The organism is gamma proteobacterium symbiont of Lampromicra miyakona (genome assembly GCF_059730895.1).
The window spans coordinates 1-57,671 of sequence record NZ_AP035934.1 but is presented as its reverse complement, the minus strand read 5'-3'; the positions used below and the strand labels follow the sequence as shown (position 1 = coordinate 57,671).

Below are 57,671 nucleotides of genomic sequence, written 5' to 3'. Positions count from 1 at the left end.
GCTGACCTGAGAAATACCCTGCATCTGTTCGGATGACGCCAGTGAGATGTTATCCATGGCCTCGGCCAGCTCGCCCACCATGCCCACGATTTTCAGAATACTGTGGCCGGTACCTGCCGCCACCTCTACGCCGCTTTCAACCTGCTCCACGGCCTGTTCAATCAGCTGCTTGATATCGCGGGCGGCCGTCGCGCTGCGCTGCGCGAGCGTCCTGACCTCGCCGGCCACCACGGCAAAACCGCGCCCCTCTTCGCCGGCCCGCGCGGCTTCCACCGCCGCGTTAAGGGCCAGAATGTTGGTCTGGAAGGCGATGCTCTCAATCACGCCGGTGATATCCCGCACCTTCGTTGCGCTCAGCGAGATGGCATTCATGGTTTCCGACATGCGCTGCACGTCCGCTTCCCCCGTACGGGCAAGTAACGCCGTTTCGCGGGCTGAATCGGCGGTCTGCCGAGCACCAGACGTGTTGCTTTTCACCGTGGCGGTCAGCTGCTCCATGCTGGCGGCCGTTTCCTGCAGTGCCGCAGCCTGCTGTTCAGTACGCGAAGAGAGCTCAGTATTACCCTGAGAAATTTCATCGGCAGCCAGCGCCACTGAGGCGGAAGAGTCTTTTATTTGCGAAACCAGTCCGCGCAGGTTTGCCTGCATGCCATCGAGTGACGCCAGCAGGCTGCTCGTGTCATTACGGCGCAGTGTCACCGGACTGGTAAGATCGCCCGCCGCAATTGCAGCCGCAAGCACCTGCGCCTGCGCTGGCTCCCCACCCAGCTGTCGCATCAGGGCGCGGATGGTAAACACACAGGTTACCACTGCCACCAGAATGGATGCGGCGGCCAGCAGTACCAGCGTCAGGGAAGCCCGGTCGGTTGCATTACTGTTCTGTTCAACGGCGGACTGCGTATTTTTCATCTGCACCTGCGCCATCTCGTTCAGCGCACTCTGCAGGGTTCTTTGCGCAGGACGCGTGACGCTCATCAGGTAAGCGGTGGCCTCCTGCTGCTGGTTGGCCAGCCCGAGCCGGCCGGCCCGCTCAAGTGCAGCAAGTGCAGTCCCCTCTGCCTGAACAATGTGGCTTAATATTTCGCGTCCCTGCGGAGATGAGTCTGCTTTCATCATCACCTCCAGCGCTTCCCGGTTTTCAACATAAAGGGCCTTCTGTTTCTGCAGACGATCCCATTCGGGTTTGATGGCCTGAGGGTCAGTCAGCAGCGCCATGTTACGAACGGCAATTGCCATATCCCGCAGCCCGCCACGCATATCCAGTGCAATCTGATACTTCTTCATTTTCACGTTGACGGCATCATCCATCCCATCGCTGGCCCTGCTGAGTGCGATAAGTGCAATGCCGGTGCAGATGACAAAAAGCAGGATAAGCAGGCCGAAGCCGGTAAAAAGTCGGGTGGAAATTTTCATCAGAGATATCTTCCGTATAGTTGGTTATCAGTGATGAATATCGACAGAATAAAATTCAACATGAGCCTGTTTACATAAAATTTATGACTGGGATTATTACAGCAATCACCCCAACAGAGTTATTTCTGTTTTTTTTCCGAGCCAGCACTAACACAGTTGCTTGCAGGCGAAGCGGCCCGGCTACCGTGAGGGCACGGCACTTTGCATCTGCCGGTTTCCGGCCAGAGGACGGGAAGCGGCAAAAGAGGCGGAGCGAAGCGACATCCTTATCGACAACTTAAGGAATGCCGCCGGTCGGGGCGGCATCAGGTGAAAATATCAGGGCCGGTGATCTTCCCACCGGCAGTCGCTGCGGTCACAGATGACGGGTGCATCCGGCGAACCGCTCATTCTCCACTCATCGAGGAACCGCAGCCCAGCCAGCGTCTCTGCCTCACGATTATCGAGCAGAACGATGCTTTTGAGCCAGATGCTGACCCGGTCAAACTGCCAGTAGCAGCCCTGCGAGCAAACGGGACGTTCCGGTGGCCACCAGTTTTCGCCCATCCGTTCGCACGCGGCTTCGGCCAGCGTAAAGTCCTGCCCGCTTAGCAGCATGTGGTATTCGTGTGAGGTGCTGCCCACCTCCTCCTGATAACTGACCAGCCAGACATTCATTCTGCCTCCCTCCGGGCCTTCACGGTTTCTGCGCAATCGCGCATAAATTCCCAGCTGAGGCTGATGTCAGCATCCAGCGTCCTGTCCGCCAGTTCGATCGCTGCCGTCACTTCATGTGGTGAGAGTTCTGAGTCAATGTCCTTAAAGTCGTCCGCCATCCAGATGTGGGCCACGCATGGCGTGTCCGGGGCAAATCCCGACAGGCTGGCCATCAGGCCCGCAAGGGTAAGTTCTCTTTTCATGGTGCTCACGGCGGGTTTCCCCGCCGCCTCCTGTCATCCGCCGTAATGCCCGACGTTGTTCACAATCCAGTCCGGCCCGGTCACGCAGGCGTAGCCGTCCTCATCCTCTTCACCCCACTCCAGCGAGCTGCTCATGCTGTCCGTCAGCAGGCCGTCGGCATACGCGTCGTAGCCGCAGAAGTCACAGCCGCTTTCGGCGTACCAGTGCCCGATGGTCACACCGAACAGCCCACTGAGGGCCGCAAATACGCGGCCATCCGGGGGTGACCAGGGTGTGTCAAAGTCCACCTCCAGAAAATCCGGCCCGCCGTCAGTCACTTCAAGCGCGTAACCGCAGGGCCACTTCACGCCGTACCGGGCGAGGTAGAACCCGTAACCTTCCGGCACATCAGCCAGCAGCCCGCCGATGAAGCCGTTGATTTCCACGTCGAGGCGCGTCGGCAGCAGCAGGCGCATGTCAAACTGCGCTGCGCCTTCACCGTTACCATCATTTTTCCCATATCATCGTCGGTACTGCTCCCATCTGGCCCCGCCCCGAAATCCTGATCCATTCAGAAACATAATTCCGGCAAGATATTCACTCACCTGAGCGGAGGTGGTGACGAAGAAAAAACACGATTTACCGAAGAGCAGATTGTCATTGCCCTTACCCGGAATTAACGCGATAACCGCGAAAGAAGAATCAGTAAAGAGGACTGACTGCTGGTGCTTGTTTTATGTAGTATCACCTTCAGCCTCTGACGAGAATGTTCATAGGAAATACCTACCATATCGGCGGCATTACGAAGTGTATTCCCAGCAAATAAGGCTTGGCAAAGTTTAATTTCTGTTTTAGTCATTGAATAAAGGGAGATGAGTATTCCTTCATTCAGAATACTTTCATGATCAAGCAGTGACTTTCCTCTGACCATGACGAGCGCCGGGGTGCCAAGGAGTGGCCTCCCAAAATCCGGATTAATCCGGCAAACTGTAAAGATGTAAGGTTTTCCATTTAAAGTTATTTGCTGATAAGACTCCGGAGGTGATCCGCTCATGAATGCATGTTTGATGGTTAAGAACAAAGAATTTTCAGCATTTTTTCCAGAGATAGTACGCCCCCATCCCTTTATCAGATGAGTTGAGAGGCCAAGAAGGTTCTTCATCTCACTGTTAATTTCAACGATATCCAGATTTTCTTTCAGAATCATGCAGGGTTCATTCAGGAATTCTCTCATCAGAAACTGAGAGGATAAGTGACAGGCGGTTTCAACCACGCTCGACGTGGTTTTTATAGCATGATAAAACGGCTTCCTGAGTTCATTGAGGAGTAATGTGATATCTATATTATTAGGAGAAAGTTTCCTTGCTTCATAGTGTATGCCAAGAAATATATTCTCCTGCTCATTAAGCCTGAACTTAATCCCTGCACAGGAGCGATTAACATCAATTTTCCTGAAGTGATCATGGTAGTATTCTGTGTCAGAGAAAAGTGTGTAAGGCATTTCCAGTTCTGAATTGAATACAGAACCATCCGGTTTTTCAGCAATGTAGTGAGCCCATGGATCAATAGAGATATAATAATTTTCGTAGTTTTTACCTATAGTGTCATCGATTCCCTGCCAGCTCATGCACAACGACTTTTTCCTTCCAGGTGAGTGATGAACGATATGCACACCACTCTCAGAGAGAATAGCAGACATACTTTTCATTACGGATTCCCACGACATCTCACCCCATGATGCCAGCTCAAGTAAATGCCCTATTTCTTTTGAGGGTTTATCCATACGTACTATCCGCACGGTCGTGTTCAGTGTACTGGCGATTATAAATCATCGAGTGGGATTGTGTGAAAGATAATTCTGAAATCAGGGGAAATAGTATTCAGTCACTCGCCCAGGAGAATTAGGGCCCGGTTCAGAAATGCCACCAGTTGCGACTGGTTCGATGTCGATGTTTTTTCAAATATGACTTTCAGGCGCTGCCTGGCGTGCTCGTAAGATATGAATGCATCTTCAGCAGCCTGGCGGAGATTCTTGCCAGTAATTAACGCCTCACATAGCCTCATTTCTGTTGAAGTGACTTTAAGAATGTCTTTCAAAAGATGCAGTTTTATTGTAGAAGGCGGCTTTGTTAAATTTTCAATTGAAAATATGAAGTATCTCTCCACAGGATGGGTGGACTCCGATGTGTTATTCTGAACCTGGCTGGCCTTGATAAGCCATATTTCGTTTTGTTCACGCAGATAAAATCGCTCGGTACCGATTATATCGAGATCAGGATTTTTTATATACGAGATAACTTTGTTAAGAACATCCTGGTTTCTGAATATCAGCTTCCCTCTTTTTATCTCTATTATTCCATGTTTAAGGCTATTTTCTGATTTTAGATCTTTGGCGTGAAGAATCATCAGGTTTTCATCTACCAGATAAAAGTCGCGAAAAAAATAAGAACTGCTGACTGCATTAAAAGAAAAGGTGAAAGTGTTTGATTTAAACATTTTTCATTTGTTTATACCTGAGGTATTGGTTTTCAAGATGATGTTTTGGCTTTTATCAGGATTCTTTATGTTAACAAATAAAAATAATCACCAGCACTCCCAATTGGGAGTGTCGCTCCCGTTTTTTATTAGTTACATTATGCTCAGACTAAAGCCAATCTGATTGGCGCTTGTTATTTTTTATAGCGAATTATCAATATGCGATTTACTTATAAATTCCGTTACGAGCCGGTAGTGAGCCTGCCTGGTCATATAATGGCATTAGAGATGCTCACCACTCTTTCAGACAGAGTTTCTGGAATTGTTTTTCCTTACTCAAAACTTCGCATAGATGAAAAAATTTTCATCTTCGACAACCAGCTTTCTGTTGCTGAGAAAATGGGGCCTTTTCTGGGTGAGGGAGTCAAACTGACACTTAATGTTGATGTCGAATGTGGCAAGTTTATCAGTTCCAATTACTCCGTCAGGCAGAGAATAAGTCTGATGAAGAAATATCTCCGCCTTGAGATAAGCGAAAACTTCAATTTTTCAGCTGGTTCGCCTGATAAAGGTGTTCTTCAAGAACTGTCTGAAACTTGTCAATTATGGCTGGATGATTTCGGCAGTGGAAATACTACTGTTTCTTCATTGTCCGAGTATAAATTTGAGATGGTCAAGCTTGATAAGTTATTTTTCTGGGAACATGAGTCAAAAGCGCACGCCATATCATATCTGATAGATACAATTAATGAATTTTGCAATGGCGTCATCATTGAAGGTGTTGATTCTGTTGCCCGCGACCAGACCGCCAACAGAATGAATATCTGCGGTAAGCAGGGATACCTCTGGAGGGCAAGGAATACCGGCCAATTTTATAAAAATTAAAAAACACTAATCAGCCGGACACATTCATCATGTTTCATGCTGGTGCTGCGCTCAATGCCAACAGGAATTGTTGGCTCTTTTCACTCTGTTTAAAGGTATAAATAATGAAGAAAATAGCTCTCATATCGTTAATCTCATCGTTGTTTCTCAGCACCTCTTCTTTTGCTGATGTGACCGCATCGGCTACCGCTAGCTGGGATGCCAGTGCCACAAAAGACACAACAAGCGCACTTGTTGTGACTCCACTTAAATCACTGACTTTTGATTATGCAGAAGGCATTGAAGGGTTTAATACCCAGGATGGTGCATTTGACATTACTGTCCAGGGGCAGTCTGGTGCGACAGATTTCACGCTCACCTCACAAATCGTATCTAACACCCTTACACGAACAGCGGATGCATCCACTCTCAGTGTCGGGGTTGCATGGAACGGTACTGCGCTTTCAAGCTCCAGCGCGACAACCATGATCAACACGGCAAGCAGTATCAGTTCCGGGCTTGAGCCACTGGCTGTCAGCACAGCCTACGCAGGCACTGACCGCACCAGTACGCAGGGCAACTTCACCTTTTCAATCGATTCAGCAACTTCTGACGGCAGTACTTCAGCGGCCTTTGCTGACCTGGCCGATGGCTACTGGAGTGGTGATGTCAAGGTTCAGTTCACCGCCACCTGGACAGTGTGATCCAATCCTGCTCTGAAGTTAAATAGATATGTAAACCAAGTCAGGAGAGCGATCTCCTGACTCAGAAAAATCATTATGAAGAAACTAATTTACCGTTCAGCTTTGCTGCTGATCTTCACACCTTTTGTAGCGTTCGCAATTAATGTGGGTGAGATAACTTCGATGATGCCACCGGAGGAATCAATCCTTTCTAAAGAGGTTACCAACACTACTGATGCTGCAAGATATGTCAGCATTAAAGTATCAAGGCTGTCGTCACCAATGGCCGACGGCATCGTGATTCCGATGGAAAGTGGCGGAGAATTACTTTCCACCCCTGCCAGCGTCATCCTGCCGGGTGAGGCAAAAGACATTTTCAGATTTATTTACAATGGGCCGGAAGACGCAAAAGAAAGATATTACCGTTTAACCTGGTCGGATGAACCACTTTCTGATACGGAAAATGCAGTGCACCGTAAGGCAGGAGAGGCAACAACGTCTGCATTAATTAATACGATTCTGGTTGTCGGACCCAGAAAGGAAAATTTCGATTTTAAAGTCAGCGGCGATAACGTCATGAATACCGGCAATGCTGCATTTCGCGTTATTTCCTTTGGTCCCTGCAGGTCAGAATCTGCTGAGGCGGGGAAAACATGCCGGGAACGTTATTACGTCATGCCAGGTAGTAGCATTAAAATTAAGTATACCAATCTTGCTGATGCCAAAACGCGTATAGGTATCTGGCATGGGAAAAATTACATTAATGTCAGGTAGTAAATTACCTCATGAGCAGACCAGTTATAGCTAGTCGTTTTTTTATTTTTTCTCTCGTTGCAATCCCGCCTCATTTAAATGCTGCGGATATCTACCTCAATCGAAAAGAATATATCATTCCCAGGGCGTTTTCAGATGCCCTGTGTCAGGGGATGTCTGTTCCTGTTTTTATAAAATACAAAGGTGATGTCACTGATGAAAAAAGCAGGCAGAAAATTGCAGATGCGATACTATCGCTGGATAAAAAAGGCTTCCTGCTCAGAAGTATATCATTATCAGACATTCCTGAGAATGCTGTGCTCAGCGCTGAAACAAAAAACAAGCTTTCTCAGCTCACTAACAGCTATTTTTCAGCCAGTAACTCTGTTGCTGTCGATAATAACAGTGACATTAAACTTGATATCAAATCTTTCTATCTTGAATTTAACGTCGCTCGGGAATCACTGGCTCCAGTGATTATGCCACGCAGTCATATACTGGGTGAATCGTCATCTGAAAGTTTCTCTTCAGTCCTGAACTATACCTTAGGAAGTTACTATAACACGTATTCGGATAACCAGACGGGCAGCAGTTTCATCTCGCTGGATAACACATCCTCATTACGTGAACACCATTTCAATCTTAATGGCTCTTTCTATGGTGTAGGTACCGGCTATGCCAGCAGCAACCTCTACCGTGCTATGTACGAAAGAGACTTCTCCGGGCATCGTCTGGCAGCAGGTATGGTGGACACCTGGAATCTTCAGTCGATCGCCAGCATGACCACGCTTAATTCCAGTAAAATTTATGGCGTCAGCTACGGCAACAAAAGCAGCACACAGATTGAAGATAATGCTCTGTCCCTGACGCCCGTTACGGTCTTCCTGCCAGCTCCGGGAGAGGTACACGTATACCGTGAAAACAGATTGCTGAGTATACAGAGCTTCGCAATGGGCAGTTATGAGCTGGATACTTCAAAGCTTCCATATGGAGTATATAATGTTGAGCTCAGGACCGTGATTAACGGAAAGGTCGTCGCCCAGCGCACGGCGCAAATAAATAAAACGTTTTCACGTAAAAGCAGCCTGACAGGCGAAGTCTCATGGCAGTTGTTTGGCGGAATGCTGGAATATAATAAAATCGACTACCGCCGGGCTTCTCACAAGAATCTCGGAAAAGTCTCGACATCACTGGCAGGCGGAGCTGCTGAAGTCACGCTGCCTTACTTGTCCGGCGTCACCTTAAAGGCCACTGGTTACACATTTGACGGAGTGGCCGTAAGTGAGACAGAAAGCAGCTTTTCCTTAAGCGATATGCTGAACTTTAATCAGCAGTTTATGTTTGCCTCAGATGCATCCCGCAGGACAATCAGCACGCTCAACCTCAGCGTGCCCGGCAGTTTTGCTTCCGTCTGGGGATCACGAGAACTCGGAACTGTCGGAGGAAAGCTCTCTCTTGAAGCCACCGACCTCTACACCTATGGCGGCACAGTCAATTTCAGGTCTCTGACCCCATATCTTGGCAGTCTGTCCGTCAGCAGAACAACTAATCGCCATTCCGGAAATCATTATACGAATGTGGACTACAGCCAGACGTTGTTCAATTCCCGGTATGCCACACTCAGTGTACATACCGGGATTCAGCGATATTATTACAGCAGGTCTGACAACTCGGGAACGCAGGATAAATACGTCAATATAGAGTTATCGATGCCGCTGAATACCTGGCTGAGTGCTGGCATTTCAAGTGAAAATGGGAATACACTGGTCAATACCGCAATCCGAAAAAGATTTGACGGAGAAGGAATTTCCAGCGCAGGGCTTTCACTGTCGCGTCGTATCAATGAAACCAGTAATACTACAGACTATACGTCCGGTAAATATGCGGCGAGCGGTTACGCATCATATAATACGCCGTACAATGATGGCACAATCTCTGTCTCCCATAACGCTGCCAGTAATACATATTTAACCCTCAACTCGCAGGGCTCTGTGGCGCTGGCGGGAAAAAAAATTGCATTCAGCAAGGAGAGCCAGCGGGCGGGCGTGATCATTGATACCGACTTTACCGGCGAGGGTGCGGTAGCCGCCCAGATTAACGGCCGGAGTTACTCCCTGACTAAAAAGAATAACTTTATTGCGTTGCCTCCCTATGCCCGTTACAACGTTGAGCTTATGAACGATCGCCGCTCAGAGGACAGCGTGGATATTGTCAGCGGAAGAAGGAGTACCGTCATACTCTATCCCGGTAATGTCCGTCTGCTCAGACCCGAAATTAAACAGCTGGTGACCGTTTTTGGCCGGATAGTTGACAGCGCAGGCTCTCCTGCGCCACATGCACACATTAATAATCACATAGGCAGGGCCGTGACGGACAAAAAAGGGGAATTCGCTATGGATATCGACCTCAAATTTCCATATATCAGCATTACCGACAATGAGGGTTCGGTTTGCGAGGCTGAACTTGATCTGACTGGTGCCAGAGGAGCGAAGTGGGTAGGTGATGTTACCTGTTCAGAGCAACAGTTAACCGCTAAGTCGGGAGAGAACAATGAAAATATCGCTAATTAAAATTCTGAAACTGACTGTTTTTTTCACCATTTTAGCTTCGGTCCCATGTGTCAGAGCTGCTACAGCCGTTAACAGCGGCTCAGGCAGTACGAGCTACATGTTTATAGAAAATAACATTGATGATGAATATTTTGTTACGCCGTCAGCCCTTGATCCACGATTCAGTGGTGCTAACACGTGGACAAAGTACTCCACAAATCAGACCAGCCTCGGATATATGGGGTTTGTAGGCTGGGCCAGTGCAAACAGTTATTTCGATATGTGGATAGACAGCTCCCCTATCGCTGTACCTTTTCAGGGTATACGCTGTATGTCATCTGGCAGTACCTGCCCGTCAGCAGGTTATATTTCACCGTCCGTTACGGACGACAACGGGTTTTATCATGCGTTATCCGGCAGCAGCGTGTACAACGGCAGCTATGGGTTTGCCTCTTTTACGGAAGCGGCATATCAATATTTCAAAGACAAGTCTGTTGGCAGCAGTAACGCCTTCACGCTAAATTTGTGTAATACCACTACGAACTATGATTATGCCAGTGGCATCCGCTGCAAAGACCTTACCAGCAACGCAACGTGGCGCTACTATACGCTGACCGCCACCAAGGCCGGGCACCTGACGCTCAACAGCACCGGAGCGCTGTCGGATATCTGGGTTGCAAGCGATGGTACGCCGAGCGTCAACAGCGGCACTGATATGTGCAGCGTGGGGGTCGTATTGGGAACGACCGGTATTATCTGCAAAATGGTTTCTTATACTCTGGAACAAAGTGCAGTGCTCAGTACTGCTCTCAGATTCAGGATGGTACTCGATACGACAACGCTCGGTTTTACGCCCGCAGCCGCCACGGTAAAATTCAGCGGGAACGGCTCAACATGGTACAATTATTCTACACTCACGCCCTACAGCAACGTTTTTACCACGTCCGGGCAGTACGTATACGTTTTTCTCTCGAATACATTTTTCAGTAACGTGCTGAGCAACGGAGCCTCTGTAACTAATAATAACTCCCTGTTTACGTTTTACTTTTATAACTCGATTACCCCAGAATCAGGGTATTACCAGTTTACTGCATCTAATGCTGTAAACATAACTCCCAAAGAATATGGTATCAGTATCGTCGCCACAGATGGCTCACTGAGTCCGAGTGGAACCGGAACGGTAGGAAGTACGTCACCAATAGAAATTGATTATAAGGTGACAACTTCTGCAACCCGCCAGGCCGATGAAATAACTGCGCAGGTAACCGGCGACAGCACCACCATCAGCGGGGTACCTTATTGTCTGTTTTCATCCTCTGACGCATCCCTGACGGTTCCGTTTCCGGCCTATCTCTCGTATACATCCTCCTCCGGCGGCACAGTTCAGCAACGCAACAGCTGCAGTGAATCGGCAATAGACATTACAGGGGCTAACTGGACGCAGACAGCCTGGGACTCCTCCACCGACGCAGGATATTATTTCACCACCACGCTCAAACTTCTGTTCCCGATGGACGATTCCCGTTCACAGTTTACTACTGATGGAGATGACTGGAACGGTACGGTAAGCGCCAGTGGTGAGATCAATGTGACGGCCACCTGGACGGGCGTGGATGAATAATTCTCATGGCTGACGCTCAAGCCTGACTAAGGATAAGCCATATGAAAAGATTAATAGTGTGCTTGATCTTCACCTTTTTTGGAATCACGAACGCCGTTCACGCGGCGTATCTTGACTCTATTATTTATGAGATGCCGGCCGATAAGGATTTTATTTCCCGGCGAATATTTAATGATTCCAGTAGTAATAAGATATATAAAATTTCCGCTTATGAGATAAGTTCTCCTGTAAAAAAAGAAGAGCTAAATGCATCCGGTAGTGAGAAATATATTTTATACTCGCCATTGAGTATTGCGATAAATGAGAACGAATCAGAGTTCTTTAAGATATTCTATCGCGGGCCTTCTGACGATAAAGAGAGATATTTTCGGGTGATATATACAGAGAGTCCGGTTGCGCTACTTCCATCAGGGGGTAATAAAAAACCGAAAGTCATACCGATGATTTCAATAAGCACGATTCTGGTTGTACGCCCAAGAAAAGCGAGGCTTTCTTATCTATTGAGCGAAAGTAAGGGAACGATAACCAATAACGGAAACACCTTTTTCCGTGTGATAATTCAAAAAGGGTGTCATGGGAGTGATGACAGTTCCAGGCAGTTTTATATGTTGCCGGGTGAGTCTTACTCAGGTCGGGATGTGAATAAAGAAAACAAAAAATTTATCGTTACCTCAGCTGGTTATATCCGAATTGGTTCGGGATGCAGCGACGTCATTCATTAATTAACGGGCCCTTCTTTTGTTACAGGATTTCCTGCAGCGAAGACGATGAATGTCACTCGTTTAATAATAAGCGGTACAGTTACGGTCATAAAATATGGCCGTAAAGGGGAGAAATAACTACGCCAGGTATGATGCTGAAGATGCTCAGGAGTATCATTGCAGATGCCACCCTGAAAAAATCCGCAAAGCTTTCCGTGATTTTTTCAGGGTTGACCGGGTCAATCAGCAGGGCCACCAAGTAGCAGGTGAGCAGGGTAAGGAACCTGCTGCCTGCTGAATACACACAGATGACAGAGGTTTCCTTCTGAATTTATCTGTGTCTTCGGTAACCTGGTCGCGCAGAATGATAAAATTAATCAGCGTGACACCGACAGTGTTATATTCATTCCACATATTGCTTCTTTTTTTGTAACTTTAAATTCGTGGGTAATGGAGGGCAGAATAATGGCCACAATATTCCTTCAGCGTAGAGAGCGGGATGATCAGGGAGGCAACACTGCCTGCGCCGGATAATCGTTTCAGATTTAAATGTTTCCCGGCGGATTTAAGTCCGCGCTGAGGGTGACCTATTCAGGTAAATAAGCATCGTCCGGGACGCGGTTCATGTTTATCTTGGCGTTTATCAGTCTTGTCGGGCAGTCAGGCCGTCAGACTGACTACCCGACACTGAATGGTTTATTCATCATGCTGTCGCTCCGGACGCCGCCCATACTTTCAGACCCGCGAACGGTTATTCTTTTTATCATTATCAGATCAACTTACCCCGTGCGCCCGGTCTGGTTTTTTATCTGAAGCGTACCAGGCATGCAGCCCAGAGTGCCTGGTACGAGCGTGACGGGCCTCTCTGGCTTAACTTCGCTTTATCGTCAGTAATTTACGGTACATTTTCCGCCGGAAACGCAACCGATCGCCCCGCTTTTTATTCCGGGCCGTCCAGGTATCCGGACTGTACGCGAAAAACACGCCTGTACTCAGTGCGATGCCATCGTGCAGGCCCCCGCGCCTTCGCGGCCCATCGAGCGGGGTATAGCAGGACCAGGGTTGCTGGCCCGCGTACTGACCTCTAAGTATGCAGAGCACACTCCGCTGTATCGCCAGTCTGAAATATACGGCCGCCAGGGTTTGGAGCTGAGTCGCTCACTGCTGTCGGGCTGGGTGGATGCATGTTACCGACTACTGTAACCGCAGGAAGAAGCACTTAGGAACTATGTGCTGACTGACGGCAAGCTCCACGCCGATGACACGCCCGTCCCGGTGCTGTTGCCTGGTAATAAGAGGACGAAGACCGGGCGGTTGTGGACGTATGTCCGTGATGACCGCAATGCCGGGTCAGAGCTGGCACCGGCCGTGTGGTTCGCTTACAGCGCGGACAGAAAAGGTATTCACCCTCAGACCCATCTTGCCGGCTTCAGCGGTGTACTGCAGGCGGATGCGTACGCCGGGTTCAACGAACTGTACCGCAATGGCCGGATAACGGAAGCAGCCTGCTTGGCTCATGCCCGCCGAAAGATCCACGATGTGCATGTCCGCACCCCGTCAGCCCCGAAGGAAGAAGCACTGAGGCTAATTGGTCAGTTGTACACCATAGAGGCGGATATAAGGGGAATGCCGGCGGAGCAGCGGCTTGCTGAACGTCAGCGAAAAAAGAAACCGCTGTTGGACCCCCTGGAAAGCTGGATGCGTGAAAAGATGAAAACCCTGTCGCGACACTCGGAGCTGACAAAAGCGTTCGCGTACGCACTTAACCAGTGGCCGGCACTGACGTACTATGCGGGCGATGGCTGGGCCAAAGCAGACAATAACATCGCTGAAAATGCCCTGCGGACGGTCAGTCTGGGTCGTAAAAACTTCCTGTTCTTCGGTTCTGACCATGGCGGTGATCGGGGATCACTGCTGTACAGTCTGATCGGGACGTTCAAACTAAACAGCGTGGATCCAGAAGGCTACCTCCGCTATTTGCTTGGCGTCATCGCCGACTGGCCGGTCAACCGGGTCAGCGAACTGCTACCCTGGCGCATCACACTGCCAGCTGAATAACACATCCCCGTCAATACGGCCCTCGGTGTACGCTTACCTTAAATCCTCAAATTAATAACGCACAACTATTTCATCCGTATTAATAATCATGTAAAAGTCACACCAGCTGAGATATCAGAGGTATTTTAAAGGCTGACTACCATTATTAATCACACATAAATATGTTTCGCTCTATTCGGCACTAATCCCAGGCCAGTAATTAGCTTTAAGGAGGATAAGAAAGGATGCTGTATCCAGCATTGCCAAAAGCTAACATTTCGCATTAATATCTGTTTTCGGTTTCATTGAGACAGATAACGTGACGCTAACACAGTTGAGCTATTTTCTTGCCGCGGCTGATTTGGGGACGATGTCACGCGCCGCTGATGCTATGGGTATATCACAGCCATCACTTTCTGACCAGATACTGAAACTTGAAAATGAAATGGGTACGCACTTATTTATTCGTACTCACCGTCGCCTGATTCTGACAGATGCCGGGCTGCGTCTTGAGCCACACGCGCGCGCTGTCATGAAGGCAGCCCAACGCGGTTACGAAGCGGTGCAGTCAGTACGCGAGTTGAAAGGCGGTCTAGCCTCCTTCGGCACTTTCAGCTCTGCCTACCAATATTTTCTCGCCGACCTGATTTGCGAATTCCGCGCCCGCTATCCCGAAGTGCGCCTGCGTTTAACCGGCACCAACTCTTCGGATGTGGCGCGTGCGGTGATTGATGGCGAGATTGAAGCCGGGCTGGTGATGCTGCCGGTGAATAACAAAAATCTGGTGGTCAGTGAACCGGTCTGGTCGACGCAGATAGGCTATATCTCGGCCAGCGATGCGCGCTTATACGGCTCGAAAGACATTCATGCCTTATTACAGGCACCGCTGATTTTCAGTGAGGCCACGTGGCACACCAGCGACCCCATCCGCCGCCTGCTGAATCAGCGCGCTCAGGAGATCGGTGCACGTCTGGAACCGATTATTGAAGTGGAACATCAGGCAACCGCACTGGAGTTAGCCGCGAGGAGATTAGGAGATCTTATCGCTACGCGTCCAATCCTGCACCACCTCGGATACGGCGACAGGCTGAAATGGGTGCCCATTGAACCGCCCGCGTTTGAGGTTTTTGCCTTTATTCACCGCGCCGACACGGCCATTTCTGCGGCCACCCGAGAAATGATGCAACTGATGCGCCGTTATCTTCAGGACGTGCAGTCCACTTACAGCCATATCGAATGCTGATAGATGGGGGCTCATATAGGGCAAACCTATATTAACCAAAATCAATACCCTATTTATTCTGCGCTGATAGCCGCTTAAAACTATGTCATTCACGTTACCCCAATGTTGCAATAACTTTGCAGGAGAGACGTATGACATCCCAGGCTCGCTATTGTGTGATTGGTGCGGGTGCCGCCGGACTGGCAGCGCTGCGCACTTTGCAGGAAGAGGGTATCGCGGCTGATTGCTTCGAAAAAAGCGACCGGGTGGGCGGTCACTGGCATCATGATTACGATGCGCTTCACCTCATCACCCCGAAGAAATCATCAGGCTTCGATGGCTTCCCGATGCCAGAAGCGTGGCCGGTTTATCCCAGCCGCGATCAGGTGCGTGGATACATTGATAGCTATGCCGATCACTTCCATCTGCGCCAACAGATCCGCTTCAACAGCAACGTAGACCGCATTGAGCCGCTGGGTCGCGCGGGCAGTGAAGGCTGGCGCGTCACCGTCAATGGCAAACCCCATATTTATGCTGGCGTGCTGGTTGCTAACGGCCATTTATGGGATTGCGCTTTCCCACCGCAGGCACAGAATTTTAGCGGGATTTCGCTGCACTCGGGCCAGTATCGCAATACCGAACAACTGCAAGGCAAAGTCCTGGTCGTCGGCTGCGGCAACTCCGGCTGCGATCTGGCGGTCGATGCGGCACAGCACCGCTTTGCGACTGATATCGTGATTCGTCGTGGCCAGGTATTCCAGCCAAAAGCCTTGTTGGGTGTCCCCCGTGCCGAAATTCCCTTCCTCAGCGACCTGCCTCCTGAATTGCAAAATGCCGTCACTCAGGTACTGACGCTGATCTCATTGGGGCGCTGGGAGAATTACCCCGGCATGCCCGAGCCGGAAAGCTGGGATTTGGAAAAACAGCCACCGGTAGTGAACACCCTGCTGATGTACTGGATCCAGCATGGCCGCATTAGCGTGCGTCCCGGCATCGACAGCATCAGCGGCAAAACCGTCACGTTCAGCGATGGCAGCCAGGCGGATTACGACAGCATCTTGTGGGCGACGGGCTTCAACACGCGCTTACCGTTCCTTGATGACAGTTTACTGGAGTGGCAGGACGGCGTGCCTTTACGCACCGCCGCCATGACGCTGCCCACCACAATGGAAAACCTCTACTTTGTCGGTCTCGCCGCTCCCCGGGGCCCGCAGTGGCCGACCTATTGTCAGCAAACCCGGCTGATCGCCCGCATGCTGCAACTGCGTGAGCAGGGCATCAGCAATCTCAGCGTCCTGCTTGCCACCCAGCAGCCGCCGGATGCTCGTATCGATATTGTGCGCCGCCTGTGGCTGGAAAATCTTGAGGAAACCTGGCGCACGCTGGATCTGCTGGAGAAAGTCAGTAATGCACCCAAACACCCTTCCATCCTGATGGCCTGACCGGAGTAACATATAATGCAATCACATAACCCTGTGGTGTTGGTGACCGGGGCCGCTTCCGGTATGGGCAAAGCGGTGATGGAGAAATTTCAGAGGGAACAGTGGGAAGTGATCGCCATCGACCGTTGTGAAATGGCGCACCAGCCGGGTATCACCGCAGTGACCGCAGATATCACGCAATATGCCGCGCTGCGCGAGACCGTTGCTACCGCACTGCAGGGACGGCGCGTTCACGCGATGATCAACGCCGCCGGCATTTTCCCTACTTCGACCCTAGAAAGCAGCACCGACGCCCTCTATCGGCTGATTTTTGACGTCAACGTACTCGGCAGCGTCAATATGGCCAAAGTTGCCAGTGAATTCATCAGCCCCGAAGGCGGCGCTTTCCTGCTGTTCGCCTCGGTGGATGCTTTCGCCGTCTCCCCTTCACAACTGCTGTACAGCGCGTCGAAAGCGGCGGTGGTTTCTCTCGTCAAATCGCTGGCGATTGAGCTGGTAGGCAGAGGCATCGTGGTCAATGCCATCGCTCCCGGCTGGGTGGAAACCGAAGGTACCTTGAAAAGCGGACGCATCCACGAAGGGGTGAAGTCAGTTCCGCTGCAACGCGCCGCCAGCGTTATCGAGATCGCTGACTGGGTGTGGCACTTCGGGGCGCAACCCGGTTATGTCACCGGTGAAACGCTGGTGATTTCCGGTGGAAGCTACATGCGCTAATCCCTATTAAAGACGTCGTACTCCACTTCAATCAGACAGGGTAAGACAATGAAAGATAACACGATAAGTCCAACGCTTAATGGAGCTGTACGATTTGTAAAGGACCGAAACCCCTCACGCCAGATGTCGCGCCAGGGACAACTCACCAAAGCCGTGACCGGGCTGACGCTGGGTAACATGGTGGAATGGTTCGATTTCGCCATTTACTCCTCCATGGCGATGATTATGGCGAAAGTCTTCTTCCCCACCACCAACAGCTACAACGAGCTGATCGCCATCTATGCGGCTTTTGCCGCCGGCTTTCTGATCCGTCCTCTCGGCGGTTTTCTGTTTGGCCCGATCGGTGACAGGTTTGGCCGCCGCACCGCGCTGGTATTGAGCATCAGCATGATGTCGCTCGCGACCCTGTGCATCGCCATGATCCCCAGCTATCACAGCATAGGAATTGCTGCGCCTGTTCTGCTGGTAGTGATGCGCATGCTGCAGGGACTCTCGACCGGCGGCGAATATGGCGGTTCCTGCATCTTTATCGCCGAACACAGCCCTGATAAACGTCGCACTTTTTTCACCAGCTGGCTGGAGTTCGGTAACATCGCCGGCTTCCTGGTGGGTGGTATCATCGTGAACGCGATCAGTAGTGTGTTAGGCGAAACCACCATGGTAGCCTGGGGCTGGCGACTCCCCTTTGTGATTGCCGGACTGATGGGCATCGTCGCGCTGTTTATCCGGTTGCATGTCGATGAAACGCCGGTATTCCGCGAAATGCACGCCGGCAAAGCCAAAGCCACGGCACCGACGAAATCTCTGTGGGCGCTGATCCTCAAAGAGTGGCCCCAGTTGCTGCGCTGCGCAGGCCTGGTGGCGGCCTTCAATATCAATTACTACATCGTGCTGGGCTATATCCCGAGCTATCTGGTGAGCTTTATGGGCATGTCAGAAGCGTTCAGCGCCAACCTGTCGTTGATTGCCACGCTGGCACTGCTGCTTTTTATTCCGGTATTCGGCATGCTGGGCGATCGCTTCGGTCGCAAGCGCATGCTGACCATCGGCAGTATTCTGATCGTCACTTCAGCCATTCCGGTATTCTGGGCACTGCAGAGCCACGGCATGGCGGCGATTGTCATCGGCATGACGGTGCTGCTGCTGGGCATGCTGTTCTTTGAGGGCACCATTCCTGCGACCCTGACCTCGCTGTTTAGCAGTACCGCACGCTACAGCTGTTTTGCCATCAGCTACAACCTTTCTGTTTCACTGCTCGCCGGCACCGCACCGCTGATCAATACTTGGCTGATTAAGCAGACCGGCATCACCTTAATCCCCGCGTTCTATCTGATCGGCGGCGCCGTGCTTGGCTTACTGGCGCTTTGGAAAATGCATGATCGCACCGGCAAACCGTTACCCAACTAACCCTCAGTTTCAACAGGAGAACCAAATGAGCCCAACCCCAAAAGTGAAGATTTCATCTGGCGGCGCCTATGAAGCCGTATTTGGCTACTCACGAGCCGTTAAGGCGGACAATCAGCTGCATATTTCCGGCACCTGCGCCACGCCGGATTTTGAAAAAGCGGATGCCTATGAGCAGACCAAATCGATTCTGAACACCATCACTAAGGTGGTGCATCAGGCAGATATGGAAATGGAGGATGTCGTGCGCACCGTGGTGTACGTGCGCGATATGAATGATGCGGACAAAGTGGCGCAGGCACATCTGGAGACTTTTGGCACCATCCGACCGGCCAGCACTATTGTGCAGGTGGATTCGATGCTGCGCACCTGGCAGCGTGTGGAAATCGAAACTTACGTGATACGCTGAAAGCATGGCCAGAGAAATCAGGCTGTTCTCAGGATCATTAAGCAGATGAGGGCACCCGGTTACCGCTGGCCGCCAGTATAACTTTCATGTACTGAAGCAGGGGATTACCGTTGCGGATAATCCCCGTTTTTCCTCCGTTCGGGCGTCTAATCAGTAAGCGGCTCATGTAGACCGTATTGACACTCAGACAGAGGTAAGATCGACTTTCCATGGCAGTAGATCACGGACCCGGTTCACCGGCCAGTCCTGGATATTATCGATGACGTAACACAGCCATGTCTCCGGCTCCACACCGTTAAGCTGGCAGGTCCCGATCAACGAGTACAGAACCGCTGCACGCTCCCCACCTGCGTCTGAACCGGCGAAGAGCCAGTTCTTCCGGCCCAGGGCGACACACCGCAGCGCGTTTTCCGCGATGTTGTTGTCGATTTCCGCCCACCCGTTGCTGCAGTACAGGTTCAGTGCGTCCCACTGCTTCAGCAGGTAGGCGAACGCCTTTGCCGTATCCGAGTGGCGCGACAGCACCTTCATCTGAACCTGTATCCAGTCGTACAGCGACAGCATCAGCGGCACGGTCTGCGCTTTCCGGACCGCCAGTCGTTCCTCTGCCGGGCTTCCGCGTATCTCCGCCTCGATGGCGTACAGTTCACTGAGGCGCTTCAGCGCTTCGGTGGTGATGTCAGCCGGGGTACGGGCGTGAACATCGTGGATTTTTCGCCGGGCGTGCGCCATGCAGGCCGCTTCCGTGATGCGACCGTCTTCGTACAGCGCATTATAACCCCCGTACGCGTCCGCCTGCAGGATACCGCTGTACCCGGCGAGATGCTGCTGTGGATGAACGCCTTTACGGTCCGGTGAGTATGCGAACCAAACCGCCGGCGGCATCGGCGAACCGGCGTTACGGTCATCCCGCACGTACACCCACAGCCGGGCCGTCCGGGTTTTGCCGCTGCCCGGCTCCTGAACCGGCACCGGTATATCGTCGGTGTGCACCTTGCCCGGCATCAGCACATACTGACGCAGCTGGTCGTACAGCGGCTCCAGCAGTTCGCTCACCGCGCCGGACCAGCGCCCCAGCGTGGCCCGGCTCAGCTCCACGCCCTGACGACGGTAGATTTCTGACTGCCGGTAGTGCGGCGTGTGCTCTGCGAACTTCGCGGTGACGATTCGGGCCAGCAGACCGGGGCTGGCGTAACTGCGTTCGATGGGTTTTGAAGGCATGGAGGCCTGAACAATGTGGTCACAGCTGCAGCAGGCCAGTTTAAGCCGCTGCGTTTCGATAACCCTGAAGGCGCTGCTGATAAGCTCCAGCTGCTCCGACACGTCGCAGCCCAGCGCGCTGAGCTCGCCGCTGCACGCCGGACAGGCGGTCTCATCCGGAGACAGCGTGCGGGTTTCGCGCGGGAGTGTGGCGGGGAGCTGTTTGCGGCCGAAGACTGGCGCAGCGGCGGCGGGAGTACCGGGTCATGCTGTTCACCCAGCACCTCCGCCATCTCCTCCTGCAGCGCGCTGATGCGCTCCTCCGCCTCGCGCACCTGGCGGGCCGTTTTCTCACGCAGTTTTTCGGAGCTTTTGCCGAACTGCATACGCTGCAGCTTAGCAACCAGCGCCTTCAGCCGGTTGATTTCGCTGGCGTACGCCGCCACCCGCCGTGAGAGCAGGCGGTTATACTCCGCCATCTGGCGGATGGTGTGCTGCTGCGTGTCCAGCAGCGCCCGGAGACGGGCATTTTCGTCGGAGAGTGAGCGTGCCATGTGCTGACTTTACTGCAACTCATATGCGCAGGCCAGGGCGTTCCGTCCGCTGCGGGTGCTTCCAGTTAATGCCTTCCAGCAGCATCGCCAGCTGAGCCGGCGTCAGATGCACTTTTCCCTCGCGGGTGGCCGGCCAGACGAAGCGACCCCGCTCCAGGCGTTTGGTGAACAGACACAGGCCGTCGCGGTCAGACCACAGTACCTTTATCATGTCACCCCGGCGTCCACGGAAGATGAAGAGGTGGCCGGAGTATGGTTCATCTTTCAGGACGTTCTGAAACCGGGAGGCCAGACCGTTGAAGCCGTTACGCATGTCGGTCACGCCGGCGACCAGCCAGATACGTGCGCCTGCCGGAAAGGTAATCATTGTTCTCCCTCCCGGAGCTCACTGACCAGCGCAAGCAGCAGTTCCGGCGTGAGTGTCCCGCGGATACGCAGCGTACCGGCGGGCAGAACCAGTTCGCAGCAGGGAGACGCTTCCGCAGAGGGCGCCAGCGCGCTCACCGGTCTTTCGGCAGCGGTCAGCGTCACGGGGAACAGTGCTGGCGTATTGGCCGGAGTCCCCAACAGACCCAGCTGATACAGCCGGCGCCAGTTGAACAGCAGATTGTCATTGATGTCATTTTCGCGGGCAAGCTGCGCTACGCTGACGCCCGGCATCATCGATTTCTCCACCAGGGCGATGTTGAACTCCCGGGGGAAGTTGGGGCGGCGTGGCCGCCTGTGAACTGCCGGTGTTGCAGCAGCGGCAGGGGTTACGACGGGAAGAGCGGACGATTTTAGGGAGTCCTGCCGGTACAGGCGTTTATCCAGGCTTCTGGCATCGACGCTGCCCGGCAGAGGCCAGACCAGTCCAGCGTTCTTAAAGCGAGCGAAGAGTTCGCAGACGGTGGTTTTGGGGATGCCTAACCTTCGCCCCGCTTCTATTCGCGAAAGATTTTCATCAAAATGAAGGCGCAGAGCCTCAGTAATCCATGTCCGGTTTTTCACGCGATAGTGTCCATTAAAAATGATGGACACTATTGTCCCGCAACGGGAGGCAACCGGACAGACGGTCTACATGAGCCGCTTACGGATTACCTCCAGCGTAAGCGGGAAAAAACGCTCTTTTACAACAGTGAATATGGTGCCGGGCGGTGGTGGCAGTGGGAGGCATCAGAGGATCCGGAAGGGGGAAAAAAGCCGGCTTTTCCGGTAAGATAATTATGCTGGCTTCTTATGAAGCAGAGCATAAATACGAACAGAGACAGGTCTTCACCGGGCACCTGTAGTGCCCGGAGGGGCCTGACTAATGCCCCGGGTCCGCGAGATCGTTTTCAGAAAGGCCGGTCATCTTCAGTACAGAATGTCTGTCGATACCGTTCTGCAGCATGCTGCGGGCAATTTTCGGCACTGTTGCAAATATTAAAGTTGATATGCCTTCTGGCCGATGATAAAGACCCACATTTCAGGCACTCTGGCCACCAGGCGCATTTCACCCAGAGTATGGCCGAAGTAGAATGACTCCTCCTGGCCTTTGCGCAGCGCGCGCATCACTTCAATCCCTTTTATCGTGACGTGAGCTGTCTTAATCGATTTAAATCCCAGCGTGGCGCTGATTATCCGTTTCAGCTTGCCATGATCGCATTCGATAACGTTGTTCCGGTATTTGATCTGCCGGTGCTCCACCTCCGGCGGGCATTTCCCCTGACGTTTCAGTAACGCCAGTGCCCGGGAGTAAGTCGGTGCTTTGTCCGTACTTATGATGCGCGGGATCTGCCACCGTTTTACGTTGTTTAAAATCTTATCCAGAAACCGGGACGCGGCCTTCGTATTGCGGCGCGGCGAAAGGTAAAAATCGACAGTGCGGCCCCTGCTGTCAACGGCCCGGTACAGATAAGCCCACCGGCCACTCACTTTGATATAAGTTTCATCCAGATGCCATGAACAGAAGCCGGAAGGCTGACGCCGTACCAGTGCAGTCGCTTCTTCATTTCCGGCGCATATCGCTGAACCCAGCGGTAAAGGGGGGGTGTGATCAACATTCACGCCGCGCTCGGCCAGCATTTCCTGGAGTTCACGATAGCTGATGCCATATTTGCAGTACCAGCGTACCGCCCAGAGGATGATGTCGCGCTGAAAATGCCGGCCTTTAAATACATTCATGGGGAGCGTCACTGGTGAAAATGGGAAGAAAGTTTATCAGCGCCGCGATCTTTGCAACAGAGCCTTTCTGACACCGCTCAACGTGGTTTTTTACATCACTGGACCTCAAACCTCTCATTCACCCAAATACGCATTTCCCCTTTGCCACGATTAGCCCAGCAAAACCATGGAATAAAGGTCAGGGTTTGCGGTTTTGCTGATGAGGGCGAGCGGTCGTAATGCCACAATGGTTGCTGCTCTGGTTTTTCTGCGCTTTGGCGGATGCCCTCGGCCTGAATCAGCACTTTATCAGCAAAGAGGCCATTGCCTTGGAAGGCATTGAACGTGGCATTTTCTGGAAGCCAAAGGTTGTGTAGCTCTTCACCGTTATCGGCCTGCTCCAGACAATAGATCAGTGGCCCACGCTGGAGCGCCACTTTGCCTGCAACGTGGCGCTCCAGCGGGTTGCCATAAACGCGGCGTACGGGCATGGGCAGAGTGAGCTCTATGGTATCGCCTTCGTGCCATGTATGTCTGATGTGCAGATAGCCTTTACGAATATCTTTCTTAACACCTATACCATTTAGAGTGATCTGTGGCGCGTCACACCAGTCGGGCAGTCGCAGCGCCAGCGTGTGCTGTATTGGTGTTGGCGAATCAATGGCGAGGGTGACCTTCTCCTGCCACGGGAAATTGCCGCTGATGCGCAGACGCAACGTGCTCTCACCTACCGTTAATTCTGCACAGTTGCCGACGTACAAATTGACGTATAACGCATCTTCGCGTGGCGTGTAGATGTAATGACCTAACGACGTCAGCACACGTGCGATATTAGGTGGGCAGCAGGCACAGCCAAACCAGCGCTGGCGAACGGGTTTTACATGATCGTAAATGTGGTTGAATGCCAGAGTTTTTGGGTGAACTTCCAGCGGGTTTACGTAAAAGAAGTGTCTGCCGTCCAGCGCCATACCGCCTAACACTGTATTATACAGTGCACGCTCCATCACGTCCGCATACTGGCTGTCGGCTTCCATCTCCAGCATCCGGCGGGCGAACATTATCAGGCCAATCGAGGCGCAGCTTTCGGCATACACGCTGTCGTTTGGCAGATCGTAATCGCTGCTGAACGCTTCGCCGCAGCTCTGGGATCCGATGCCGCCAGTGATATAGAGCTGGCGTTGGGCCATATTATTCCACAGGCGCAGGCAGTCCTGACGTTTGCCTTCATCCTGGCTGAGGCGTGCCAGATGCGCAACGCCCGTCATCAGATAGACAAAACGCACTGCATGACCAGTCACCGTTTGCTGTTCGGCAATAGGTTGATGTGCCTGGCTATAAGCTTTATCTTTCACCATCCACGCCGGGCCGTAGGTATTCCAGTATGACGTTTCTCCACGCTTTTCGTACTCGATGTCGTAGAAATGTGGCTGTATTCCCCGTTGTTCAACGAAATATTTCACCAGCGCCTGATAGCGAGGCTCCTGTGTGACGTCGTAGAGACGCATTAACGCCAGCTCGATTTCCGGGTGGCCCGGGTAGCCATGCAGCTGGTTTTCTCCGGGGCCGAAAACCGTGTCGATGTGATCGGCGAGCCTGCACACCACGTCGAGCAGCCGGCGTTTGCCTGTAGCCTGAAAGAACGCCACACCCGCTTCAATCATATGCCCGGCGCAGTACAGCTCGTGGCATTCGGCAAGATTGGTCCAGCGCTCCAGCGGGGCTTTTACGGTGAAATAAGTGTTAAGATAACCGTCATCACACTGCGCGGCGGCGACCAGTTCAATCACCTCATCGGCGGTTTTTTCAAGCTCTGCATCTGGCGTCTGGCAAAGCGACCACGCCACGGCCTCCAGCCATTTTGCCACATCGCTGTCCTGGAAAACCATGCCATAAAACTCGCCCTGCTGTAATCCGGCGGCGATACGGAAGTTTTCGATGGCGTGGCTGGGATCCGCTTCTGCGATGCGATCATTAAGTGCATCCCACTGATACGGGATAACGACATCGCGAACCAGTTGCTGATACTGACCCAGGAACGGATCGCTGATTTTTAGTTTATGCAGATCGACTTCCGTTACAGACATGGTGTTCTCCTTAAGACTGAACATGGCGAGCGCGCAGGTCAGTGCTGATGCGCGACATCATTGGATTGTTGAGCTTGCAGGCGCGAATAGTGAGGGCAAGCAGCAGGTGGAACAGGGCCGGCAGGAGTGTTTCCATGGATGTCATGCCGTGCAGCGAAGCCGCAGTTTGATTGCCTGCACCTGGCTGGTAGGCGACAAAAATAAACACGAGGCTGATAATCCCGGCGCTGGAGGCCCACGCGAGCTTAATGCAGAACAGGTTAAAGGCGAAATTCATGCCGGAAGAGCGCACACCGGTTTTCCATTCGCCGTAGTCATCGGCGAAGGCCATCAGGCCGAAATGCAGGGGCAGGGTGAAACCAAGAATCACACCGTTGCTGAAGACCACTGCCAGCCAGAGCATTTGCCAGGCCGGTCCCGTCGGCAGGAACCACATCATCGCAGCCAGGGCCGCCAGCACGATATTGGTGGAGTAATAGAGTTTGACAGTATCGACGCGTTTCGACAGCGTGCTAACCAGTACGGAGCCGAGAATGGAAGCCAGGGTCACCATGGTGAAAAATAGCGAGGTATACGCAGTGCTGCCCTTCAGCACATAGGTGATAAAGTACATGTAACCGCCGCCGCGAATGTTAAACACGTTAATCAGCAGGAAAGACATCAACAGCATCAGCAGCAGTTGATCGTTCAGGCGCAACCCCACCAGGTGTTCGCCCAGGGTGAACTTACCCATCGCATCCAGCGGTACACGCTCGCGCACCCAGAAGAAGCAGCACAGGAACATCACCACTGCGATGCCACACAGGATGCCGACGCCCATCTGATAACCGTGTGCGGCGTCGCCCTTGCCAAGCGTTGAAACCAGCCACGGCAGCCCGACGGAGACTAAAAAACCCGCCACACCGCACAGGACAAAACGCCAGGACTGAGAGCCGAGCACTTCTGAGTGGCGTGTCGTCATGGTGTTGATCAGCGCGCAGTACGGTACGTTGATGGCGGTGTAGCTGACGGACAGCAGCAGATAGGTGGCGAATGCCCAGACGATTTTCATGTCCATGCTGACATCTGGCACAGTGAAGGTCAGGAAGCCAATCACGCCAATCGGCACTGCAACCCAAAGCTGCCATGGACGAAAGCGCCCCCAGCGGCTTTGAGTGCGGTCGGCGATTACGCCCATCACCGGGTCGGAAATGGCGTCAAACACACGCAGGACGATAAACATCGTGCCGACCAGTGCGGGCGTCAGGCCAAAAACATCTGTATAGAAAAAGGTCAGAAAATTCATTATCAGGCAGGTGATAACCGTACCGCCAGCATCGCCTAAGCCATAACCGATTTTTTCCCGCAGCGACAGCGTTTCACGGGCGGTCTGACGGGCAATATCGGTTTGTTTAATCGGGGCAGAAGTCATCGAAAACTCCTTACGTCGGTCAGAGTAAATGACCCGCATCGTGGCGGGCTTCTTGTTGGGATTGCAGACTACATGATTCATTCTGCCTGGAATCATCCAGGCAACAAGAGAAGGGAAAAGTATAAAAAGATGACAATTACGACCTTGTTGCCAAATTGTGATCGCGATCGGGAGGTAATGAAATTTTTTATTCATAATCAATATGAAATAGCTTTTATAACGAAACAAAAATGCGGAAAGATGAATTGTCATGCTCAGCTTATCCATAACATTTCCGATTCGTGTCCAGAATGGCGGGTTGTTCATTTCACGTGGCGTGGGGAGTCATCCGGCACGAAAACTGAACTCCTGGGAGCTGATTTTTGTCGAACGCGGTCAGTTGCAAATCCGTGAAGAAGGCGAGTTATTTACCGTTACAGCAGGAGAAAGTTTGTTGCTTAAACCGGGTCGTTGTCATGCAGGCGAAGGGGAATTCCCCGCCGATCTTAAATTCTACTGGCTGCACTTTGAGTGGATTGAAACTCCTGATGCCCCTGCATTGCACAAGAGGCTACTGACGCTTCGCCAGCACACGCGGGTAAGCGATCCGCTGTACATTATCTCGCTGTTTCGGCAGTTTCTCAGCGAACAGGAGAACATCCATCGCAATATCGCGCTGGAATGCATTTTACTGCTTATTTTTCAGCAAATTAGTGTTGCAGGTTTTGAGAGTGCAGCTGATAGTAGCCCCGGAGTGGCGCTGGCGTACAAGGCACAGCAGATAATACGCACGAAGTACCATCTGCCGCTATCTGCGTCTCTGCTTGCACGCGAGCTGCACTGCAACGCAGATTATCTGGGCCGTGTCTACCGCAGGGTCTTTAACCTGACACTGACGAAAGCAGTGCACCGGCAGCGCGTGATGGCGGCAGAGAAGCTGCTTATCAGCGACGCCCGTTCATTGACGGAGGTGGCTGTGATGTGTGGTTTCAGTGATATGGGCTACTTCCGGCAAATCTTCCGTAAATATACCGGATTGACACCTGCCGTCTGGAGAAAACGTTACTGCAAGGAGCATATCAATTCCGGATGAGGATGAGAGACTATCAGAAGCTTAGCCAGATGTCAGGGCCGTACTTGCAGGAGAATTTCGGTCAGACAGCGCGCCTGCGGAAGGTGCTGCTGAGGTTGCCTGCTTCACAGCCCTGGCGTGCCTGGATACAGCGGCAGATAATTTACTGCCAGAGGCGTCGCGACAGGCCTGCACTGATATTACTCAGCGCCCTGAGTTTGATTCCTAATGGCCCGCGTCCGCGAGATCGCTTTCGGACAGGCCGGTCATCTTCAGTACAGAATGTCTGTCGATACCGTTCTGCAGCAGTGTGCGGGCAATTTTCAGGGTGGCTTCGCGCTCGCCTTCCAGCTTCCCTTCCAGCTTCCCTTCCAGCTTCCCTTCTGCCCTGCCTTTCTTCATGCCCTTCTCCATGCCCTTCTGTTCAAGCTGCTCTGCAATAGTCATGAGTGCGTCTCCGTGTTGGGGCACGCGACGTGCCAGGTTACGTATAAAACTTTCGCCGTCGGCGGCGTTGCCCGCCTGCAGCAGGTAATGCATCAGCGACACCAGCTGCGTCCCCTCAGTGTACCCCGCCTGCAGCAGGGTGACCAGCGGGTCAATAAGCGCGGAAAGGTCCCGTATCCGGATGTGCTTCTGTATCAGCTCGAGCACGGCGATGCGGCGGTGCTGCATAATGTCATCGTCGGGAATGACGGTCACATCAGCCAGCGGAAAGTCTTGCGTGTACAGCTTTTCCGCCAGCGCCCGGTCGCTGAACAGGTCCAGCCAGCACAGGGTATACGGGTACGGGCTTACCTGACCGTGGTAAAAGAGCAGCGGGATGACCAGCGGCAGTTCGTCATTGCCGTCCGTCAGATGACGCTGCATGGCGGCCACGGCGTAGCGCAGCAGGCGGAAGGCCATATGCCGGTCCGGCGAGCTCTGGTGCTCAATCAGGCAGTAAACGTAGCCGTCGCCGGACGAGGTGCGCAGCGAGTAGAGCACGTCCGAGCAGTAGCTGCGCAGGTCGTCCTCAATAAATGAGCCGGAGGTGAGCGTCAGGGTGCTAAGGTCACACTCGCGCCGGAGTGCCTCCGGCAGGTATACATCGAGAAAGTCCCGGGCCGTATCCGGGTGCGTCATAAAGGTTTTGAACAGTGCATCGTGCGGCACCGGCGTGGTCTTTTTCATGTCAGCTTTTGTCCTGTTCATCAGGCGACAGGATATCACAGTCAGCGCGCGCGGCGGCGTCGCGGATGCGCATCACGGTCTGGCGGGTGGTGCTGTACTCGCGGGCCACCGCGGATACGGCCGCGCCGGTGGCCAGGCGTGCCAGAATCTGCTTTTTCTGCTCTGGCGTCTGCGAGAAAGGGCGGCCCGGATGGCGACCAGCCGCCCTCGCCCGCATGATGCCCGCCTGGGTACGCTCAATGAGCAGGTCGCGCTCAAACTCCGCCACGGCACCAATCACCTGCATGGTCATTCGCCCCGCGGAGCTGGTGAGGTCTACGCCGCCGAGCGCCAGACAGTGGACCCGGATGCCTGACTCTGTCAGCCCCTCCACGGTGTGCCGCACATCCATGGCGTTGCGCCCGAGGCGATCAAGGCGGGTCACCACCAGGACATCGCCACTTTCCATCCTGTCCAGTAGTCGGCAGAACCCGGGGCGTTCACTGGCAGGGGCTGAACCACTGATGCACTCCTCAATAATTCGCGCTGGTCGCACATCAAATCCGGCCTGCCTGATCTCTTTCAGCTGATTCTCATTGAGCTGAGTTGCCGTTGACACTCTGCAGTAAGCAAAAATCCGTGACATACGTTACTTTCCTTCCGTAAAGGATGTACAGTTTAACACGCGTGTACGTTTTACTAAACCCTTATATACGGTTATATGCGAAGGAAGGTGTACGTATACGATCGTTTCCGGACCTCCCACACTATTATCCTTCAGACTTGAAGAGGTCGGCCTGATACGACATTTTCGGCGTTGTGCTAAAATCGTCGACGGCATTTGTCTAAAATTCCAGCAGTTGATGATGGATGATGTGCACATCATTTCCGTTGCTGGCCCGCTCCCCTAACCGCCGGATGGCCCTGTAATGACCGGTATTCAGAACCGGTGCTCGCTGACTGCCGGAATATGGCAGAGGACACGGGTCCTACTTCCGCATCCGGTGCGGTGCCGGCCTGCCGTAGAGATAACCCTGCAGCAGAGGACAGCCGTATGCCCTGAGCCACTCCGCCTGCTCGGGGGGTTCCACGCCCTCAGCCGTGACTTCCAGCCGCAGCTGACGACAGAGTGAAAGTACGGAACTGACAATGGCTGCAGCATCTGCATCGCGGTGAAGATCGCCGATGAATGAGCGGTCAATCTTGATTCTGCTGAACAGCCCGGAACGGAGGTGGCTCAGGGAAGAAAAGCCGGTGCCAAAGTCATCCAGCACGACATGAATGCCCGCGTCACTGAATCCGCGTATGACCCTGTAGCTGTCTTCGGGATTTTCGAGCAGGGCGGACTCGGTGATTTCAAGCTCCAGCCTGTCCGGGTCGAGCCCGCTGTGCAGAAGCGCATCTTTCACCCTGTCGGTCAGCCGCGGGTCCCTGAACTGCCGCGGAGACAGGTTCACCGCCACCCGCTCCTCTCCCGGCCAGCCCGCCGTTTCGGCACACGCCCGCGCCAGCGCGAATGCCCCAATCTCATGAATGAGACCAGTCTCCTCGGCCAGCGGGATAAACACGTCAGGTGGAACGTTCCCTCTCACGGGGTGGTGCCAGCGCAGCAGGGCTTCGTAAGACACCACGTCCTCACTGACGCTGCTGACAACGGGCTGGTAGAAGAGCTGCAGCTCGCCGTTCCCGAGCGCGCCGCGCAGGTCATTCTCCAGGCTGAACCGCTCTGCCGCGGTCGCGGCCAGCTGGTCCGTGAAAATCACCCAGCCGTTACGCCCGCCGGACTTGGCCGCGTACAGGGCGATGTCCGCCGCCGACAGCATGCCTTCCGCATCCGCCGCGTGACCGGGGAAAAGACAGACGCCGAAGCTGCAGCCGGAGATGACCTTCCGGTCCTCCAGCATGAACGGCTCCCGCAGCCGTGCCGCGAGGCGCGATGCCGTTTCGCCCGCCGCCTCCGGCGTGTCCACGCCGGGAAATACCGCGACGAATTCGTCGCCGCCTGTGCGGGCGAGAATGTCTTCAAGCCGCAGGGATGACCGCAGCCGCGCAGCCACTTCGGCGAGGAGCGCATCCCCGGCAGGATGCCCCAGCACGTCATTGACGCTTTTGAACCGGTCAATGTCGGACACCATGACGGCAAAGGGCGTACCGCTGTGCAGGAGTGCGTCAAGCGCGGGCATCAGGCCGCGGCGGTTGAGCAGCTCCGTCAGCGGGTCATGCAGTGTCAGGTGCGTGGCGGTGGCCGCGGCCTGATATTCAGCCGTGACGTCCAGCAGGGTAAACAGAACGGTGTCGCCCGTGCTGGATGCGGTGAACCTGTCAGCGGCGAGCCTGAGCGTGAAGTCCGGTATCGGCTCACCGGAATTCAGGATTTCACTGAACCCGTCGCCGGGAAGGAGGTCAAGGCCGCGCTGAAACGCCGTAGCCAGATTTTCTGGCAGGTCCGCAGGCCGGCTTTTCAGGATGTTACCGTTGAGCACCAGCCTCCGGAGCCAGAGGGAGTGAGCAGCCATCGCGTTCGCGCGGGTTATATCACCCGACCCCGCGTCACACAGGATGAGCGCGCAGGGGGTGCGGCTGAAAACCTCGTCCAGCAGGCGGCCGGCGTCAGACAGCTCGGCTTCCCGCCTGATGATAGCCTGCTGCGCGAGGCGCAGCGCCGTTCTTGCCTGATGTTCAGGCGAAATGTCCCTCACGATTTTGATGAATGCTGCATCTTCATCACCATCAGGACTGAGAAACTCAATCTCTATGGATGCCCTGAACACGCTGCCGTCCCGCCGCAGGCGCCAGCCCTCGCCGGCAAAACGGCCGTGCTCACGCGCGGTCGTCAGGTTCGCCTCCGGCACGCCCCTGGCCCGCTCCTCATCATCGTAAAAAACCGAGCAATGAAGCCCGGTAATGTCCCTGCTGTCCCAGCCCTTAATCAGGCGGGCGCCGCGGTTCCAGCTCAGGACCTCACCGGCGGCGGACAGCAGATATACGGTACAGAGCGTCATGTCAGACACGGCGGCTCCCGGCTGGTTATTGGTAACGGATTTCATACGGCTGTTCCAGAAGCGTTTTCCGGCCTGAACGGAGGTGCTCCGGCCTTCAGGATTGTTATCGGCACTTTTGGTCTGAAACAGAGGCATTAATTTCTGAAGTATCTGCGCGGGACTAAGGGGCGTCTTCATTTAACCGGCCGCGATACTTTACCGGAACGTGCTTCTGAGGCGTAATGCTGTTCACCTGTCGGGGGCGACCTGCACTTGCTCCAGCCTTTTTGTCTGCCTGCACGGGGACTGTCAGTCCCCGTGTTTCTTATTAACGCCGGCATGGCAGCCGGACCGGGGGAAACTATTTTCTGATGTATAAGTCCTTCGTGTAATAAAAACCCAGCACCGACGGTGAATATCCCCCGACCGCCGGACTCACCAGCCGGTTCTGCACGCCATAGAAAACCGGAATGACGGGCGCATCTGCCGCAATGATATCGCTGGCCTTCTGATATTCACGGGCAGCTTGGGCGGGGTCTGCGGCCTTCCCGGCGGCGGCCACGGCACCATCAAAGGTTTTGCTGGCGTACCGGGACGAGTTCTGGCTGTCGCCGCTGCGGAAGGTGTTCAGAAAAGTGGACGGCTCGTCATAGTCTCCTATCTAGGTGTAGCGCACCAGGTCAAACTGCCCCTGGTGCATGGTATCCAGCATGGTCTTCCACTCCTGATTCTGCAGCGTGACTTCTGCGCCCAGCGTTTTCTTCCACATTGACGCCGCCGCAATAGCAATGCGCTGATTGTCGCCTGAGGTGTTATACAGCAGGCTGAAGCTGAGCGGATGCGTCGCTGAGAACCCGGCATCCCTGAGCAGGGCCCGGGCTTTTTCCTCCCTCTGCGCCTGAGTCCACCCGGCCCACGCCGGCGGCACCAGCGTGATGCCTCCCATTGAAAGGGGGAGCACCGTCCACGCCGGCTGCTGCCCCTTTCCCATGACCCTGCCGGCGATCACGCTTTTGTCCAGCGCAAGGTTCAGCGCCTCACGGACCCGCACGTCAGTAAAAGGGGGTTTTGTGTTGTTAAACTGAAAATAGAACACGCTCAGCACCGGCGTGGTGTGGATTTCTTCCGGCCTTTCTTTTTTCATCCGCGGAAAGTCTATGGACGGTATGATATCGGTAATGCCGATTTCGCCGGCAAGATAGCGGTTGAGCTCCGCGCTGCCGTCGCTCAGCGGCAGAAAGGTGACGCGCTCAATGACCGTGCGGGCATTGTCCCGGTAACGGGCATTACGGGTAAGAACGATTTTCTCGTTCACCACCCACTGACTCAGCTGGTAAGGGCCGCTGCTGACCATGTTGCCGGGGCGCGTCCATGCGTCACCATATTTTTCAACGTTGCGGCGGCTCACCGGGAAAAGCGAGGGATGCGCCACGAACTGCAGGAAATAAGAGACGGGCTGGTCTAACTCAACCTTTACCGTAAGGTCATCAGGCGCCGTCACGCCCAGCTTTTCCGGCGGGAGTTTGCCGTCCGTGACCGCCTGCGCGTTCAGGATGTGGGCGTAGTCGGCAAAGTGTACAGTCCGGGGACATCGTGAACACTTGGTCGGGGACATGGTAGACACCTACAACTAAGGCATAAGAACCCGTTTATGGAGTCGCTTATGCCCTGGGATGCGAGAGATACCATGTCATTACGTACTGAGTTTGTTCTGTTCGCCTCGCAAGACGGGGCGAACATCCGCGAGCTGTGCCGCCGCTACGGGCATATCTCCCGCCACCGGCTACAAGTGGCTTCGCCGCTGGGATGAGGAAGGACTGTCCGGCCTTCAGGACCGCTCCCGCGCGCCCCGTCACTCACCCAGCCGCTCACCTGACGACATCACCGAACTGCTGCGTATGGCGCATGAGCTTCATCAGCACTGGGGGGCCCGCAAGATTAAGCGCTGGCTCGAAGACCGCGGGCACCGCATGCCGGCCTTCAGCACCGTCCACAACCTGATGGCCCGCCACGGCCTGCTGCCAGGCGCAGCGCCGGGCGTCCCGGCCACCGGCCGGTTTGAGCATGCGGCCCCGAACCGGCTCTGGCAGATGGATTTCAAGGGCCACTTTCCCTTTGGCGGCGGCCGCTGCCACCCGCTTACCCTGCTGGACGACCACTCCCGGTTCTCGCTGTGCCTGGTGCACTGCGCTGACGAACGGCGTGAGACGGTACGGGAGCAGCTGGTCAGCGTCTTTGAGCGCTACGGCCTGCCGGACCGGATGACGATGGACAACGGCTCGCCGTGGGGCGACACCATCGGCACCTGGACGGCAGTGGAGCTGTGGCTGATGCGCCACGGCATCCGGGTGGGGCACTCGCGGCCGTATCATCCGCAGACGCAGGGCAAGCTGGAGCGCTTTCACCGCAGCCTGAAGGCGGAAGTGCTGCAGGGGAAGTGGTTCGCGGACAGCGGTGAGCTGCAGCGCGCCTTCGACCACTGGCGGACGGTCTACAATCTCGAGCGCCCGCATGAGGCGCTGGAGATGGCGGTGCCGGCGTCGCGCTATCAGCCCTCATCGCGGCAGTACAGCGGGCGCGTAGCGCCACCGGAATACGACGAGGGCGTGATGGTCAGGAAGGTGGATATCAGCGGGAAGCTGAGCGTAAAAGGACTCAGCCTGAAGGCGGGCAAGGCGTTCAGGGGAGAGCGTGTGGGGCTGAAGGAGACGGGGGAAGACGGTTATTACGAGGTGTGGTGGTACAGCACAAAAGTGGGGGTGATCGACCTGAAGAAAAAGTCGATCACCATGGGTAAAGGATGTTAAAAAGTGTTCACCATGTCCCCGGACTGTACACAACACTTAGCGAGGGGTATTTCTGAGCATATTCCGCAATGGCTGATGCAGCATTGCCGAGATTCTTATTAAAGCCGCCAAATACTTCCCCGTCTGCGAAAAACTTTTCATTGGCAAGCTGATTAAACTTATAATCAGACTCACTCGCCACCACCTGAAATGAGGATGATACAGCGCCGTTGGCTTTACTGGTTCCAGCTACCTGATCTTTAATATAATCCTTTTTAAGGAATGCTGTAGTTAGCGCAAGCTGAGCCTGCTGGTCGGGGATAATTGAAGCAATAATAGATGATGCAAGAACATCACGCGCAGCGCGAAGGTCACTCTCTTTTTTCGTGCCTTTATTCTTTTCGATATCAGCGGTTATTTTTTTATAACCTTTATCGCTTGTGATTGTAGCGTCTATCGCATTAACGAATGACTCATAAGTATTCTTTCCCTTCGACCTCTGAGAAACAAGGAAATCGGTATAAGAAACCGGCTTCTGACCATCACCCCTGAACAATCTGTTTTTCATACTGTTCATAGTATCTGCGCTGGTTACTTTTAATAACAGATTATTGAAGTTATTGGCAGCGGTGTCATTATTACCTGATGTAGCTGAGTTAGCCTGTAAATTACCAAGAAGTAAATCAAGGTCCGTTCCCACTTATCCAGCAACATAATCACTGCGGGTTTAACGGTTTCCAGCGAAGGTGATGACTCAAGTACAGAACGCTCAAACACACTGTTTTTCCCGGGGGGAAGAACAACACCGAATGTTTTCAGGAGGCCGCGGATCTGATTAGTTACGGCAACCCTGAGCTGAACCAGTTTTTCCCGGCTGGTCAGAATGAGTCTTTGCTGATGGCATTCAAGGCTTTTGACATGTACTGGTTTGTACCATCCGGAAAGGACCAGCCGGGCAATACCAAAAGCGTCATTTTGATCAGTTTTATTCAACTGCATCGACAATGCTGCATGAACATGGCGGGCATGGATACAATCAATGTCCAGGCCAAAGCTCTTGAGTGAATGGTAAAGCCAGACGCAAAGTGGCCCTGTTTCCAGACCCACTTTCGAGTTATCAAATCCTTCAGAAAAGAGATAATCGGCGATAACACCGGGATGCGTATCGACGTTAGCCATACGAATTTTATTGCCGTTATGGTCTATAACGCAGATGCTTGTTTTCTTTTGAGAAACATCAAGCCCAACGAAGGTTTTCATGGCTGTCACCTCAAATATCACAGATCGGGATCGTTTTAAGATTACAGCATGTGATTATCGCGCCAGCCTTCCCGTTTCAGCATAACGTGCACCCTGCGGTAGCCATAGTGGACGCGGGTTTCGGTTATCTCCCTGATGCGAAGCCGCAGCGCGCTGTCGTCTGCCGCAACGGAGCGGTACCGGAACGAACTGCGGCTGATCTTCAGCGCAAAGCAGACCTGTCTTTCACTGGCACCGTAGCGGGTCTGCAAGTCCCTGACCCACTCGCGCAGGCGTGCCAGCGTCAACTCTTTTTTGCCAGCACGTCCTGCAGCATGGTCTTGTCGGGGCTCAGATCGGCAACCAGCTTCTTCAGTCGAAGGTTTTCCTCTTCAAGCTGCCGCATATGTTTCAGTTCTGAAGGAGAAATCCCGCCGTACTTTTTGCGCCAGGCGTAGAACGTGGCGTCGGAGATGCCCAGCCTGCGGCAGACTTCGGGCACGGGCGTGCCCGGTTCAGCCTGCTTCAGGGCAAAGACAATCCGCTCTTCGGTGAATCGTGACTTTTTCATCGGCACAACCTCTGCTCGAGGGAGCGAACATCATGCCGGAATTCTGTTTCTGAATGGAGCAGGATTTCGGGGCAGGGTCAATACCACTTAACTCCAGCTCACACCCATACGCTGCGACTCGATCGGCACGGTAATAGCGCACCACATCGCCCACAATCAGTAACGACGGCGACACCGGTTTTTGCTGTTCAACAGTTTCAGGCAACCCGGCCAGCGTGGTGATCAGCACCCGCTGGTTCTGACGCGTACCGTTTTCAATGATCGCCACCGGCGTCGCCTCGCTGCGGCCATATTCCCGTAACCGGGCGCTAATCACGCTGCTCCAGCTTAACCCCATGTAAAACACCAGCGTCTGATTGGTCGCGGTCAGCGCCGCCGCATCCAGCTGCGGTTCGCCGCTGCGCCCGTGTCCGGTGATAAAGCGCAATGACTGGGCACAGTCACGGTGCGTCAGCGGAATGCCGCTGGCAGCCGCACAGCCCACTGCGGCGGTAATACCGGGCACCACTTCGCAGACAATATTCGCCTGCTGCAGGCTGACCATCTCTTCACCGCCACGGCCAAAGATAAAGGGATCGCCGCCTTTTAAACGCACGACATTGCGCCCGCTGGCAGCCAGGTCCACCAGCAGTTGATTAATCTGAGCCTGCTTCAGGCCGTGATGACCCGGCTGTTTACCCACGTCGATACAGAGTGCACTGCTGGCGACTTCCGCCATCACCGCTTCGCTGACCAGGCGATCATAGACCACGACATCCGCACGTTGCAGCAGGCGCAGCGCCTTGACTGTCAGTAGATCCACATCCCCCGGTCCGGCCCCTACCAGCCAGACTTTGCCAGGGCTGGACGCGTTGTCCGGCGCCAGCAGTTTATCTAAAGGGTTGATCGCAATCATCATTCTTCCTCCGGTACAGCAACGGAAAGCAAAAGGTGTTTTAGCTCCGGCAGGCAGGAGCCGCAGTTGGTACCACAGTTGAGTGCGTTACCCAGTGCCTGAGTGCTGTGACAGCCCTGTTTAATCGCCTGTAAGATGGTGTTTTCCCCAACGCCAAAGCAGCTACAGATCGTCCGGCCAGCCACGGCACGTTGTGCCGATTGTCCCGCCAGCAGAGCATGCCGGTCCGCCGCATTCACAGGTGCCTGGCGAAAAGCCTGCGCAACCCAGTCATGATTGATCTCGGGTAAAGACGCGCCTGCATAAAAGGCCAGGTGCAGCTCACCGTTACGCCAGGCCAGCAGGCGGTAATGCGGTTCCGCCGCATGAGCGGTTTGCAGTTGCAGCCCGGCCAGCGGGATCGTTGCCATGAGCCACTGTTCTGGCGAACCGTCTCCGGCCACGCTAAAGCGTTGCACGCCCTCATAGGGTGTTCGCGCCCAGTAGCGCAGCGCATCAGGCGGGCTTGCGTCGCGCTGCCAGAGCCAGCCCTGCCAGCTGGCGTTGAGCGGGTGGATACGCACGGCGGTTTGTTTAAATGCAGGCTGTGCCGAGACTGGACAGCGGGTTGAAGCCACCAGTCCGCCAACCGTGCCCTGCAGGCTGAACTGTCGGTTCCAGTGCATAGGGACAAAGATCTCACCGCGCCGCAGACCGCTGTCCAGCGTCACACGCACCGTCACCCAGCCCGCCTCGGACTGCACCCGTGCCAGTGCGCCCGCGCACAGGCCATAGCGTTGTGCGTCCTGCGGATGCAGGGCTGCAAATGGCTCATCACAATGCTGCATGAGCCGGGGAACCAGGCCGGTACGCGTCATGGTGTGCCACTGATCGCGGATCCGTCCGCTGTTCATTAATAACGGGTAAGCCGTTTCGCACACCACTGGCTGCGGCGTGGCCGGTGGCAACAGGCGGGCTTTACCATCAGGATGGTAAAAGTGCCGGTCGCTAAACAGCCGGGCGCAGCCCTCGGGATAACGAGCGTTGATTGGCCACTGTACCGGCTTCATCGCATCCCACTGTGCGTCGCTCATACCGGCCAGACCGCTGATATCAAAGGCGCGCTGGCCGTTGTTCTCAAACCCCGACAACGCCGCATGCTCGCGGAAGATGGCTGCCGGATGCGTCCAGGTAAAGCCTTCATGAAAGCCCAGACGCTGGGCGACCTGCGCGAGTAACCACCAGTCCGGTTTAGCTTCTCCGGCCGGAGGCATAAACGCGCGCTGACGGGAAATCCGGCGTTCAGAATTGGTCACGGTGCCGTTCTTTTCCCCCCAGCCCTGCGCGGGTAGCAAAATATGCGCAAAGGCGGTGGTATCCGTTTGCGCCAGCACGTCTGACACAATTACCAGCGGACAGGCAGCCAGCGCCCGGGCAATGCGATTGCCTTCTGGCATCGAAACCGCCGGATTGGTACCCATAATCCACACAGCTTTGATTGCTCCACGGTCAATGGCGTCAAACAGATCAACCGCCGTCAGGCCGGGCTCACGCGCCATACGCGGACTGCGCCAGAAACGCTGTAAACGGTCGCAATCTTCTGCGGTGAAACTCATATGCGCCGCCAGTTGGTTGGCCAGCCCCCCTACTTCCCGCCCGCCCATCGCATTCGGCTGTCCGGTCAGCGAAAACGGGCCGCAGCCGGGTCGGCCAATCTTGCCGCTCAGCAGGTGCGCATTGAGAATAGCATTGTTGTTGTCACTGCCGCTTTGTGACTGGTTAATGCCCATGCACCATAAGGTCAGTACGCGCTCATGCCGGGTAAACAACCCGTAGAACGCGGCGATCACTTCATGGCTGATATCACAATGGGCTGCCACCGCCGCACCATCCCACTGCCGCGCGGCCCGTAAGGTTGTGTCTACACCGTCCAGATGCGGCAGCATCGTGACGTCAATGCCGTCATGCTGTTCCAGCCAGTGCAGCAGGCCCGAGAACAGGGCCGGATCGCTGCCCGGCCGGAGCGGTAAATGCAGATCGGCGAATTCACAACTGGCCGTGCGGCGCGGATCGATAACCACAACCTGCATCTCAGGGCGCTGCACTTTTGCCTGTTTCAGGCGCTGAAACAGCACCGGATGGGCCCAGGCGGCGTTCGAGCCGACAAGAATGACTACCTCGGCCTCATCCAGATCCTCGTAACAGCACGGTACGGCATCCGCCCCAAATGCCCGTTTATAGCCTGTCACCGCGGAGGCCATACACAGGCGTGAATTGGTATCGATGTTGGCGACGCCGAGAAAGCCTTTCATCAGCTTGTTCGCCACATAGTAATCTTCCGTGAGCAACTGGCCGGAACCGTAGAAAGCCACCGCCTCCGGGCCATGCGCATCGATAATCCTGCGCAAACCATCAGCCGCGGCATCCAGTGCCGTCTCCATGCTGACCCGCTGGTGATGAAGCTGAGGATGCAGCAACCGTCCGGCCTGTGTCAGGGTTTCGCCCAGTGCCGCGCCCTTTACGCATAGCCGCCCGGCATTCGCCGGATGACGGGTATCGCCACTGACCTGAGGCGACGCGCTCTGCGGCTGCGTGACCTCGACGCCGCAGCCCACCCCGCAATAAGCGCAGGTAGTTTTCATGATGCCTGCGCCATCAGGTTAAGCGGACGGTTTGCGACCCAGACCTGGCCGTCCTCCAGTTTAACCGGCCAGCAACGCAGCTGATGCTGGGGATTATCAAGGCTCTGTCCGTCACGCAGGCGTACACGCTGTTTGTAAAGCGGCGAGATCACCACCGGCTCCCCCGCAACATCACCAAGGATACCGCGTGACAGTACGCTGGCTTCGCTGCCCGGCTCACGATCCTCCAGCGCATAACAGTCATCACCCATGCGGAATAAGGCAATACGGACGCTGCCAAGACGGGCTCCGATGCCGGCCTCTGGCGGAATGGCCTCCAGTGGGCAGATTTCGCTCCAGGGTTCGGCGGGCAGATGCATCAGGGGAATACCACTGGCCTTGTGTGGCTGGCGCTGTCCGCGCACGCGTGCATAGTGCAGCGTTTCATCCGGCTGATCGCTGTTCACTGTGGCGGTAAACAGCGCACGTCGCGAGGGATCGGCCAGCGTGGTCTGCCATTCGCATTGCCAGGTGTCCACCACCTGTTGCATTTCCTGTTCCAGCGTGGCGGCGATCCCCAGGCTGTCATGAATCACCACCTCACGCAGGTAGTCCAGCCCGCCCTCCATGTTATCCATCCAGACGCTGGTACGCTGCAGGCGATCCGCCGTGCGCACGTAGAACATCAGAATCCGGTCGACGTACTGGATTAGCGTGTCATCGTCCAGATCGCTGGCAAACAGTTCCGCATGGCGCGGCTTCATGCCGCCATTGCCGCAGACGTACAGGTTCCAGCCGTTTTCCGTGGCGATGACCCCGATATCTTTACTTTGTGCTTCCGCACATTCGCGGGTGCAGCCGGACACCGCCATCTTGATCTTATGCGGTGCGCGCAGGCCCTTATACCGGTTCTCCAGCGCGATGGCGAAGGCGGTAGAATCCTGCACGCCATAACGGCACCAGGTCGAGCCGACGCAGGATTTCACCGTACGCAGGGATTTTCCGTAGGCATGACCGGTTTCAAAACCGGCTTCCAGCAGGGTTTCCCAGATAGCAGGCAGCTGGTCCAGCCGCGCACCAAACAGATCGATACGCTGGCCGCCGGTAATTTTGGTATAGAGATCGTAACGCACGGCCACTTCGCCGATGGCAATCAGGCCCTGTGGCGTGATCTCGCCCCCCGGCACGCGCGGTACGACCGAATAGGTGCCATCTTTCTGGATATTGGCAAAGTAACGGTCATTCGTGTCCTGTAACGGTAAATGTGCCGGTTTCAGCAGGTAATCGTTCCAGCACGAGGCCAGTAGCGACCCCACCAGCGGTTTGCATACCTCGCAACCACAACCCCGTCCGTGGCTGGCCAGCAGATCGTCAAAGGTTTTGATGCCATTAATACGGATCAGGTGATACAGCTCCTGACGGGAATAGGCGAAGTGCTCACAGATGTCTTTTTTAACAGCGACGCCCAGGTTTTCCAGCTGAAGCTCCATCACCTGTTTTACCAGCGCGGCGCAGCCGCCACAGCCTGTTGCGGCTTTAGTGCAGCTTTTTATACTGGCCATATCGCCACAGCCACTCTGCACCGCATGGCAGATATCGCCTTTACTGACGTTATGGCAGGAACACACCTGGGCACTGTCCGGCAGCGCAGCGACGCCCAACCCTTTGGCCGGCGCGCCATTCAACGCAGGCAAAATCAGCGCTTCCGCTGCCATCGGCAGCGGCATGGCGTTTAACATCATTTGCAGGAGCGTGGCATAGTCGCTGCTGTCTCCCACCAGCACGCCGCCCAGCAGTCGTGCATTGTCGGCGCTAACCACGATCTTCTTGTAAATGCCTTTTGGCCCGTTGGCCCAGTGGTAGCTCAGGCTGCCCGGCGTTTTGCCGTGCGCATCGCCAAAGGAGGCGACTTCTACGCCCAGCAGCTTCAGTTTAGTGCTCATGTCGGCACCGGTGAACTGCGCCGGTTCGGCCGCCAGATGCCCGGCCAGCACACGCGCCATCTGGTAGCCAGGCGCTACCAGGCCAAAAATCTGCCCGTTCCACAACGCGCATTCGCCGATAGCATAAATGTCGCTGTCACTGGTCTGGCAATGATCATTGATGGTAATGCCGCCGCGCGGCCCCACGCTGATGTCGGCGCTCCGGGCCAGCTCATCACGCGGGCGGATACCGGCAGAGAACAGCACCAGATCGGTGGCCAGCTCGCCGCCATCGGCAAAGTGCAGCACCAGACTGCCGTCAGGCTGGGTGGCAATCTCTTCGGTCTGCTTCGAGGTATGCACCGTCACGCCCAGCGAGTCGATCTTTTGCCGCAGCATCAGCGCCCCGCCGTCGTCCAGCTGCACGGCCATCAGGCGCGGCGCAAACTCAACCACGTGCGTCTCCAGCCCCAGCTGCTTCAGCGCATTGGCGGCTTCCAGCCCCAGCAGCCCGCCGCCGATCACCACGCCGCGCTGACTCTGGCGGGCACAAGCTGCGATGGCATCCAGATCGTCCAGCGTGCGGTAGACAAAGCAGCGCCCGGCGTCATGGCCGGGTACCGGTGGTACAAAGGCGCGGGAGCCGGTGGCCAACACCAGCTTATCCCAGGCCAGCTCACGTCCCGCGCTGTCACGCAGGCTGCGCTGCTGGCGATCGATCGCCTCTACCCGGCAACCGCTGCGCAGTTCAATTGCGTTCCGGGCAAAAAAATCCTCGCTCACCAGCGACAACTCTGTTGCCGTTTTACCGGTGAAATACTCAGAAAGGTGAACCCGATCGTAAGCCTGATAGCGCTCTTCGCCGTAGACCACAATGTGATAATGCTGATGCAGGTTACGGGCGACCAGCTGCTCCAGAAAATGGTGGCTGACCATGCCGTGACCCACCACGGCTAATACAGGTTTCGTTTGGCTCATCACAGGGTTTCCTGCAGCCAGCGGCTGCGTTTCAGGTTCATCAAGGCCGAACAGCGTATTCACAGAAACCGGTCCGGCATTATGGAGTTGGTTCAGCAGCGCGCCACTTTGCTGGCAGTCGCCATACAGCAGCACGCCGTTCAGTCGGCCGTCTTTGAGGAACAGGCGGCGATAGTGCCCGGCGATCGGGTCAAAACTGGTGACAGACGGGGCTTCGCGAACGTCACCAGCGCTAAACAGGGAAATGCCGCTGACTTTGAGACGGGTGCCCGTGGCCGCACTGTAGAAATCTCCCTGAGGCCGATCGGCCAGTTGCGCCGCCAGAATCTTTGCCTGGGCCAGACAGGGCGCGACCAGACCGAAGGTCTCGCCGCTGATTTCACAACATTCGCCTACGGCATAAATTCCGGCGTGCGCAGTGCGCAACTGGCGATCCACCAGAATGCCGCGCTGACAGGGAATACCGGCGGCCTGCGCCAGGGCGATCGCCGGCTGGACACCAATGGCCATCACCACCTGCTGCGCGGCCAGCACACGGCCATCGTGGAGGATCACGCTATCCGTGCGGATCGCCGCAAGGCTGGCATTCAGTTCACAGCGAATGCCGCGCGCCCGGAGCTGAGCCAGCAGTAATTCCCCTGCCCTGATATCCAGCTGTCTGTCCAGCAAACGTGACTGACGATGAATCAGCGTGACCTGACGTCCCTGCGCCTGAAGTCCGGCGGCGGCTTCAATACCCAGATAGCCCCCACCGACCACCACTACCGGACCGTGCCCGGCCAGCAAAGTGTTCACATCCTGCAGCGTGCGAAACGTGCTGACATGCGGCAGGTCGCTGCCTGGAACAGACGGCCTGCAGGGCTGCGATCCGGTTGCCAGTACCAGGCGGTCCCAGTGCAGCAGGCGCTGGTCGGTGCGTAAGGTCCGCTCAGCAATATTCACCTGTTCCACCGTCTCTCCCACCCGCAATGTTATGCCGTGACGGTGATACCAGTCAGGGTCGTGGATCAGCGTTTGCTCAACGGTGGTTTCTCCGGCCAGCAGCGGCGACAACAGCACACGGTTATAGTTGCCGTGCGGCTCACGGCCAATCACAGTGATGTCGTAACGCATCGGCGCCAGCTGCAACAGAGTTTCTACCATGTGCATGCCCGCCATCCCGTTACCCGCAACCAGCAGCCGTTGTCTCATGGTGTCGTCCTTATGCCGCCGAAGTCTGTTTTTCGTAGAGAAAATGCAGCACTTTCTGGCGCAGCTGGTGATAACGCACGTCATCCGCCAGCGCCACGCGTGAACGCGGCCGGACCAGGTCGATCGTCAGAATATCGCCCACCTGCGCCGCCGGACCGTTGGTCATCATCAGTACCCGATCGGACAGCAACACGGCTTCATCCACATCATGGGTAATCAGGACGATGGTGGTGTTCAGCGCCTGCTGGATGCGCATGACGCTGTCCTGCAGATGCGCGCGCGTTAAGGCATCCAGCGCACCGAAGGGTTCGTCGAGCAGCAGCACGCGAGGTTTCATTGCCAGCGCGCGGGCGATACCGACACGCTGCTTCATGCCGCCGGAGATCTCGCCGGGGCGTTTATGCATGGCATGACTCATTTGCACCTGGTTCAGGTTGTGCTCGATCCAGTCACGCATTTCCGCCTTGTTCATCTTGCCTTTAAACACCTGCTCTACCGCCAGCTCAACGTTCTGATACGCCGTCAGCCAGGGCAACAGCGAGTGGTTTTGAAACACAACGGCGCGCTCAGGGCCGGGGCCGGTGACTTCGCGGTTATCGCATAACAGGACGCCGCTGGTAGGTCGGGTTAAACCGGCGATCAGGTTGAGCAGCGTGGATTTACCACAGCCGGAGTGGCCGATCAGGCTCAGGGTTTCCCCCTGATGAATATCAAAGCTGACATTATCGAGCGCCAGAAAATCGCCGCCGGAAGTGGTAAAACGCTGGCTGACCTGCTGTACACGAATGATAGGTTGCATAGTGTTCCCCTTATTTATCCCAGCTAAAGCGACGCGCCAGCAGCATCAGTCCCTGCTCCAGTAGCAGGCCGACGACGCCAATCAGCAAAATGGCAATCAGGATGTTTTCAACATTGAGGTTGTTCCACTCGTTCCAGATCCAGAAGCCGATCCCCAGGCCTCCCGTCAGCATTTCGGCAGCCACGATCACCAGCCAGGCGATACCAATCGACAGGCGGACCCCGGTCAGCACCGCAGGCAGAACGGCGGGAAACAGGATGCGGCGCAGGATGGTCCATTCCGACAGTTGCAGCACGCGCGCCACATTGAGGTAATCCTGTGGAATGCGCTGTACACCTTCGGCGGTATTAATAATCATCGGCCAGATAGAACAGATAAAAATGGTCCAGCTGGAGGCCGGTTCGGCGCGCTGGAACAGCAGCAGGCCGATAGGCAGCCAGGCCAGCGGGCTGACCGGACGCAGTAGCGCGATAACCGGATTGAACATGCGTGCCACAAAGGCAAAACGCCCCAGCAGAAAGCCTGCGGGAATCCCCACCAGCGCGGCCAGGCCAAAGCCGATAGCGACGCGCTGCAGCGAGGCCAGCACATTCCAGCCGATGCCCTGATCGTTAGGGCCGTTGTTATAGAACGGATCGGCGAACAGGATTTTCGCCGCTTCCCAGGTGGCGTACGGGCCGGGAAAGCCTTTGCTGGAAAGGGCCGCGATCTGCCAGATCAGAAGCAGAAGCATCACACCGCACAGCGCGGGAATGGCACGCTGCAAAAACGGACGCAGGCGCGCAGGCGAGCGCATCTTTTTTGGCGTGACCTGAAGGGGCACCACCGTGGCCCGGGTGGGCAGCGTCTCAGGCTGCGTCAGGGAGCGAGTCTGGCTTTTCATCACGACCTCTCTTTGTGGTTAATGGCAAAGCTGGCGGCGTAAACGGCAGGATTCGTGCCATCCCACACCTTGCCGTCGATCAGGGTGCTGCTGCGCATCTCACTGCCGGGCAACGTGATGTTGCCGACGGCGCTCGCTGCCTGTTTGTAGATATCAATTCGGTTGATCTGCTTTGCGACGCCCAGATAGTCCGGATCCTCGGTCAGCATTCCCCAGCGCTTAAGCTGGGTGAGGAACCACATGCCATCGGACAGATACGGGAAACTGACGCTGCCGTCATGGAAGAAGCGCATCGCATGCGGGTCCTGCCATTTCTGTCCCAGCCCGTTTTCGTACTGGCCGAGCATGCGACCCTGCAGAATCTCAGGTTTGGTGTTGATCCAGGCGCGTCCGGCCAGCACCTGCGCCGTTTCGCGGCGGTTATCATCGGAGGCATCGATCCAGCGTGCCGCCTCCAGGACAGCCGCCGTCAGCGCGCGCGCCGTATTGGGGTTCTCTTTCACCCACGCGGCGCGGGTGCCAAGAATTTTTTCGGGGTGATCGGGCCAAATCTGCTGACTGGTAGCGACGGTAAAACCAATATCATCACTGATGGCGCGCTGATTCCATGGCTCGCCCACGCAGAAGCCGCTCATATTGCCAATCTTCATATTCATCACCATCTGCGGCGGCGGCACGACGACAGTGCGCACGTCATCAAATGGATTGATACCGGCATTCGCCAGCCAGTAGTAGAGCCACATCGCGTGGGTACTGGTCGGAAAGGTATGCGCAAAGGTGAGACTGCCTTTGGCCTTGCTGTCGATGGTCTTTTTCAGGCTGGCGGCATCGGTGACCTTTTGCGCTTTAAGCTGGTTCGACAGGGAGATTGCCTGGCCATTGTTATTGAGCGTCATCAGGTTCGCCATCGCATGCTGAGGGCCGGCAACGCCCAGTTGCAGGCCATAGATCATGCTGTACAGGACGTGTGCCGCATCGAGCTCACCGGAGATCAGTTTGTCGCGGACGGCTGCCCAACTGGCTTCTTTACTGGGCTGTAGCGTCAGACCATATTTTTTGTCGAAGCCTTTCACCGAGGCCATGACGACCGGCGCACAGTCGGTCAGTGGAATAAATCCCACCCGCACGGTGGCTTTTTCTGGCGCATCGGAACCCGCCGCCCATACGGCGTTGCGCAATCCCGGCAACAGCCACAGCCCGCCAGCGGCGGCGCTGGATAACAGCAGTTGACGTCGAGACAGTGAAACTGGCGATTTGCTCATTTTTTGCCACCCTCAGGAAATAAAAAAAGGCGTCCTCTCCACTGCTTTCACAGGGAGATGGACGCCTTTATCCAAAAGCACTCGCTTTACCGCCGTTGGCAAAGCAAATGCATACACTTAATAGGGTAAAGCAAACTGCATGCCAGCTTTGAAACGGTCCTGCGCGTGGCGATCAGGGCTTTCGCCGGGCTGGTTTTTTAACCGATTTTGCACGTTTGTGACGCAGACCACGCACAAGCATTGTGCAGCTAACGCTTTAGAGTTATCTCTTCATTGTGGCTGCCACCGTGACGATCGCCTGGGCGATTTCCGGTAGCCGTTTATTCTGATCCATCGCGCTTTTACGCAGCCGTTGCCAGGCGTGCTCTTCACTCAGCCCATGCTGCTGCATCAGCCAGGTTTTGGCCTGGTCGAGCAGTTTGCGCTCTTCCAGCGTGGCGCGCAGGGTGGCCAGCTCATTGGCCTGATGCTGTAAACGCTGAGACTGCTCCGTGATCAACGACAGCAGTGAACGACCCAGCTGGGGTGCCAGCCCGTCGCTGTTCAGCGCACCGGACTCGGTGGGCAGCCAGTCCACCCCGGAGACATATAAAGTAAAATCGCAGCCCGACTGCGCCACATGCAGAGGTTCAGCTGCCTGATGCTGTGCCAGTGCGATCGCCTCGCGGCAGCGCAACATCAGCGTGGCTGACAGCCGATCCTCCAGCAATTTCATTTGGTCGATGCGCTGTGACAGCAGCGAAAACCAGTGCAGCGCGCCACTGTCGTCCCGCCGCCCGTCGGTACAGGCAATGCGTCGCAGTCGTTCAATTTCACGACTGGCCTGCGCCAGCGGCTGCCAGTGGTGTAAAACCGCCTCATCGGCAAACTGCTGGAAGGTCGAAAAGCTTTGTTCCTGTGCTTCAATTAAGGCCACCATGGCGCTGCGCTGCTCCGCGCTGAATTGTCCGGCAGCAAAGCCGGCCGCTCCCAGGGCGCGTTCCTGTCCCGTCAGCTCTTTGCCCTGCATGAAGCTGAACAGCGCAATGAGCGCGCGGGTAATGTCAGGATGGCTGGCGGTGTCGGCGGCCTCAAAGACCAGGTTCAGTAAGCTACGGATAATGGTACTGAACGCCGCAACGGCCTGCGCGTGCGCGATCTGCTGTTGCGTAATCTGCTGGCGCAACGCCGGTAATCCGGCCAGGGCCTGCAGCGCGGCGGCGATCAGGTTACAGAAGCGGCTGTATCCCGGCTGGGCTTCAACCCTGGGTAAGGCCTGGCAAAAATCCCGTTGGCAGCGCGTCACATCCTGCTCACTGGCGAGCCGCTGCTCGCCGTAAAGCCTGCCTTCTGAACATATCCACAGATTGCTCGCCCCCCGCTCGCGCTGAAGCTGATGCACCAGCTCGCTGACGGTGGTAATGAGTTTGCCGGTCTGGCGAAGGCGTTGCAGGCTGGCAATATCGCTTTGCCTTGAGGCCTGTAACCAACTCAGTGCGTCATCCATTGCTCCCCCACCCTTTGATGCGAAAAAGTGAGTCAAGCAAAAGCCGTGCCGTTTTGTATCATATATTTTCTCATCAAGACCATTTGTGATCAATCCTCCTGTCTTTCCTGTCACCAACGATGCAAAAGTGGCTCTTCCGCAACCTGGGCGGAAGAAAAACAATGAAAATTTTTAGATAACAAAGATCTAAGCTGTTTTAAGTCATGGATGACGCTATGCCTTCACTCAAGACGCTTTTGCAGCTGCCCTGCGGGTGGCAATCAATCTGACAAACTTCTGGCCCTGATGGAGTGACAATCCATTTGCAGGCAACGTGTAAAACCTCGCGCTGCCCTGAATGCATGAAGCGCAGCAGTTATGTACACAGCTGTCGACGCCGCCGGATACAGCATCTGCCATGCTCCGGGCAGGCTATCTGGCTGATATTTGCCGTTCGCCACTGGTACTGTCGTAACCCATCCTGTTCACGTAAAATCTTTGCCGAATCCCTGACTCCTTTTGCTGGTTCACGGCAGCAGGCTTCGCGGTCACTGCAAACATTACAGTATCAACTGGGATTGATCTCCGGTGGAGAAGCGGGACGGCTGGCTGCAACGGCGGCAGGCCTGCGGACCAGCGCGGATACCCTTCTTCGCGGGGTAATAAGCACTCCTGAGTCAAAGCAACCTGCTACCCCAAGTGTAGGAATCGACGAATGGGCATGGCATCGGGGCCATCGTTACGGCACGTTAATCGTCAATCTTGAGACTCACCGGCCCCAGGTCCTGCTTCCCGGCCGCGAACAGCGTACGCTGGCAGCCTGGTCCAGAAAATATCCTGAAATACAGGTTGTTTCCCCCGATCGTGGCGGTATCTATGCTACTGCAGCACATGAAGGTGCGCCTCAGTGCAGGCAGGTGGCAGATCGCTGGCACCTGCTGAAAAATATTGGCGATGCACTTGAACGGATGATGTACAGACATATGCCGCTGATACGTCTTGTCGCCAAATAAATCATCTGAACCAGAGATACCAACGGCAAATATCCGCCGCCCGGAGCGGCTCAAACAACAGACCCGTAATAAACGTCATCAACGCTGGTTGGAGGTAATTACCCTGCATAAGAATGGATGTGGGATCCGTGAAATATCCCGCACCACCGGGCTGTCACGCGTAACGATAAGGCGCTGGCTCCAGTCCGGTACATTCCCTGAAATGTCAGGCCGCCCGAAGAAACCCGGCCTTCTGGATCCCTGGCGTAAGTGGCTGGAGGAACGGCGCGAACGCGGCGATCATAATGCCAGCCAGATATGGAAGGAAATGGTGGCAAATGGCTTCGAGGGTAGCGAAACAACCGTCAGGGATGAGGTTGCCAGATGGCGAAATGGTGGGGCTGTCATGGTTACTACGCCAGCCCGCCTTCCGCCAGCTTCGCGTGTGAGCCGTTGGTTGATGCCCTGGCGAATAATCAGGGGCGAAGAAAATTATGCTTCCCGCTTCGTCAGGCTGATGTGTGAAAAAGAACCGCAGCTGAAAATCGCACAAGAACTTGCACTGGACTTCTACCGGATCCTGAAAACCAAAAACAAGCCACAGCTAAGCAGATGGTTCACTCATGTCAGCGAAAGCGGACCTGTTGAGCTTCGGCGTGTTGCAGCCGGGATGGAAGCTGATGCAGCAGCAATATGTGAAGCCATAACCAGCAAATGGAGTAACGGTGTAGTCGAAGGACACGTAAATCGCCTGAAAATGCTGAAGCGGCAGATGTACGGGCGTGCCGGGTTCGAGTTACTGAGGCGACGGATGATGAGTCCTCTGGCCTGAAAAGTTCCACCCGAGTTGCGGAAGACCCACTATACCATTGCTGCTAACATGTATGCCCATTTAGGTTACCAGTACATCAAACCGTCAAAATCAGACCACGGTGGAATGGCCTGGCATGAAATGATGATGGCACTCTGATTTAGCGACCCCGACACGACCTTTTTTCTGCTGACCTCCGGTTTGCTTCAAAAAACCGTTTTGGTTTCCAGCGCACCCCATCAGATGTTTTTCTATGCAAAATACTTAAACTGCACCGCTGGCGTTTAAGCGTATCCTGCGTAAACGCCAGACTATGAATCACCCGCAGAGCGGTTTAATAAGTATGTTGCATCCATTGGTTGAACTCACAGCGAGGAGCGGACGTTCGCGGTTATCCGATAGTGGAGGAAGTGAATCGCCACGGATAATCCAGACACTTCTGAGCCGTTGATAATATAGGTTTTCATATTCAGCCGGTGGCATCTGCTCGCTCGAACCATGCCGACGCTTACTGTTATAAAACGTTTCGATATAATCAAAAATATCGCTTCTGGCTTCGTCTCTCGTTCCGTAGATCCTTTTCTTAATCCGTTCGCGTTTCAGTAACTGGAAAAAGCTTTCCGCAACCGCGTTGTCATGGCTGTTACCGCGACGACTCATGCTGCCTTTCAGACCGTGTGATTTCAGGAACGACTGCCACTCATGGCTCGTGTACTGACCGCCCTGATCAGAGTGAACCAGTACCTGCTTTTGAGGATTACGCCTCCACACCGCCATAAGTAATGCGTTCAGGATAATCTCTTTTGTCATGCGGGGTTGCATTGACCAGCCGACAACTTTCCGGGAGAACAGGTCAACCACCACGGCCAGATACAGCCAGCATTCGTGAGTTCGGATGTAGGTTATGTCCGTCACCCAACGCTCATCTGGTGAGTCCGGATTGAACTGCCGCTGGAGCCTGTTCGGTACCACGATGCTGGCTTCGCCTTTACGTGCCCGTGGGCTACGGTACCCAACCTGAGCTTTTATACCGGCACGCTTCATCAGCCGCCAGACCCGGTTCACTCCGCACTGCTGCCCGCTATCCCGCAGGTCCAGATGGATCTTGCGATAACCATAGACGCAGCCAGACTCAGGCCAGAACTGTTTGATCTGCCCGGTCAGCATCTGGTCTGTCTGGTGACGCTGTGAATGTGGCTGCTGAAGCCAGACATAAAATCCACTCGGATGGACGTCCAGAACCCGACAGAGCAAACGAACAGGCCAGCAACGGCGGTTGTCGCGGATAAAGGCGTACCTCAGTCGGACAGCTTTGCGAAGTACGCCGCGGCTTTTTTTAATATGTGGAGTGACCCCGTTACCGTAGACATTCACTGTCCTGACGACGAGGCCTTTTCGAAGGCCTCTGGACTGACGCCTCCCAGTTGGCTGTGGCGTCGGGTCCGGTTGTAGAACACTTCGATATAATCAAAGATATCAGCCCGGGCCACGTCCCGGGTTTTAGAGATCCGCTTTCTGATGCGCTCTTTTTTTAGCGAACTGAAGAAGGATTCTGCCACTGCATTATCCCAGCAGTTGCCGCGCCGGCTCATGCTGGGTAACAGGTTATTAGCCTGGCAGAACCGTCGCCAGTCATCGCTACCATACTGGCTTCCCTAGTCGCTGTGTACGATAACGGTTTCCTCAGGCCTTCGTCGCCAGACGGCCATCAGGAGAGCATCCATCGCCAGTTCGCGCGACAGTGAGGGTTTCATTGACCAGCCCACCACATTGCGGGCAAACAGGTCTATGACCACGGCCAGATACAGCCAGCCCTGCCAGGTCCGTATGTAGGTAATATCCGTTACCCAGACCTGGTTCGGTTTAACGACTGTGAACTCCCGCTGTACCCGGTTAGGCGCAATGACTGACGGACGTCCCCGTTCTCCTCGCGGGATTTTATAGCCATGTACGGCCCTGATTCCGTTCTGCCGCATAATTTTCGCTACCCTGTTTTTACTGCATACCTCTCTGATTTCTCGCAGGTCACTGTGGACCCGCCGGTATCCATAAACGCCGCCACTCAGGGTATAAGAGTCGCGGATAAGCGCCAGCAGCCGCTGATTATCCTGCTCTCCAGCTGATACCGGGCAGTGGAGCCAGACGTAAAAACCGGAACGGGCAACCTTCAGAACCCGACACATCAGTGTGATCGACCAGACCTGGCGGTGATCGTTGATGAAGCGCTACTTTAGTCGGGCTCCCTTGCGAAGTACCGCGCCGCCTTTTTCAGGATATCCCGCTCCTCCTCAGTTCGCTTGAGCTGCGCTTTCAACCGGAGGATCTCCGTCCGGGCATCCAGCAGATCCTGCGCCTGGTGCCCGCTGGCATCAGGTTTTATTGAGCGGATCCATTTATAAAGACTGTGTTGCGAGACGCCCAAGCGTTCAGAAACGTCGGCGACGGAATAGCCCCGCTCGGTGATCTGGCGGACTGCTTCTTCTTTAAACTCAGGGGTAAATCGTGGTGTGCCCATAGACTCCTCCTATGCTCAAAATATAGGGCAGATTTGTCTATGGGCTCGGGGTCACTCCAGTTTATACAAACTATAAGGAGTGGCAGTTCAGGTTTAAGCATAAGCTATAGTCAGTTGATATAAGCTATAGGGAGTGATGTGAGTTCTGCTATTTTATAGCAGTGAAGCCAGCATGGCATTTAATTCATTTAAAATCAAAAAGATAGAATAAAGTAAAAAAGACTCTGACTTGTCAGTCATAAGCTGTAGTGAGTAATAAGCTGCCCGTTATCACTGCATAAGCTGTAGTGAGTGAAAAAAACGGTAATATGCGTTTTTTATAAACTGTAGTGAGTAATAACCTTCAGAGAAAGTGGTTATATAAACTATAGTGAGCAAACCCGACTCCTCAGCGCATAGATATAAGCTATAAGGAGTAAAACGCGTCTTTTACGCCATAAACCTAAGCTGTAGTGAGTAGATTTTTTCTTAAAATTAATAAAATTCGGCCAGTTAATAAAAGGCTGTACTTACAGCCTCAGTGATTCTTTGCTCTCCGGAGAAGAGAACAGCTCATCACAGCGCATGTGTTACTGAGACTTAAAAATCTTTTCCAGATCCTGAAGTGAAATACCGAGCTTATCAAGAAGTTCAATCTTTTCCTGCAGTTGCGGATCGAGTGGCTCTTTTGTGTTAGTTGTTGCCTTCGGTGCTTCCAGCTGCCCCGTCTTGGGCGCTCTGAGCTTTGGATAGCGATTATGGACCTGGAAGTAGACGCTGCGTCCCTTATAAACTTCGCTATAGTCCAGATAACCAATCTCTTTAAGCTGCTCCATCGCACGGCGCACTGTCTGGTTTTGCGAAAACACAGGAGAGCGCAAATTCAGCCTTTCGCGAAGGCGCGCCAAGGAGATAGGGGCCGGGTTTTTGGGAAGGCTTTCAATGTAGGTATAGAGCGCCTGAGCGGACTCACGGCGTTTAAGCGCATTGATCGCCTTGAGCTGCAGTAACACCTTGTGATCAAACTCATAAAGCTCGAAAAGCTTCGGGTCAGCCTGCAGAATAACAATGTCTTTTTTGGTATCGTAAAAAGCAGACTGGACCAGATGCGTGATGTATTCTTTTGCGTCGTCGCCGCTTTTTGAAGAGAAAGAGATTGTGGTGCTCGCAATACGCTTCAGAGACGGGCTGATACGCTCTCTGAGCTGCTTTGAGGAGCGGCTTGAGGGGATGCCGCAGAGCTTGGCAAACTCTACAAATGAGAGCTGTACCTTGTCGCCAATGACCTTATCTTTGTGCTTTGCAAAGGAATGGATGATCCCGACCCAGGTCTTGAAATCGTTATCCATATCCAGGCGTGGGCCGACTATCTCAACCTTTTCATAACCTTCCGCTTTTGCAAGAGACAGACGCGTCAACTCCTCGGTCGCATCAGTTGTTGAAGAGGTGTTTTTCTTGCTGTTTTTTAACGACTTAAGCGTAGGAACAAATACGCCCAGGCGCATCAGAGCCACCGGCTGCACAGTATTATTGGCATTCGGCGTCAGGGTTACGATTTCCCCGGATTTCGTATCTTTTTCTTCAAAAAGCTTTGTTAAGTCAAGATTGTCGCTGGCCACAAGCGTTCCTGCACACGTTTCAGAGGATCGTTGAGCATGATCAACCGATCCGGATTATGAATTGTTAGATAACAACTCGCCAGTGATCGAAGTAACCCTCTGATAGGCAATCAGATTAGTTATCCACAATAAAAACGGGAAAATTAGCTATAAACTCACTATAGCTTATGTGTTTTCCTAATTACAGCTTATATTTTACTTTCTATAGCTTATTATGATCTCTGTATAGCTTATATTTTACTTGCTATAGCTTATGCGGACCCCTCTTCAGGCCATAGCTGGTGCGGGCTGCAGCGATCGGGGATCTCTTTGGGATCTATAAAGGATCTCATTAGGATCAATTTATTGGGATCTATCGCGTGGATAAGTGGATAACTATCAGGCCTCCATGCTTAACAGATATACCCGCGCCATCATCAACGGGTCATTTACAGCCGATCTCTGCTGCAGATAAACCGTCGCTGTAGACCGCTCTTAACCAGCCTGCATTTATGTACCGATGAAAATCTTGAGGTGCTATGGGGTATCAACGTCACTCTATGAGAAGAAAAGTTATGAGATCTCTCTGAAATCGTCTGAGAAATGTTTCGTGCTCACTACCAGTTGGTCAGACATTCCCTCTTAAGCAATACTCAGCAGTAATGTCACAGAAAGAAGAGCCAAAATTATGCTCGGATATAAAAATCCTAGTTGTTTAGGACTGCCAAATGGTATGTCAAAATTCTCGTAATTATCATTCAAATATTTGTTATTAAATAATTTTTATTTTAATAGGCTTTTTTGTATGCTTTTTTGCACAGACCAATAAGATATAGAAAGCAACGTTATCAGAACGGTCACCACATTGTACGCTGAGACGCTACAAATATGCCTTCTCCTATTGGTCAAGCCTTGGACAAACAACAGCGGTTCCAGCTAACAGACCATATGGCGTCTTGATTGGTGTGACACCATCAAAGTGGTCATTGTGAGTCTACTTATCACTTCTGCATGTTTGATCGATGATTCTCTATAAGCTTAACATTGAGGATTCAGGGGCCAAACCGATTGAGGTAGTTAACTCAGCTGTGAACGCCAGACCGCGCAGAAACATGATATTCAGTGATGGAAGTTTCAGCTTGAAATTTTCCCATATTGGTCTGTTATAACAGCAGGTTAGAGAGGGTTTTTAATGGGGAATTTAATATAAAAAGAGGGGATACTCATTGGAGTCACTCCCCTTCTCTTCAAGCTGGATTGAAAATTATTTTGCGAGCATCTTTTCAATAACGGCTTTCACAGCATCATCCAGCTCAGCCTGCCAGGCCGCAGGAAGACGCGAAAACTCATAAGTCACAAGGCGCTTCCCGGCGTCCGTTTTTTTCCGCGCAAACTGCTTTTTATCGCTAAATTCCGCTATTTTTTCGGTCACTACTTTTTTCGCATCACGCGCTGACTTAGGTTCAGCACTGGCTGCACGAAAGTAACCAATAATCTTTGCCTTAACAGCCGGATCATCGTTTTCAGTGAGCGTATCTTGCGCGATACGTTCACGAACGCCCTCTGCCAGTTCCTTGACACTGATTTGCCTGCTCGCCGCCTTCTCAGCAATATCGAGTAAGGTCTTATAGTCGTTAATAGAAAGCTCGCCGACGGAGGAAAAGACCGCAATCATTTCATCTGGTACCGATGCCGCCTGAAAAGCACGCGTGACTTTTGCCGGAGACAACCCTTCCGCTGCAGCGATATCAGACTGATTCATATGCTCCGGGTACATCAGCTTCAGGCGATTACCCAGTTCACGCAATGTGTGCTCTTTTGCCGTCTGAATGTCGATGGCCAGCTGGCGGGCGTCTGAAAGTGAAAGCTCGTCTTTCGTCACTAACACTTCAAATGGCATACCGCTGTAAAGACATGCGGCCCTGCGGCGTGAACCGTCAAGGACTTCAATACGCCCGTCTACCTCACGGCCAATAGCCGGAAAGAATTGCTGCAGTTTAATGGTGCGTGAAATGTCGCTGACGGATTCTTTAGTTAAAAAGGCCTGATCGCGGCCGTTAATCGAGGCATCCACGTAAGTCTGCGTCTCGATGTCGTCATGCAGAATCTTGGTTAGCGTAAACCGCGCGGTGGCACCGGATTTAAGAGTAAAAGTGCGGGCACTTTCCGTTTCGCTCAGCATTTTGCTGAAGCTGGAGTTACCCAGGGTACGTCCCATTTTCTTCAGTTCTTTCATTATTGCATCCCTCTAACAAACTCAATCCGTTTAAACACGGCCTGAGTAAAGCGTTCGGCTTCACGTTTGGCATTTTTGAGCGCTTCTGAACTGCCCGGATAAGACTGTGGATCGGCACTGACAATGGTGTCGAACGTTTCTCCGCAGCGCTCAAACCCATCCAGTCGGGGAAGCGTGGCGTCCAATATGTAAGACGTAAAAACGTCCCGGGCGAGACCATGCGTCATCTCATGATCGCGTTTCGACGTCATCTTAGACATGAAGCCGATATTTCCTTTTATACGCGGTGTAATCCCCTCCTCTTCCAGCTGTTCCAGCATATCGGGTAAGCGGGTGAGATACTTCAGGGTCGAGTGGAAATCCACTTGCGCGGGCGGCGTTGGCGTGAGAAGCAGATCGCTTGCAGCAATGGCATTAAGCATGAATGCGTCAAGGTGAGGACCGGTGTCGACAAAGATGAAATCATAGTCGCTTCCCACCCTGTCGATAATGTTTCGGCGCAGAACTTCAGAAGGCAACACGCCGGGCAGATGTTCCTGAACCAGTCTATCCCACTGGCTGGCCACAAATCCATCATCAATGGAAGCCGGGATAATATCCACACCCGGAATGATGGTTGGCTTGATGATTTGTTCTCTGAGCTGTTGCGCATCAAGATCATTCAGCATGGCCTGAGCGGCGGTTTCGACAATCGACCCGATGCTGTTAGCCTGGTTAAGGAACATGGTGCTGGATGCCTGAGGATCCAGATCGATAACCAGATTGCGCAAATCATACTGCAGTAAGTCAGGGTGAACGCGTAATCCATGAGCAAGCGTCACCGTACTGACCGTTTTGGACACCCCACCCTTGAGGTTCACAACGAATATCACAAACGGGCCTTCGCCCTTATGGATGTCACGGTATTTAGGCACTTTCCGGTGAGCGTAGATATCAACAACGTCCTGAACAGTCAGCGCGTAATGTTTCGCATTGCCGGCATCCTTTTTACCAAATACATGCCCTTTGGATTCCATTTCTTCAATGGCCTGCTCAACAGAGCGGCGGCTGAGTTTAGGCAGGTTGGCCACGGCATTACGCGTGAACGTCTGATAGAACTTATCGAGACCGAATTCCTGCCGCTTATCGATAATGTCATCACTCATGCTGCGCAACATAGCATTCGCTCTGCGCGCAGTTTCATCTACTCCACCGTAGTTACTTTTCATCATCCGCTCCGCTGACAA

At 54.3% G+C, this 57,671-nt stretch carries 39 protein-coding genes and 10 pseudogenes (1 of these 49 running past the window's edge); 16 read left to right on the top strand and 33 right to left on the bottom strand.

Annotated features, from left to right (window positions below; all coding sequences use genetic code 11):
- The 6 genes and pseudogenes from AC6I8P_RS23070 to AC6I8P_RS23045 all read right to left on the bottom strand — a co-directional run.
- Window positions 1-1,413: the 5' portion of a methyl-accepting chemotaxis protein gene (locus AC6I8P_RS23070; protein WP_059012597.1), read on the bottom strand. The gene continues 132 nt to the left of window position 1, outside the view; only the first 1,413 of its 1,545 coding nucleotides appear in the window; it begins with the start codon at window positions 1,411-1,413; its stop codon lies off the left edge, out of view.
- Window positions 1,414-1,731: 318 nt separating this feature from the next.
- Window positions 1,732-2,070, bottom strand: a complete 339-nt coding sequence (locus AC6I8P_RS23065; protein WP_059012595.1) for a hypothetical protein — start codon at window positions 2,068-2,070, stop codon at window positions 1,732-1,734.
- Complete coding sequence (locus AC6I8P_RS23060) at window positions 2,067-2,312, bottom strand: hypothetical protein (protein ID WP_230201151.1); 246 nt, start codon at window positions 2,310-2,312, stop codon at window positions 2,067-2,069. The genes AC6I8P_RS23065 and AC6I8P_RS23060 overlap by 4 nt, the downstream gene beginning before the upstream one ends.
- 33 nt (window positions 2,313-2,345) lie before the next feature.
- Window positions 2,346-2,801: pseudogene (locus AC6I8P_RS23055) on the bottom strand (DUF1281 family ferredoxin-like fold protein); the annotation flags it as partial.
- Window positions 2,802-2,968: 167 nt separating this feature from the next.
- A complete protein-coding gene (locus AC6I8P_RS23050; protein ID WP_153010197.1) occupies window positions 2,969-4,075 on the bottom strand; it encodes a hypothetical protein in 1,107 nt (368 codons plus the stop codon).
- 101 nt (window positions 4,076-4,176) lie between these two features.
- Window positions 4,177-4,698 (bottom strand): hypothetical protein, encoded by a 522-nt coding sequence (locus AC6I8P_RS23045; protein ID WP_153010196.1) that lies wholly within the window; start codon window positions 4,696-4,698, stop codon window positions 4,177-4,179.
- Between the two features lie 288 nt (window positions 4,699-4,986).
- Here AC6I8P_RS23045 and AC6I8P_RS23040 point away from each other — a divergent pair, with 288 nt between their 5' ends.
- The 12 genes and pseudogenes from AC6I8P_RS23040 to AC6I8P_RS22985 all read left to right on the top strand — a co-directional run bounded on the left by AC6I8P_RS23040 (window position 4,987) and on the right by AC6I8P_RS22985 (window position 19,166).
- Entirely contained in the window at window positions 4,987-5,652 is a 666-nt protein-coding gene (locus tag AC6I8P_RS23040; RefSeq protein ID WP_498013360.1) for an EAL domain-containing protein, read from the top strand.
- 104 nt (window positions 5,653-5,756) lie between these two features.
- On the top strand, window positions 5,757-6,335 hold the full coding sequence (gene ecpA, locus AC6I8P_RS23035; protein WP_059013082.1) for a common pilus major fimbrillin subunit EcpA: 579 nt from the start codon (window positions 5,757-5,759) through the stop codon (window positions 6,333-6,335).
- A 75-nt stretch (window positions 6,336-6,410) separates the two neighbouring features.
- Entirely contained in the window at window positions 6,411-7,088 is a 678-nt protein-coding gene (locus AC6I8P_RS23030) for an EcpB family pilus assembly chaperone (protein WP_059013084.1), read from the top strand.
- Window positions 7,089-7,099: 11 nt separating this feature from the next.
- Window positions 7,100-9,637, top strand: coding sequence for a CS1-pili formation C-terminal domain-containing protein (locus AC6I8P_RS23025; protein ID WP_498013359.1), 2,538 nt, complete (start codon window positions 7,100-7,102; stop codon window positions 9,635-9,637).
- On the top strand, window positions 9,618-11,237 hold the full coding sequence (locus AC6I8P_RS23020) for a fimbrial adhesin EcpD family protein (protein WP_498031378.1): 1,620 nt from the start codon (window positions 9,618-9,620) through the stop codon (window positions 11,235-11,237). The genes AC6I8P_RS23025 and AC6I8P_RS23020 overlap by 20 nt, the downstream gene beginning before the upstream one ends.
- 41 nt (window positions 11,238-11,278) lie before the next feature.
- Window positions 11,279-11,959: a hypothetical protein gene (locus AC6I8P_RS23015; RefSeq protein ID WP_059012775.1), complete on the top strand. Its 681-nt coding sequence runs from the start codon at window positions 11,279-11,281 to the stop codon at window positions 11,957-11,959.
- Between the two features lie 939 nt (window positions 11,960-12,898).
- Window positions 12,899-13,996, top strand: a pseudogene (tnpC, locus tag AC6I8P_RS23010) (IS66 family transposase); the annotation flags it as partial.
- A 298-nt stretch (window positions 13,997-14,294) separates the two neighbouring features.
- Window positions 14,295-15,218 (top strand): LysR family transcriptional regulator, encoded by a 924-nt coding sequence (locus AC6I8P_RS23005; RefSeq protein ID WP_059012772.1) that lies wholly within the window; start codon window positions 14,295-14,297, stop codon window positions 15,216-15,218.
- 131 nt (window positions 15,219-15,349) lie between these two features.
- Window positions 15,350-16,639, top strand: a complete 1,290-nt coding sequence (locus AC6I8P_RS23000; RefSeq protein ID WP_059012770.1) for a flavin-containing monooxygenase — start codon at window positions 15,350-15,352, stop codon at window positions 16,637-16,639.
- Window positions 16,640-16,654: 15 nt separating this feature from the next.
- The gene (locus tag AC6I8P_RS22995) at window positions 16,655-17,353 is read left to right on the top strand and encodes an SDR family NAD(P)-dependent oxidoreductase (RefSeq protein WP_059012768.1); all 699 of its coding nucleotides are present in this window, start codon (window positions 16,655-16,657) and stop codon (window positions 17,351-17,353) included.
- Window positions 17,354-17,476: 123 nt separating this feature from the next.
- Window positions 17,477-18,760: an MFS transporter gene (locus AC6I8P_RS22990; protein ID WP_230201154.1), complete on the top strand. Its 1,284-nt coding sequence runs from the start codon at window positions 17,477-17,479 to the stop codon at window positions 18,758-18,760.
- Window positions 18,761-18,785: 25 nt separating this feature from the next.
- The gene (locus tag AC6I8P_RS22985; protein ID WP_059012764.1) at window positions 18,786-19,166 is read left to right on the top strand and encodes a Rid family hydrolase; all 381 of its coding nucleotides are present in this window, start codon (window positions 18,786-18,788) and stop codon (window positions 19,164-19,166) included.
- Window positions 19,167-19,349: 183 nt separating this feature from the next.
- On the opposite strand, the pseudogene tnpC (AC6I8P_RS22980) reads toward AC6I8P_RS22985, so the two are convergent.
- The 7 genes and pseudogenes from tnpC (AC6I8P_RS22980) to AC6I8P_RS22950 form a co-directional block, all read right to left on the bottom strand.
- Window positions 19,350-20,920, bottom strand: a pseudogene (gene tnpC, locus AC6I8P_RS22980) (IS66 family transposase).
- 19 nt (window positions 20,921-20,939) lie between these two features.
- Complete coding sequence (gene tnpB / locus AC6I8P_RS22975; protein ID WP_498031377.1) at window positions 20,940-21,287, bottom strand: IS66 family insertion sequence element accessory protein TnpB; 348 nt, start codon at window positions 21,285-21,287, stop codon at window positions 20,940-20,942.
- Window positions 21,284-21,940 carry an IS66-like element accessory protein TnpA gene (tnpA, locus tag AC6I8P_RS22970; protein ID WP_498031376.1) on the bottom strand — a complete coding sequence of 219 codons (657 nt, stop codon included), beginning with the start codon at window positions 21,938-21,940 and terminating at the stop codon, window positions 21,284-21,286. Before tnpA ends, tnpB begins: the two co-directional genes overlap by 4 nt.
- Window positions 21,941-22,208: 268 nt before the next feature.
- Window positions 22,209-22,307: pseudogene (locus AC6I8P_RS22965) on the bottom strand (Rpn/YhgA-type helix-turn-helix domain-containing protein); the annotation flags it as partial.
- Window positions 22,308-22,324: 17 nt separating this feature from the next.
- Window positions 22,325-23,065, bottom strand: a complete 741-nt coding sequence (locus tag AC6I8P_RS22960) for an IS6 family transposase (protein WP_498013358.1) — start codon at window positions 23,063-23,065, stop codon at window positions 22,325-22,327.
- 95 nt (window positions 23,066-23,160) lie between these two features.
- Window positions 23,161-25,128 carry a glycoside hydrolase family 127 protein gene (locus tag AC6I8P_RS22955; protein ID WP_498013357.1) on the bottom strand — a complete coding sequence of 656 codons (1,968 nt, stop codon included), beginning with the start codon at window positions 25,126-25,128 and terminating at the stop codon, window positions 23,161-23,163.
- A 10-nt stretch (window positions 25,129-25,138) separates the two neighbouring features.
- Window positions 25,139-26,539, bottom strand: a complete 1,401-nt coding sequence (locus AC6I8P_RS22950; RefSeq protein WP_059013024.1) for an MFS transporter — start codon at window positions 26,537-26,539, stop codon at window positions 25,139-25,141.
- A gap of 250 nt (window positions 26,540-26,789) precedes the next feature.
- Here AC6I8P_RS22950 and AC6I8P_RS22945 point away from each other — a divergent pair, with 250 nt between their 5' ends.
- A complete protein-coding gene (locus AC6I8P_RS22945; RefSeq protein WP_059013026.1) occupies window positions 26,790-27,611 on the top strand; it encodes a helix-turn-helix domain-containing protein in 822 nt (273 codons plus the stop codon).
- Window positions 27,612-27,815: 204 nt separating this feature from the next.
- On the opposite strand, the gene AC6I8P_RS22940 is transcribed toward AC6I8P_RS22945, so the two are convergent.
- The 4 genes from AC6I8P_RS22940 to AC6I8P_RS22925 form a co-directional block, all read right to left on the bottom strand.
- Window positions 27,816-28,763, bottom strand: coding sequence for an Rpn family recombination-promoting nuclease/putative transposase (locus tag AC6I8P_RS22940; protein WP_059013027.1), 948 nt, complete (start codon window positions 28,761-28,763; stop codon window positions 27,816-27,818).
- Between the two features lies 1 nt (window position 28,764).
- Window positions 28,765-29,388, bottom strand: coding sequence for a recombinase family protein (locus AC6I8P_RS22935; RefSeq protein ID WP_498013356.1), 624 nt, complete (start codon window positions 29,386-29,388; stop codon window positions 28,765-28,767).
- Window positions 29,389-29,731: 343 nt separating this feature from the next.
- A complete protein-coding gene (locus AC6I8P_RS22930) occupies window positions 29,732-31,921 on the bottom strand; it encodes a putative bifunctional diguanylate cyclase/phosphodiesterase (RefSeq protein WP_498031375.1) in 2,190 nt (729 codons plus the stop codon).
- 463 nt (window positions 31,922-32,384) lie between these two features.
- Complete coding sequence (locus AC6I8P_RS22925; RefSeq protein ID WP_230201165.1) at window positions 32,385-33,338, bottom strand: ABC transporter substrate-binding protein; 954 nt, start codon at window positions 33,336-33,338, stop codon at window positions 32,385-32,387.
- A 48-nt stretch (window positions 33,339-33,386) separates the two neighbouring features.
- Between AC6I8P_RS22925 and AC6I8P_RS22920 the strand changes: the two are divergent.
- Window positions 33,387-34,530 (top strand): annotated as a pseudogene (locus AC6I8P_RS22920) (IS481 family transposase).
- Between the two features lie 7 nt (window positions 34,531-34,537).
- On the opposite strand, the gene AC6I8P_RS22915 reads toward AC6I8P_RS22920, so the two are convergent.
- From AC6I8P_RS22915 to AC6I8P_RS22865, 11 genes and pseudogenes are all read right to left on the bottom strand, one after another.
- Window positions 34,538-35,086 carry a hypothetical protein gene (locus tag AC6I8P_RS22915; protein WP_059012986.1) on the bottom strand — a complete coding sequence of 183 codons (549 nt, stop codon included), beginning with the start codon at window positions 35,084-35,086 and terminating at the stop codon, window positions 34,538-34,540.
- A 20-nt stretch (window positions 35,087-35,106) separates the two neighbouring features.
- A complete protein-coding gene (locus AC6I8P_RS22910; protein ID WP_059012984.1) occupies window positions 35,107-35,769 on the bottom strand; it encodes an IS110 family transposase in 663 nt (220 codons plus the stop codon).
- Window positions 35,770-35,810: 41 nt separating this feature from the next.
- The gene (locus AC6I8P_RS22905; protein WP_153010209.1) at window positions 35,811-36,056 is read right to left on the bottom strand and encodes a hypothetical protein; all 246 of its coding nucleotides are present in this window, start codon (window positions 36,054-36,056) and stop codon (window positions 35,811-35,813) included.
- A pseudogene (locus tag AC6I8P_RS22900) lies at window positions 36,053-36,319 on the bottom strand (transposase); the annotation flags it as partial. The gene AC6I8P_RS22905 and the pseudogene AC6I8P_RS22900, both read right to left, overlap by 4 nt.
- Window positions 36,264-37,217, bottom strand: coding sequence for a uroporphyrinogen-III C-methyltransferase (gene cobA / locus AC6I8P_RS22895; RefSeq protein WP_498013354.1), 954 nt, complete (start codon window positions 37,215-37,217; stop codon window positions 36,264-36,266). The pseudogene AC6I8P_RS22900 and the gene cobA, both read right to left, overlap by 56 nt.
- Window positions 37,214-39,835, bottom strand: coding sequence for a nitrate reductase (locus AC6I8P_RS22890; RefSeq protein WP_498031374.1), 2,622 nt, complete (start codon window positions 39,833-39,835; stop codon window positions 37,214-37,216). The genes cobA and AC6I8P_RS22890 overlap by 4 nt, the downstream gene beginning before the upstream one ends.
- The gene (nirB, locus tag AC6I8P_RS22885; RefSeq protein ID WP_498031373.1) at window positions 39,832-43,905 is read right to left on the bottom strand and encodes a nitrite reductase large subunit NirB; all 4,074 of its coding nucleotides are present in this window, start codon (window positions 43,903-43,905) and stop codon (window positions 39,832-39,834) included. Before nirB ends, AC6I8P_RS22890 begins: the two co-directional genes overlap by 4 nt.
- A gap of 10 nt (window positions 43,906-43,915) precedes the next feature.
- Window positions 43,916-44,704 (bottom strand): ABC transporter ATP-binding protein, encoded by a 789-nt coding sequence (locus tag AC6I8P_RS22880; protein WP_021508711.1) that lies wholly within the window; start codon window positions 44,702-44,704, stop codon window positions 43,916-43,918.
- A 10-nt stretch (window positions 44,705-44,714) separates the two neighbouring features.
- On the bottom strand, window positions 44,715-45,587 hold the full coding sequence (gene ntrB / locus AC6I8P_RS22875; RefSeq protein WP_021508712.1) for a nitrate ABC transporter permease: 873 nt from the start codon (window positions 45,585-45,587) through the stop codon (window positions 44,715-44,717).
- Entirely contained in the window at window positions 45,587-46,849 is a 1,263-nt protein-coding gene (locus AC6I8P_RS22870) for a CmpA/NrtA family ABC transporter substrate-binding protein (protein ID WP_166710686.1), read from the bottom strand. The genes ntrB and AC6I8P_RS22870 overlap by 1 nt, the downstream gene beginning before the upstream one ends.
- Window positions 46,850-47,111: 262 nt before the next feature.
- On the bottom strand, window positions 47,112-48,335 hold the full coding sequence (locus tag AC6I8P_RS22865) for a nitrate regulatory protein (RefSeq protein ID WP_021508714.1): 1,224 nt from the start codon (window positions 48,333-48,335) through the stop codon (window positions 47,112-47,114).
- A 203-nt stretch (window positions 48,336-48,538) separates the two neighbouring features.
- Between AC6I8P_RS22865 and AC6I8P_RS22860 the strand changes: the two are divergent.
- Both AC6I8P_RS22860 and AC6I8P_RS22855 read left to right on the top strand, forming a co-directional pair.
- Window positions 48,539-50,138 (top strand): annotated as a pseudogene (locus tag AC6I8P_RS22860) (ISL3 family transposase).
- A 48-nt stretch (window positions 50,139-50,186) separates the two neighbouring features.
- Window positions 50,187-50,276 (top strand): annotated as a pseudogene (locus AC6I8P_RS22855) (GNAT family N-acetyltransferase); the annotation flags it as partial.
- Window positions 50,277-50,549: 273 nt separating this feature from the next.
- Here the strand turns inward: AC6I8P_RS22855 and AC6I8P_RS22850 are convergent.
- The 5 genes and pseudogenes from AC6I8P_RS22850 to AC6I8P_RS22830 all read right to left on the bottom strand — a co-directional run.
- Window positions 50,550-51,458, bottom strand: a pseudogene (locus AC6I8P_RS22850) (IS3 family transposase); the annotation flags it as partial.
- Between the two features lie 29 nt (window positions 51,459-51,487).
- Window positions 51,488-52,632 (bottom strand): annotated as a pseudogene (locus AC6I8P_RS22845) (IS3 family transposase).
- Window positions 52,633-53,201: 569 nt separating this feature from the next.
- Window positions 53,202-54,230 (bottom strand): RepB family plasmid replication initiator protein, encoded by a 1,029-nt coding sequence (locus tag AC6I8P_RS22840; RefSeq protein ID WP_059013055.1) that lies wholly within the window; start codon window positions 54,228-54,230, stop codon window positions 53,202-53,204.
- 1,243 nt (window positions 54,231-55,473) lie between these two features.
- Complete coding sequence (locus AC6I8P_RS22835; RefSeq protein WP_498013368.1) at window positions 55,474-56,448, bottom strand: ParB family protein; 975 nt, start codon at window positions 56,446-56,448, stop codon at window positions 55,474-55,476.
- On the bottom strand, window positions 56,445-57,653 hold the full coding sequence (locus AC6I8P_RS22830; protein ID WP_059012898.1) for an AAA family ATPase: 1,209 nt from the start codon (window positions 57,651-57,653) through the stop codon (window positions 56,445-56,447). The genes AC6I8P_RS22835 and AC6I8P_RS22830 overlap by 4 nt, the downstream gene beginning before the upstream one ends.
- Between the last annotated feature and the right edge of the window lie 18 nt (window positions 57,654-57,671).

What these genes read in the sequence shown, in the direction of transcription:
- AC6I8P_RS23065 (WP_059012595.1), bottom strand. Translation starts at nt 2,070, where the DNA reads ATGAATGTCTGGCTGGTCAGTTATCAGGAGGAGGTGGGCAGCACCTCA.
- AC6I8P_RS23060 (WP_230201151.1), bottom strand. Translation starts at nt 2,312, where the DNA reads ATGAAAAGAGAACTTACCCTTGCGGGCCTGATGGCCAGCCTGTCGGGA.
- AC6I8P_RS23050 (WP_153010197.1), bottom strand. Translation starts at nt 4,075, where the DNA reads ATGGATAAACCCTCAAAAGAAATAGGGCATTTACTTGAGCTGGCATCA.
- AC6I8P_RS23045 (WP_153010196.1), bottom strand. Translation starts at nt 4,698, where the DNA reads ATGATTCTTCACGCCAAAGATCTAAAATCAGAAAATAGCCTTAAACAT.
- AC6I8P_RS23040 (WP_498013360.1), top strand. Translation starts at nt 4,987, where the DNA reads ATGCGATTTACTTATAAATTCCGTTACGAGCCGGTAGTGAGCCTGCCT.
- ecpA (WP_059013082.1), top strand. Translation starts at nt 5,757, where the DNA reads ATGAAGAAAATAGCTCTCATATCGTTAATCTCATCGTTGTTTCTCAGC.
- AC6I8P_RS23030 (WP_059013084.1), top strand. Translation starts at nt 6,411, where the DNA reads ATGAAGAAACTAATTTACCGTTCAGCTTTGCTGCTGATCTTCACACCT.
- AC6I8P_RS23025 (WP_498013359.1), top strand. Translation starts at nt 7,100, where the DNA reads ATGAGCAGACCAGTTATAGCTAGTCGTTTTTTTATTTTTTCTCTCGTT.
- AC6I8P_RS23020 (WP_498031378.1), top strand. Translation starts at nt 9,618, where the DNA reads ATGAAAATATCGCTAATTAAAATTCTGAAACTGACTGTTTTTTTCACC.
- AC6I8P_RS23015 (WP_059012775.1), top strand. Translation starts at nt 11,279, where the DNA reads ATGAAAAGATTAATAGTGTGCTTGATCTTCACCTTTTTTGGAATCACG.
- AC6I8P_RS23000 (WP_059012770.1), top strand. Translation starts at nt 15,350, where the DNA reads ATGACATCCCAGGCTCGCTATTGTGTGATTGGTGCGGGTGCCGCCGGA.
- AC6I8P_RS22995 (WP_059012768.1), top strand. Translation starts at nt 16,655, where the DNA reads ATGCAATCACATAACCCTGTGGTGTTGGTGACCGGGGCCGCTTCCGGT.
- AC6I8P_RS22990 (WP_230201154.1), top strand. Translation starts at nt 17,477, where the DNA reads ATGTCGCGCCAGGGACAACTCACCAAAGCCGTGACCGGGCTGACGCTG.
- AC6I8P_RS22985 (WP_059012764.1), top strand. Translation starts at nt 18,786, where the DNA reads ATGAGCCCAACCCCAAAAGTGAAGATTTCATCTGGCGGCGCCTATGAA.
- tnpB (WP_498031377.1), bottom strand. Translation starts at nt 21,287, where the DNA reads ATGATTACCTTTCCGGCAGGCGCACGTATCTGGCTGGTCGCCGGCGTG.
- AC6I8P_RS22960 (WP_498013358.1), bottom strand. Translation starts at nt 23,065, where the DNA reads ATGAATGTATTTAAAGGCCGGCATTTTCAGCGCGACATCATCCTCTGG.
- AC6I8P_RS22955 (WP_498013357.1), bottom strand. Translation starts at nt 25,128, where the DNA reads ATGTCTGTAACGGAAGTCGATCTGCATAAACTAAAAATCAGCGATCCG.
- AC6I8P_RS22950 (WP_059013024.1), bottom strand. Translation starts at nt 26,539, where the DNA reads ATGACTTCTGCCCCGATTAAACAAACCGATATTGCCCGTCAGACCGCC.
- AC6I8P_RS22945 (WP_059013026.1), top strand. Translation starts at nt 26,790, where the DNA reads ATGCTCAGCTTATCCATAACATTTCCGATTCGTGTCCAGAATGGCGGG.
- AC6I8P_RS22940 (WP_059013027.1), bottom strand. Translation starts at nt 28,763, where the DNA reads ATGAAAAAGACCACGCCGGTGCCGCACGATGCACTGTTCAAAACCTTT.
- AC6I8P_RS22935 (WP_498013356.1), bottom strand. Translation starts at nt 29,388, where the DNA reads ATGTCACGGATTTTTGCTTACTGCAGAGTGTCAACGGCAACTCAGCTC.
- AC6I8P_RS22930 (WP_498031375.1), bottom strand. Translation starts at nt 31,921, where the DNA reads ATGAAGACGCCCCTTAGTCCCGCGCAGATACTTCAGAAATTAATGCCT.
- AC6I8P_RS22925 (WP_230201165.1), bottom strand. Translation starts at nt 33,338, where the DNA reads ATGTCCCCGACCAAGTGTTCACGATGTCCCCGGACTGTACACTTTGCC.
- AC6I8P_RS22915 (WP_059012986.1), bottom strand. Translation starts at nt 35,086, where the DNA reads ATGAACAGTATGAAAAACAGATTGTTCAGGGGTGATGGTCAGAAGCCG.
- AC6I8P_RS22910 (WP_059012984.1), bottom strand. Translation starts at nt 35,769, where the DNA reads ATGAAAACCTTCGTTGGGCTTGATGTTTCTCAAAAGAAAACAAGCATC.
- cobA (WP_498013354.1), bottom strand. Translation starts at nt 37,217, where the DNA reads ATGATGATTGCGATCAACCCTTTAGATAAACTGCTGGCGCCGGACAAC.
- AC6I8P_RS22890 (WP_498031374.1), bottom strand. Translation starts at nt 39,835, where the DNA reads ATGAAAACTACCTGCGCTTATTGCGGGGTGGGCTGCGGCGTCGAGGTC.
- nirB (WP_498031373.1), bottom strand. Translation starts at nt 43,905, where the DNA reads ATGAGACAACGGCTGCTGGTTGCGGGTAACGGGATGGCGGGCATGCAC.
- AC6I8P_RS22880 (WP_021508711.1), bottom strand. Translation starts at nt 44,704, where the DNA reads ATGCAACCTATCATTCGTGTACAGCAGGTCAGCCAGCGTTTTACCACT.
- ntrB (WP_021508712.1), bottom strand. Translation starts at nt 45,587, where the DNA reads ATGAAAAGCCAGACTCGCTCCCTGACGCAGCCTGAGACGCTGCCCACC.
- AC6I8P_RS22870 (WP_166710686.1), bottom strand. Translation starts at nt 46,849, where the DNA reads ATGAGCAAATCGCCAGTTTCACTGTCTCGACGTCAACTGCTGTTATCC.
- AC6I8P_RS22865 (WP_021508714.1), bottom strand. Translation starts at nt 48,335, where the DNA reads ATGGATGACGCACTGAGTTGGTTACAGGCCTCAAGGCAAAGCGATATT.
- AC6I8P_RS22830 (WP_059012898.1), bottom strand. Translation starts at nt 57,653, where the DNA reads ATGAAAAGTAACTACGGTGGAGTAGATGAAACTGCGCGCAGAGCGAAT.